The organism is Pseudonocardia sp. D17, assembly GCF_036984265.1.
GTDB lineage: Bacteria > Actinomycetota > Actinomycetes > Mycobacteriales > Pseudonocardiaceae > Pseudonocardia > Pseudonocardia benzenivorans.
Genome location: NZ_BPRG01000199.1, coordinates 71,872 through 121,744, shown reverse-complemented (window position 1 = coordinate 121,744; position 49,873 = coordinate 71,872). Strand labels below are relative to the sequence as shown.

54 protein-coding genes and 1 pseudogene are annotated in these 49,873 nt (G+C 74.5%); 35 read left to right on the top strand and 20 right to left on the bottom strand.

Annotated features, from left to right (window positions below):
* Positions 1-655: alpha/beta fold hydrolase (locus PSD17_RS27620; RefSeq protein WP_339125194.1), on the top strand; the 655-nt coding region annotated here is incomplete at its 5' end.
* Here PSD17_RS27620 and PSD17_RS27615 read toward each other — a convergent pair.
* Positions 618-1,028: a TIGR03668 family PPOX class F420-dependent oxidoreductase gene (locus PSD17_RS27615; protein ID WP_339125209.1), complete on the bottom strand. Its 411-nt coding sequence runs from the start codon at positions 1,026-1,028 to the stop codon at positions 618-620. The two genes, PSD17_RS27620 and PSD17_RS27615, sit on opposite strands and share 38 nt — an antisense overlap.
* 42 nt (positions 1,029-1,070) lie before the next feature.
* Between PSD17_RS27615 and PSD17_RS27610 the strand changes: the two genes are divergently transcribed.
* The 5 genes from PSD17_RS27610 to PSD17_RS27590 all read left to right on the top strand — a co-directional run bounded on the left by PSD17_RS27610 (position 1,071) and on the right by PSD17_RS27590 (position 7,242).
* Positions 1,071-1,775 (top strand): MBL fold metallo-hydrolase, encoded by a 705-nt coding sequence (locus tag PSD17_RS27610; protein ID WP_339125193.1) that lies wholly within the window; start codon positions 1,071-1,073, stop codon positions 1,773-1,775.
* 92 nt (positions 1,776-1,867) lie between these two features.
* The gene (locus tag PSD17_RS27605) at positions 1,868-2,854 is read left to right on the top strand and encodes a pirin family protein (protein WP_013675718.1); all 987 of its coding nucleotides are present in this window, start codon (positions 1,868-1,870) and stop codon (positions 2,852-2,854) included.
* Positions 2,851-3,138, top strand: a complete 288-nt coding sequence (locus PSD17_RS27600) for a GNAT family N-acetyltransferase (protein WP_339125191.1) — start codon at positions 2,851-2,853, stop codon at positions 3,136-3,138. The genes PSD17_RS27605 and PSD17_RS27600 overlap by 4 nt, the downstream gene beginning before the upstream one ends.
* Positions 3,139-3,224: 86 nt before the next feature.
* Complete coding sequence (locus PSD17_RS27595) at positions 3,225-6,386, top strand: SNF2-related protein (protein ID WP_339125190.1); 3,162 nt, start codon at positions 3,225-3,227, stop codon at positions 6,384-6,386.
* Positions 6,376-7,242, top strand: a complete 867-nt coding sequence (locus tag PSD17_RS27590) for an SWIM zinc finger family protein (RefSeq protein WP_339125188.1) — start codon at positions 6,376-6,378, stop codon at positions 7,240-7,242. The genes PSD17_RS27595 and PSD17_RS27590 overlap by 11 nt, the downstream gene beginning before the upstream one ends.
* A gap of 9 nt (positions 7,243-7,251) precedes the next feature.
* On the opposite strand, the gene PSD17_RS35470 is transcribed toward PSD17_RS27590, so the two are convergent.
* The gene (locus PSD17_RS35470; RefSeq protein ID WP_049803704.1) at positions 7,252-7,623 is read right to left on the bottom strand and encodes a DUF3817 domain-containing protein; all 372 of its coding nucleotides are present in this window, start codon (positions 7,621-7,623) and stop codon (positions 7,252-7,254) included.
* A 276-nt stretch (positions 7,624-7,899) separates the two neighbouring features.
* Positions 7,900-8,127: pseudogene (locus PSD17_RS35465) on the bottom strand (DnaJ family domain-containing protein); the annotation flags it as partial.
* A 50-nt stretch (positions 8,128-8,177) separates the two neighbouring features.
* Between PSD17_RS35465 and PSD17_RS27580 the strand changes: the two are divergent.
* A complete protein-coding gene (locus tag PSD17_RS27580) occupies positions 8,178-9,350 on the top strand; it encodes a trans-sulfuration enzyme family protein (RefSeq protein WP_339125186.1) in 1,173 nt (390 codons plus the stop codon).
* Here PSD17_RS27580 and PSD17_RS27575 read toward each other — a convergent pair whose 3' ends face one another.
* Together PSD17_RS27575 and folE are read right to left on the bottom strand one after the other, a co-directional pair.
* Positions 9,351-10,616: an NAD(P)/FAD-dependent oxidoreductase gene (locus tag PSD17_RS27575; RefSeq protein ID WP_339125185.1), complete on the bottom strand. Its 1,266-nt coding sequence runs from the start codon at positions 10,614-10,616 to the stop codon at positions 9,351-9,353.
* Positions 10,609-11,244, bottom strand: a complete 636-nt coding sequence (folE, locus tag PSD17_RS27570) for a GTP cyclohydrolase I FolE (protein ID WP_013675725.1) — start codon at positions 11,242-11,244, stop codon at positions 10,609-10,611. The genes PSD17_RS27575 and folE overlap by 8 nt, the downstream gene beginning before the upstream one ends.
* A 94-nt stretch (positions 11,245-11,338) precedes the next feature.
* On the opposite strand from folE, the gene PSD17_RS27565 reads away from it, so the two are divergent.
* Positions 11,339-12,010, top strand: a complete 672-nt coding sequence (locus PSD17_RS27565) for a helix-turn-helix transcriptional regulator (protein WP_013675726.1) — start codon at positions 11,339-11,341, stop codon at positions 12,008-12,010.
* Here the strand turns inward: PSD17_RS27565 and PSD17_RS27560 are convergent.
* Positions 11,998-14,061, bottom strand: a complete 2,064-nt coding sequence (locus PSD17_RS27560; protein WP_339125183.1) for a transglycosylase domain-containing protein — start codon at positions 14,059-14,061, stop codon at positions 11,998-12,000. The genes PSD17_RS27565 and PSD17_RS27560 overlap by 13 nt on opposite strands.
* Positions 14,062-14,364: 303 nt before the next feature.
* On the opposite strand from PSD17_RS27560, the gene tatA reads away from it, so the two are divergent.
* Entirely contained in the window at positions 14,365-14,634 is a 270-nt protein-coding gene (tatA, locus tag PSD17_RS27555; protein ID WP_339125181.1) for a Sec-independent protein translocase subunit TatA, read from the top strand.
* 1,529 nt (positions 14,635-16,163) lie between these two features.
* On the opposite strand, the gene PSD17_RS27550 is transcribed toward tatA, so the two are convergent.
* Positions 16,164-16,892, bottom strand: coding sequence for an SDR family NAD(P)-dependent oxidoreductase (locus PSD17_RS27550; protein ID WP_445261041.1), 729 nt, complete (start codon positions 16,890-16,892; stop codon positions 16,164-16,166).
* A gap of 173 nt (positions 16,893-17,065) precedes the next feature.
* Here PSD17_RS27550 and PSD17_RS27545 point away from each other — a divergent pair, with 173 nt between their 5' ends.
* The 9 genes from PSD17_RS27545 to ppgK all read left to right on the top strand — a co-directional run bounded on the left by PSD17_RS27545 (position 17,066) and on the right by ppgK (position 24,180).
* Positions 17,066-17,395, top strand: coding sequence for an MSMEG_0570 family nitrogen starvation response protein (locus PSD17_RS27545; RefSeq protein WP_013675730.1), 330 nt, complete (start codon positions 17,066-17,068; stop codon positions 17,393-17,395).
* Positions 17,396-17,429: 34 nt separating this feature from the next.
* Positions 17,430-18,314, top strand: a complete 885-nt coding sequence (locus PSD17_RS27540; protein WP_339125179.1) for a shikimate dehydrogenase — start codon at positions 17,430-17,432, stop codon at positions 18,312-18,314.
* Complete coding sequence (locus PSD17_RS27535; RefSeq protein ID WP_339125178.1) at positions 18,307-19,113, top strand: methyltransferase domain-containing protein; 807 nt, start codon at positions 18,307-18,309, stop codon at positions 19,111-19,113. The genes PSD17_RS27540 and PSD17_RS27535 overlap by 8 nt, the downstream gene beginning before the upstream one ends.
* Positions 19,114-19,177: 64 nt before the next feature.
* Positions 19,178-19,543 (top strand): hypothetical protein, encoded by a 366-nt coding sequence (locus PSD17_RS27530; RefSeq protein WP_103380222.1) that lies wholly within the window; start codon positions 19,178-19,180, stop codon positions 19,541-19,543.
* Between the two features lie 69 nt (positions 19,544-19,612).
* A complete protein-coding gene (locus PSD17_RS27525) occupies positions 19,613-20,092 on the top strand; it encodes a MarR family winged helix-turn-helix transcriptional regulator (RefSeq protein WP_013675734.1) in 480 nt (159 codons plus the stop codon).
* On the top strand, positions 20,089-20,919 hold the full coding sequence (locus tag PSD17_RS27520) for an ABC transporter ATP-binding protein (RefSeq protein WP_339125176.1): 831 nt from the start codon (positions 20,089-20,091) through the stop codon (positions 20,917-20,919). The genes PSD17_RS27525 and PSD17_RS27520 overlap by 4 nt, the downstream gene beginning before the upstream one ends.
* A complete protein-coding gene (locus PSD17_RS27515) occupies positions 20,879-21,706 on the top strand; it encodes an ABC transporter permease (protein ID WP_103380221.1) in 828 nt (275 codons plus the stop codon). The genes PSD17_RS27520 and PSD17_RS27515 overlap by 41 nt, the downstream gene beginning before the upstream one ends.
* A 58-nt stretch (positions 21,707-21,764) precedes the next feature.
* Complete coding sequence (gene pgm, locus PSD17_RS27510; RefSeq protein ID WP_339125173.1) at positions 21,765-23,408, top strand: phosphoglucomutase (alpha-D-glucose-1,6-bisphosphate-dependent); 1,644 nt, start codon at positions 21,765-21,767, stop codon at positions 23,406-23,408.
* 1 nt (position 23,409) lies between these two features.
* Positions 23,410-24,180 carry a polyphosphate--glucose phosphotransferase gene (gene ppgK, locus PSD17_RS27505; protein WP_013675738.1) on the top strand — a complete coding sequence of 257 codons (771 nt, stop codon included), beginning with the start codon at positions 23,410-23,412 and terminating at the stop codon, positions 24,178-24,180.
* A 42-nt stretch (positions 24,181-24,222) separates the two neighbouring features.
* Here ppgK and PSD17_RS27500 read toward each other — a convergent pair whose 3' ends face one another.
* Together PSD17_RS27500 and PSD17_RS27495 are read right to left on the bottom strand one after the other, a co-directional pair.
* On the bottom strand, positions 24,223-24,723 hold the full coding sequence (locus PSD17_RS27500) for an STAS domain-containing protein (RefSeq protein WP_132975530.1): 501 nt from the start codon (positions 24,721-24,723) through the stop codon (positions 24,223-24,225).
* A gap of 251 nt (positions 24,724-24,974) precedes the next feature.
* Complete coding sequence (locus PSD17_RS27495) at positions 24,975-25,385, bottom strand: STAS domain-containing protein (RefSeq protein ID WP_013675740.1); 411 nt, start codon at positions 25,383-25,385, stop codon at positions 24,975-24,977.
* A gap of 294 nt (positions 25,386-25,679) precedes the next feature.
* On the opposite strand from PSD17_RS27495, the gene PSD17_RS27490 reads away from it, so the two are divergent.
* The gene (locus PSD17_RS27490) at positions 25,680-25,976 is read left to right on the top strand and encodes a hypothetical protein (protein ID WP_103380218.1); all 297 of its coding nucleotides are present in this window, start codon (positions 25,680-25,682) and stop codon (positions 25,974-25,976) included.
* A gap of 16 nt (positions 25,977-25,992) precedes the next feature.
* On the opposite strand, the gene PSD17_RS27485 is transcribed toward PSD17_RS27490, so the two are convergent.
* Positions 25,993-26,184 carry a hypothetical protein gene (locus tag PSD17_RS27485; protein WP_143770536.1) on the bottom strand — a complete coding sequence of 64 codons (192 nt, stop codon included), beginning with the start codon at positions 26,182-26,184 and terminating at the stop codon, positions 25,993-25,995.
* Positions 26,185-26,419: 235 nt separating this feature from the next.
* Between PSD17_RS27485 and PSD17_RS27480 the strand changes: the two genes are divergently transcribed.
* Positions 26,420-26,806: a hypothetical protein gene (locus PSD17_RS27480; RefSeq protein ID WP_013675743.1), complete on the top strand. Its 387-nt coding sequence runs from the start codon at positions 26,420-26,422 to the stop codon at positions 26,804-26,806.
* Here PSD17_RS27480 and PSD17_RS27475 read toward each other — a convergent pair whose 3' ends face one another.
* The gene (locus tag PSD17_RS27475) at positions 26,807-28,264 is read right to left on the bottom strand and encodes an FAD-dependent monooxygenase (RefSeq protein ID WP_339125166.1); all 1,458 of its coding nucleotides are present in this window, start codon (positions 28,262-28,264) and stop codon (positions 26,807-26,809) included.
* A gap of 61 nt (positions 28,265-28,325) precedes the next feature.
* Between PSD17_RS27475 and PSD17_RS27470 the strand changes: the two genes are divergently transcribed.
* The 5 genes from PSD17_RS27470 (at position 28,326) to PSD17_RS27450 (ending at position 32,259) form a co-directional block, all read left to right on the top strand.
* The gene (locus PSD17_RS27470; RefSeq protein WP_013675745.1) at positions 28,326-28,946 is read left to right on the top strand and encodes a TetR/AcrR family transcriptional regulator; all 621 of its coding nucleotides are present in this window, start codon (positions 28,326-28,328) and stop codon (positions 28,944-28,946) included.
* 43 nt (positions 28,947-28,989) lie between these two features.
* Positions 28,990-29,517, top strand: coding sequence for a mycothiol transferase (locus tag PSD17_RS27465; protein WP_339125164.1), 528 nt, complete (start codon positions 28,990-28,992; stop codon positions 29,515-29,517).
* Between the two features lie 119 nt (positions 29,518-29,636).
* Positions 29,637-30,056: an ATP-binding protein gene (locus PSD17_RS27460; RefSeq protein WP_041759845.1), complete on the top strand. Its 420-nt coding sequence runs from the start codon at positions 29,637-29,639 to the stop codon at positions 30,054-30,056.
* Positions 30,057-30,224: 168 nt separating this feature from the next.
* Entirely contained in the window at positions 30,225-31,271 is a 1,047-nt protein-coding gene (locus PSD17_RS27455) for a sigma-70 family RNA polymerase sigma factor (protein WP_339125162.1), read from the top strand.
* A 160-nt stretch (positions 31,272-31,431) separates the two neighbouring features.
* Positions 31,432-32,259 carry an SAM-dependent methyltransferase gene (locus tag PSD17_RS27450; protein ID WP_013675748.1) on the top strand — a complete coding sequence of 276 codons (828 nt, stop codon included), beginning with the start codon at positions 31,432-31,434 and terminating at the stop codon, positions 32,257-32,259.
* 60 nt (positions 32,260-32,319) lie between these two features.
* On the opposite strand, the gene PSD17_RS27445 is transcribed toward PSD17_RS27450, so the two are convergent.
* Together PSD17_RS27445 and PSD17_RS27440 are read right to left on the bottom strand one after the other, a co-directional pair.
* Complete coding sequence (locus PSD17_RS27445; protein WP_013675749.1) at positions 32,320-33,210, bottom strand: helix-turn-helix domain-containing protein; 891 nt, start codon at positions 33,208-33,210, stop codon at positions 32,320-32,322.
* A 195-nt stretch (positions 33,211-33,405) separates the two neighbouring features.
* Entirely contained in the window at positions 33,406-33,594 is a 189-nt protein-coding gene (locus tag PSD17_RS27440) for a DUF397 domain-containing protein (protein WP_041761584.1), read from the bottom strand.
* 220 nt (positions 33,595-33,814) lie between these two features.
* On the opposite strand from PSD17_RS27440, the gene PSD17_RS27435 reads away from it, so the two are divergent.
* Positions 33,815-34,201: a hypothetical protein gene (locus PSD17_RS27435; RefSeq protein ID WP_013675751.1), complete on the top strand. Its 387-nt coding sequence runs from the start codon at positions 33,815-33,817 to the stop codon at positions 34,199-34,201.
* Positions 34,202-34,331: 130 nt separating this feature from the next.
* Positions 34,332-35,453 carry a glycosyltransferase family 4 protein gene (locus tag PSD17_RS27430; protein ID WP_339125159.1) on the top strand — a complete coding sequence of 374 codons (1,122 nt, stop codon included), beginning with the start codon at positions 34,332-34,334 and terminating at the stop codon, positions 35,451-35,453.
* Here the strand turns inward: PSD17_RS27430 and galK are convergent.
* Genes galK through PSD17_RS27415 form a run of 3 tightly spaced genes read right to left on the bottom strand, consistent with a single transcriptional unit; the run spans position 35,440 to position 38,482 of the window.
* Complete coding sequence (gene galK / locus PSD17_RS27425) at positions 35,440-36,618, bottom strand: galactokinase (RefSeq protein ID WP_339125157.1); 1,179 nt, start codon at positions 36,616-36,618, stop codon at positions 35,440-35,442. The two genes, PSD17_RS27430 and galK, sit on opposite strands and share 14 nt — an antisense overlap.
* Positions 36,615-37,691, bottom strand: coding sequence for a galactose-1-phosphate uridylyltransferase (gene galT, locus PSD17_RS27420; RefSeq protein ID WP_013675754.1), 1,077 nt, complete (start codon positions 37,689-37,691; stop codon positions 36,615-36,617). The genes galK and galT overlap by 4 nt, the downstream gene beginning before the upstream one ends.
* Positions 37,688-38,482: a DeoR/GlpR family DNA-binding transcription regulator gene (locus PSD17_RS27415; RefSeq protein WP_339125155.1), complete on the bottom strand. Its 795-nt coding sequence runs from the start codon at positions 38,480-38,482 to the stop codon at positions 37,688-37,690. The genes galT and PSD17_RS27415 overlap by 4 nt, the downstream gene beginning before the upstream one ends.
* A gap of 278 nt (positions 38,483-38,760) precedes the next feature.
* Here PSD17_RS27415 and PSD17_RS27410 point away from each other — a divergent pair, with 278 nt between their 5' ends.
* Complete coding sequence (locus PSD17_RS27410) at positions 38,761-40,461, top strand: sodium:solute symporter family protein (RefSeq protein WP_013675756.1); 1,701 nt, start codon at positions 38,761-38,763, stop codon at positions 40,459-40,461.
* A gap of 25 nt (positions 40,462-40,486) precedes the next feature.
* Positions 40,487-40,834, top strand: coding sequence for a hypothetical protein (locus tag PSD17_RS27405; protein ID WP_234027910.1), 348 nt, complete (start codon positions 40,487-40,489; stop codon positions 40,832-40,834).
* A 154-nt stretch (positions 40,835-40,988) separates the two neighbouring features.
* Here the strand turns inward: PSD17_RS27405 and PSD17_RS27400 are convergent, their stop codons facing one another.
* Entirely contained in the window at positions 40,989-41,111 is a 123-nt protein-coding gene (locus PSD17_RS27400; RefSeq protein WP_267895051.1) for a hypothetical protein, read from the bottom strand.
* A 250-nt stretch (positions 41,112-41,361) separates the two neighbouring features.
* On the opposite strand from PSD17_RS27400, the gene PSD17_RS27395 reads away from it, so the two are divergent.
* The gene (locus PSD17_RS27395; RefSeq protein ID WP_013675759.1) at positions 41,362-42,516 is read left to right on the top strand and encodes an acyl-CoA dehydrogenase family protein; all 1,155 of its coding nucleotides are present in this window, start codon (positions 41,362-41,364) and stop codon (positions 42,514-42,516) included.
* Here PSD17_RS27395 and PSD17_RS27390 read toward each other — a convergent pair.
* On the bottom strand, positions 42,494-43,246 hold the full coding sequence (locus tag PSD17_RS27390) for a GntR family transcriptional regulator (RefSeq protein WP_339125150.1): 753 nt from the start codon (positions 43,244-43,246) through the stop codon (positions 42,494-42,496). The genes PSD17_RS27395 and PSD17_RS27390 overlap by 23 nt on opposite strands.
* A gap of 485 nt (positions 43,247-43,731) precedes the next feature.
* Here PSD17_RS27390 and PSD17_RS27385 point away from each other — a divergent pair, with 485 nt between their 5' ends.
* Positions 43,732-44,322: a hypothetical protein gene (locus tag PSD17_RS27385; protein ID WP_339125148.1), complete on the top strand. Its 591-nt coding sequence runs from the start codon at positions 43,732-43,734 to the stop codon at positions 44,320-44,322.
* A 61-nt stretch (positions 44,323-44,383) separates the two neighbouring features.
* Here PSD17_RS27385 and PSD17_RS27380 read toward each other — a convergent pair whose 3' ends face one another.
* Positions 44,384-45,838 carry an FGGY-family carbohydrate kinase gene (locus tag PSD17_RS27380; protein WP_339125147.1) on the bottom strand — a complete coding sequence of 485 codons (1,455 nt, stop codon included), beginning with the start codon at positions 45,836-45,838 and terminating at the stop codon, positions 44,384-44,386.
* Positions 45,839-45,891: 53 nt separating this feature from the next.
* On the opposite strand from PSD17_RS27380, the gene PSD17_RS27375 reads away from it, so the two are divergent.
* Positions 45,892-46,560: a class II aldolase/adducin family protein gene (locus tag PSD17_RS27375; protein WP_339125145.1), complete on the top strand. Its 669-nt coding sequence runs from the start codon at positions 45,892-45,894 to the stop codon at positions 46,558-46,560.
* Here the strand turns inward: PSD17_RS27375 and PSD17_RS27370 are convergent.
* Positions 46,547-47,743, bottom strand: coding sequence for a PucR family transcriptional regulator (locus PSD17_RS27370; protein ID WP_233899073.1), 1,197 nt, complete (start codon positions 47,741-47,743; stop codon positions 46,547-46,549). The two genes, PSD17_RS27375 and PSD17_RS27370, sit on opposite strands and share 14 nt — an antisense overlap.
* A 126-nt stretch (positions 47,744-47,869) precedes the next feature.
* On the opposite strand from PSD17_RS27370, the gene hpnC reads away from it, so the two are divergent.
* From hpnC to PSD17_RS27355, 3 genes are all read left to right on the top strand, one after another.
* The gene (gene hpnC, locus PSD17_RS27365) at positions 47,870-48,853 is read left to right on the top strand and encodes a squalene synthase HpnC (protein WP_339125144.1); all 984 of its coding nucleotides are present in this window, start codon (positions 47,870-47,872) and stop codon (positions 48,851-48,853) included.
* A complete protein-coding gene (locus PSD17_RS27360) occupies positions 48,850-49,782 on the top strand; it encodes a squalene/phytoene synthase family protein (RefSeq protein WP_013675766.1) in 933 nt (310 codons plus the stop codon). Before hpnC ends, PSD17_RS27360 begins: the two co-directional genes overlap by 4 nt.
* Positions 49,779-49,873: FAD-binding protein (locus tag PSD17_RS27355; protein ID WP_339125206.1), on the top strand; the 95-nt coding region annotated here is incomplete at its 3' end. The genes PSD17_RS27360 and PSD17_RS27355, both read left to right, overlap by 4 nt.

Genomic DNA, 49,873 nt, shown 5'->3' with positions numbered 1-49,873 from the left:
CCTCGCGGCCGCGACCGGGCGGCGCACCGTCGCCTTCTCCCGGCTCGGGCACGGCCGCTCCGGTCCGCCCGCCGCGCCGCGCGGGACCGACTTCATGCACGTGGAAGCCCGGGAGGTGCTGCCCGCCGTGCTGGCCGCGCTCGGCATCGCGTCCCCGATCCTGGTCGGACACAGCGACGGCGGCTCGATCGCGCTGCTGGCGGCGGCGTCGCAGCTGCCGTTGACCGGCGTTGCGGTGCTCGCGCCCCACGTGTTCGTGGAGGACGGCGGGCTCGCCTCGATCGCCACGACCCGCGCGGCGTTCGACGACGGCGCCCTGCGCGCGCGGATGGCCCGCCACCACGACGACCCGGACGTCATGTTCGGCAACTGGGTCGGCGTGTGGCTGGACCCGGGGTTCCGGTCCTGGGACATCACCGGCGAGCTGCCGCGGATCACCTGCCCGGTACTGGCGATCCAGGGCACGGCCGACGTCTACGGCACGGTCGCCCACGTCGAGGCGGTCCGCGATCTCGCGGCGGGCCCGGTCGAGCTGCTGCTGCTCGACTGCGGCCACTCTCCGCACCTGGAACGCCGCGACGACACCCTCGCCGCGGTGGCGGCCTTCGTGGCCGGCCTCACCGCGCCGTCCAGCCCGCCCAGCGCTCCGGCGTGAGGACGAGCACCGGGCCGGGCGGCGGGGCGTCGCGGTAGCGGGGGTACTTGGCCGCGAGCGCGTCCAGTGCGGGGCGGCACGCGGGGGCGTCGCGGATCTCGGCGGTGCCGTCGACGCGCACCCACCACAGCCGGTCCCAGTCGTCGTCGTAGTGGTCGACGAGCAGGGCCGCCCGCGGGTCCCGGTCGACGTCGTCGAGCCGGGCCAACCGCCTGCCGCTCTTGGGTTTGACGTCGTCGACCGCGCTCCACAGCAGGCCGTCGAGCAGCACGAACGTCACCGGGACGAGGCGCGGGGTGCCGTCGGCGCGCAGGGTGGCCAGCCGGGCCACCGGGGACGCGGCCACCCGGGCGCGCCGGTCGTCGTCGCTCATCGCGGGCACCGGTCCATTGTGGCGGGTCTACGCTGCGACGACATGGCCCATCCGCTCGCCGTACCGCTCGCCGAGGGAGCGTGGCGGCTGCCCACGGTCCGCGGCCCGTGGCTCAACACGTTCGTCTTCACCCAGGGCCCGGGGCGCGAGGTCACGCTCGTCGACACGGGGCTGCCGGGAGCACCGAAGCGGGTGCTCGCGGGTCTGGCCGCGATCGGGCGGACGCCGTCGGACGTCCGGCGCATCGTCGTCACGCACGCCCATCCCGACCACGCGGGCGGTGCCGCCGCCCTCGCCGCCGCGACCGGCGCCCCGGTCGCGCTGCACGGTGACGACGTCTCGTTCGCCCTGGCCGGGGCCGGTCCGCGGTTCGACCCGTCGACACGGGGCGGGCGGATCATGGCCCGGCTCGGCAAGGGGACATTCCCGCCGGTGGCGGTCGCCGAGGAGCTCACCGACGGCCAGGCGCTCGACGGCGGGCTGCACGTGCTCGCGACGGCCGGGCACACCCCCGGCCACGTCGCCCTGCTGCACGAGCCGAGCGGGGTGCTGGTCGTCGGGGACGCGCTGATGAACGTCGGACGGATGCGGGTCTCGCCGCGGGCGCTGTGCAACGACGCGCGGCTCTGCCGGCAGACGGTCCGCCGCCTCGCCGAGGTGGACCACTCCGTGCTGGCGTTCAGCCACGGGCAGTCGGTCGCCGACGGCGCGGCGCTCGGGGCGCACCTGCGGACCGCGCTCGTCTGAACGGGCCGGGAATGCCGGGAGCCCCGGCACCGTTCGACGAGATAGTTGCACGCTCAACTGACAGAGGGTGCTCACGACACGAGGAGGTCGCCATGCCGGCCGTCACCGTCGCCGACATCACCACGCTCGCCCGGGTTCCCGAAGCCGGGCCCACCGACCTGGACCGCCGCGTCCGCTCGGTGACCACCGCGCCGACCGGCTACGAGGGCGAGGGGTTCCCGGTCCGCCGCGCCTTCGCCGGTGTGGACCTGCGCGACCTCGACCCGTTCCTGCACATGGACCAGATGGGCGAGGTCGAGTACGCACCCGGTGAGCCGAAGGGCACGGCGTGGCACCCGCACCGCGGCTTCGAGACCGTCACCTACATCATCGACGGCACCTTCGAGCACATGGACTCCCACGGCGGCGGCGGGACGATCTCCGACGGCGACACGCAGTGGATGACCGCGGGCAGCGGGCTGCTGCACATCGAGCGGCCCCCGGAGGCGCTCGTCGCGAGCGGCGGCCTCTTCCACGGACTGCAGCTGTGGGTGAACCTGCCCAGGGCGGAGAAGTGGAGCGAGCCGAAGTACCAGGACCTGCGGGCGGCCGAGGCGGCCCTGCTCACCACAGCCGACGGCGGCGCCCTGATCCGGGTCATCGCCGGTGAGCTGGCCGGGCACACCGGTCCCGGCTCGACCCGCACCCCGATGGCGATGATGCACGCGACGATCAGCCCCGGCGCGCAGCTGCGGCTGCCGTGGCGCCGCGACTTCAACGCGCTGGTCTACGTGCTCTCCGGCGCGGGCAGCATCGGGCCCGACGGGCAGCCGATCGAGACCGGACAGCTCGTCGTGCTCGGGCCGGGCGACGTCATCACCGTCAACGGGGCGAACAAGCAGGAGTCGCGGCTGGCGGGCCTCGACGTCGTCGTGCTGGGCGGCCGCCCGATCCAGGAGCCGGTCGCGTGGGCGGGCCCGTTCGTCATGAACTCCAAGGCCGAGGTGCTGCAGGCCTTCGAGGACTACCAGAAGGGCAAGCTCGGCGTGATCCCGGCGAGCTACGTCCCGCACGGCGACCTGGGCGGGGCGACGTCGTGACCGACGTGGCGGAGCCCGCGCCGGTCGTCGTTGACCGCCCCGAGCGGTCCCGCTTCGAGGTCCTCGTCGGCGACGAGGTCGCGGGCCGCGCCTTCTACACGCTGGACGACGGGCTGATCGTGTTCACCCACACCGAGGTCGACGACCGGTTCGGCGGTCGCGGCCTCGGCGGGGTGCTGGCCCGCGGCGCGCTCGACGCCGCCCGTGCCCGCGGGCTGCGCGTCCGCCCGGACTGCCCCTTCATCCGGAGCTGGATCGAGAAGCACCCGGAGTACAGCCCGTGAGCGGCGATGGTCGCTGGAGCGACCATCGCCGCTCACGACCCCGGCGCCCGCCGGAGATCGTCGGTGGGCGGTCGTAGCCTGTCCGGGTGCTCGTCGTCCATGCCCTGTGGTCCCCCGGCCGGGGAGTGCTGCTGTGGGCCGAGGACGGCGAGCGGCCGGCCACCACCAGCGCCCGGTCGCTGCGCACGGCCCGCCCACACCCGTTCGCGGTGCCGTCGGGCGAGCTCGCGGCGCTGCACCCCGGCAAGGCAGCGTCCCTGGTGCTGCTGCTGCCGGGCCGGCCCTCGGGTCCGCTGGCCTCGCCCGAGCTCGTCCGGACGGGGCCGGTGCGGCGCCCGCGGGCGGCACCCGAGCTCCTGCCGTGGACGGTGCCGGCGCTGGCGGTCGACGCGGCGGAGCTGCGCGACCCGGTCCCCGAGGTCCGCTACGGCGCCTCCGTCGCGCACCTGCGCGCGGTGCTCGACCTCGCCGACGACCTCGCCGGTCGTGGCCGCGTCCTGCCGACGCTCGCCGCCGGCGAGGGCGGCGTCGCGTACGCGCGCTGGCGGCCCGTCGTCCAGGGCCTCGACGCGGTGGCCTTCGAGAGCCTGGTCGCGGGTGTGCCACCGGTCGGGCGGGCCGAGCGCCGCCCCCGGTCGGGTCCCGGCGCCCCGCCCGACGTCCGCGGCCACGACCCCCACACCCTGCTCACCGACGCGCTCGCCGTCCTCACCGACGCCGCGGTGCGCGACCGGCTGGCCCGTGCCGACGAACCCGTCGCCGTCCTGCCGCCGCGGCGGGGCCGGGCGCCCGCCGTCGCGCCAGTCGCCGAGTCGTGGCTCACCGCGCTCGTCTCCCCGGACGGGCGGATCGGCGGTGCCGCCGGCGTCGGGCGCCCGGAGCTCGACGAGCTGGCCCGCGCCGTCGCGGCGTGGGACGAGGTGGGGGCCGACGCCGCGGGCCCGGCGCGGGCGTCGTTCCGGCTGGCCGAGATCCCGGTGCTCGACGACCCGGCCGATCCCGAGAACCAGCTGGCGCCGAGCACCGACCAGACCGGGGACGGCACCAGGTGGGAGCTGCAGTTCTCGCTGCGCTCCACCGACGACCCGAGTCTGCTCGTGCCCGCGGCCCGGATCTGGGACGGCGCGGGCACGACGCTGACCCGGCTCATCGGCGAACCGCAGGAGCTGCTGCTGGCCGAGCTCGGCCGCGCCGCGCTGGTCTACCCGCGGCTCACGCGGGCGCTGCGGTCGGCCTGCCCCGAGGTCCTGCCGCTCGACGTCGAGGGCGCCGCCGAGTTCCTCACCGAGGTCGCCGGCAGGCTCCTCGCCGAGGGGTTCGACGTCGAGCTCCCCGCGGGGTGGGACGGCAGTCGCCGGCTGGGCCTACGGCTCTCGGCGAGCTCGACCGCCGCGCCCGGCGTCGTCGTCCGGGGCGGGCTGGGCCGCGAGGAGCTCGCCGCGTTCCGCTGGCAGCTCGCCGTCGGCGACGAGATCCTCGACGAGGACGAGATCGCCGAGCTCGTCGCCACCAAGGCTCCGCTCGTACGGCTGCGCGGCCAGTGGGTGACCGTCGACCCCGACCAGCTGCGCGCCGGCCTGGAGTTCATGCGCCGCAACGCCGGGCGACGGCGCAGCGCGGGCGAGGTCGTCGCCATGGCCGCGGCCCCGCCCGCCGACGCGCCACTGCCCGTCACCGGCGTCGAGGCCACCGGCTGGCTCGGCGACCTCATCAACGGCTCGGCCGAGCACACGCTCAGCCCGGTCGAGCCGCCGTCGTGGTTCACCGCCACGCTGCGGCCCTACCAGCAGCGCGGGCTGTCGTGGCTCGCGTTCCTGTCCGCGCTCGGGCTCGGCGCCTGCCTGGCCGACGACATGGGCCTGGGCAAGACCGTCCAGCTGCTCGCGCTGGAGTCCTACGAGCGCGACGCCGACCGGCACGCGCCGACGTTGCTGGTCTGCCCGATGTCGCTGGTCGGCACGTGGGAGCGCGAGGCGGCCCGGTTCGCGCCCCGCCTGCGGGTGCTCGTCCACCACGGCGGCGACCGCGGCGCCGGCGAGGAGTTCGACGCAGCCGCCGCGGCCGCCGATGTCGTCGTCACCACCTACGGCACCCTGGTGCGCGACGTCGAGCTGCTGGAGCGCCGCGGATGGCACCGGGTGGTGCTCGACGAGGCGCAGATGGTCAAGAACAGCCTGGCCGCGTCCGCGAGGGCGGTCCGCAGGCTGGCGGCCGGGCACCGGGTCGCGCTCACCGGGACCCCGATCGAGAACCGGCTGGCCGAGCTGTGGTCGGTGATGGACTTCCTCAACCCCGGCATGCTCGGCAGCGCCGAGCGCTTCCGGCAGCGCTTCGCGATCCCCGTCGAGCGCTACGGCGACGACGAGGCCGCCGCGCTGCTGCGCCGGCTCGTCGCGCCCTACCTGCTGCGCCGGGTCAAGACCGACCCCGGCGTGATCGACGACCTGCCGGAGAAGATCGAGATCACCCAGCACTACCGGCTCACCCGCGAGCAGGCGTCGCTGTACCGGACCGTCGTCGACGACATGCTCGACCGCATCGAGGGCACCGACGGCATCGCCCGTCGCGGCAACGTGCTGGCCGCGATGGCCAAGCTCAAGCAGGTGTGCAACCACCCGGCACAGCTGCTGCACGACGGCTCGCCGATCGGCCGGCGGTCGGGCAAGGTCACCCGGCTCGAGGAGATCCTGGAGAGCATCCTCGCCGAGGGCGACAAGGTGCTGTGCTTCACCCAGTACGCCGAGTTCGCCTCGATGCTGGTGCCGCACCTGTCCGGGCGCTTCGACCAGGAGGTCCTCTACCTGCACGGGGGCACCCCGAAGAAGCGCCGCGACGAGATGGTCGAGCGTTTCCAGTCCCCCGACGGGCCGGCGATCTTCCTGTTGTCGCTCAAGGCGGGCGGCACCGGCCTCACGCTCACGGCGGCCTCGCACGTCGTCCACCTCGACCGCTGGTGGAACCCGGCCGTCGAGAACCAGGCCACCGACCGGGCGTTCCGGATCGGGCAGCGGCGCAACGTGCAGGTCCGCACGCTCGTCTGCCCCGGCACCGTCGAGGAACGCATCGACGACCTGATCACCTCGAAGAAGGCGTTGTCGGGCAAGGTGATCGGCGACGGCGAGAACTGGGTGGGCGAGCTGGCCGACCTCTCGACCGAGAGGCTGCGCGAGGTCTTCGCGCTCAGCGGCGACGCGCTCGCCGACCCGGCCGACGATCCCGACGGGCAGGGGGTGCCCCGTGGCGCGTGAACCCGACCCGTTCTGGTGGCGCGACGCCGACGCCGGCGGCAGGCCGCGTCCGGTCACCGGTGGCATCCAGATCCACGCGACGCGCGGCGCGGTGGCGCGCACGTGGTGGTCGGCCCGGTTTCTGGCCGTCCTCGAGAGCCTCGTCGCGGGTGGGCGCCTCGCCCGCGGGCGCAGCTACGCCCGCGCCGGGCAGACGCTCGACATGCGCGTCGACCCCGGTTCGGTGACCGCGACCGTGCAGGGCAGCCGCCCGGAGCCCTACCGGGTGCGGATCGGCGTCACGACGTACGGGAAGCCGGAATGGGCGCGCGTCGAGGAGGCATTGGCGGCCGACGCCTGGTACGCCGCGACGCTGCTCGCCGGCTCGATGCCGCCGGAGATCGAGGGCCTGTTCGCGACGCTGGGGCTGGCCCTGTTCCCCGCCGACGGTCGCGACCTCGTGATGGACTGCTCATGTCCCGACCACGCGGTTCCCTGCAAGCACCTCGCGGCGGTGTTCTACCTGCTCGCCGAGCGGTTCGACGCCGACCCGTTCGAGGTGCTGGCGCTGCGTGGGCGCGACCGCGAGACGCTGCTGGCCAACCTGCGTTCGCGCCGGGCGGCGGTCGCGGCGCACGACGCCACGGGACCGGCGGGTCCGGGTGCCGAGGAGCCGGCGGCGCCGCCGCTGGCCGAGGTGCTCGACGACTTCTTCGCCGCGGGCCCGGGGCTCGACGACGCGCGCCGCGTCGTCCCCGTCCCGACGGCCCCCGACGCGCTGCTCGACCAGGTCCCCGGGTTCGCGATCGCGGTACGCGGCAGGAAGCTGGCCGACCTGCTGCGGCCGGTGTACTGGACGCTGGGCGACACCTCCTGAGCGCCGGGGTCAGGCCGGCGCGACGGCCGACGCGGAGCGTCGCACGGCGAGCCGGCCGGTGCGCATCGCCCACCGTTCGAACCACAGCGTGAACAGCGGCGGGATGCTCGCGAAGAGGGCCAGGAGCGTCGTGCGCAGCGACCACTCCAGGCGTCGGGCCGCGACGACGGTGACCACCAGGTAGGCGACGAACAGCGCGCCGTGGATCGGGCCGAAGATCTTCACCCCGATGTCGTCGAACACGACGACGTACTTGACGAACATCCCGATCAGCAGGCCCAGCCAGGAGCACGCCTCGGCGATCGCGACGGCGCGGAACGCCCGGGCGGGCCCGGACAGCCTGGTCGGGTCGGTCGGCGCGGTCGGCGAGGTGGCGGTCATCGGTGCGGCTCCCGGGTCGGTGTCGACGGCACCGCCCACTCTGCCCGACCCCTCCGCCACGTCTTCTACCGGGTGTCGAACTTCATCGGCGGCCCCGTCACCGCCACCTGCGCGGACACGCCGCCAGTCCGCGACGACGTCGTCGGCACGGACCGGGGACAGCGGCACGTTCGGCGGCGTCGGCGCCAGCAGCCAGCCGGCGATCCGCCGGTTCAGGTCCGAGACCACCGCCCGGACCTCGGCCTCCTCGCGCAGCGCCGCGACGGTGCCGGGCAGCCGTTGGATCTCCTTGCGCAGCAACAACGATGTGGGCAGCAGGGCGTCGCCGGACAGACCCTCGCGCTCGATCCAGCGCCGGACCCACCAGTTGTCGTCGTCGGGGCCGTCGAGGCGCAGGGGCTTGCCCTTGCCCGGCAGGTTCTCGAACGCGCCGCGCTCGGCGGCCAACCGGATCTGTTCCTCGACGACCGACTCATGGACGACCGGCTCGTGCCGTTCCGCCACCGGCCCCTCCCCCGCGCCCGTGGATCCCGTGCCAGGGCTAGAACGAGCGTATGCAGGAGCCACCCCACCTCGCCACGCTCGCCGTCCACGCGGGCAACGACGTCGACCCCGGGACGCGCGCCATCCGCCGCCCGATCGTCGCCGCCAACTCCTACGCGCTGCCCGACGACCCGTCGCAGCTGTCGTGGTCGGGCACCGACACGGCGCTCTACACCCGCAACGGCGGCGCCAACCAGGGCTGGCTCGAGGACAAGCTCGCCGCCCTCGACGGCGGCGAGGCGGCCGTCGCGCTGGCCAGCGGCGTCGGCGCGCTGCACGCGGTCCTGTTCACGTTCCTGGAGGCGGGCGACCACGTCGTCTGCTCGGACGTCACCTACGTCGCGACGTACCGACTGCTCACCGAGCTGCTGCCGCGCAAGTACGGGATCACCGCGACGCTGGTCGACTCGTCGGACCCGGAGGCCGTCCGGGCGGCGATCCGCCCGCGGACCCGGCTCGTCCACGTCGAGACACCGGCGAACCCGACGACCCGGATCACCGACGTCGAGGCGGTCGCGGCGATCGCGCACGACGCGGGTGCGCTGCTCAGCGTCGACGCCACCTTCGCGACACCGGTGCTGCAGCGCCCGCTCGCGCTGGGCGCGGACCTCGTGGTGCACTCGTTGACGAAGTACGTCAACGGGCACGGCGACGCGATGGGCGGAGCCGTGATCGGGCGCGCCGAGCTCGTCGAGCGGCTCCGGGCCGAGGCGATGGTCAACGCGGGCGCCACGATCAGTCCGTTCAACGCGTGGCTGATCATGCGCGGCGCCGTGACGCTGCCGCTGCGGATGCGCCGGCACTGCGCGTCGGCGCTGGAGCTGGCCGAGTTCCTGGAGGCCGACCCGCGCGTCGCCTACGTCGCCTACCCGGGCCTGGCCTCGCACCCCCAGCACGCGCTCGCGGTACGCACCCTGGACGGCGGCTTCGGCGGCATGCTCGCCTTCGCCGTGCGCGGGGACGCCGCCGCTCAGAACCGGTTCGTCGCCGACCTGCGGGTGATCACGTCCGCGGTGTCGCTGGGACACGACGAGTCGTTGATCGTGCACGTCGCGGCCGACGACGAGCGCGCCCGGTTCTACCCGCCGGAGTTCCGGCGGTGGGGACACCTGCGGTTCTCGGTCGGCCTGGAGGACCCCCGCGACCTCGTCGCGGACCTCACCCAGGCCCTCGACCGGCTCTGATCAGCCCTCGGCGAGATCGGCGAGGGCGACCGCCGGGTCGGCCAGGTGTGCGGCGGGCAGCGTCGCCCGGCTGCGGACGAGCAGTCCCAGATGCTCGGTCACGTCCCACACGTTCACGTTCATCGCGGCCGCGACGACGCCCTCCACCAGCCAGAACGCCACGAACTCGCGACTGTCGAGATCGCCGCGCACGACGAGCTCGTAGGGCTGGGTCGGGTCGAACCAGCCGGTGAACTCCATCCCGAGCTCGAACTGGTCGGTGTAGAAGTACGGCGGCCGGTCGTAGGACGCGGGCACGCCCAGCGCGGTGCGCGCGGCGACCGCGGGCTGGTTGAGCGCGTTGGCCCAGTGCTCGACGCGGATCCGCCTGCCCAGCAACGGGTTCCACGCCGCGGCGAGGTCGCCGACGGCCAGCACGTCGGGGTGCGAGGTACGCAGGTGCTCGTCGACGCACACCCCGCCGCCGGTGTCGCGACCGCCGAGCTCGAGGCCCGCGTCGCGGGCGAGCTCGACGTTCGGCGCCGCCCCGATGCCGACGACGACCACGTCGGCCGGCAGCGCGGTGCCGTCGTCGAGATGCACGACGTTCGCGCCCTCGCCACGGTCCCCTGCCACGACGTCGCGCACCCCCACACCGCAGCGCAGGTCGACGCCGTGCGCCCGGTGCAGGTCGGCGAACACCCGGGCGACCTCCGGCCCGAGCACCCGCACGAGCGGCAGCTCCGCCACCTCCACGACGGTCACCTGCGCACCGGCCGTGACCGCGGCGGCCGCCGTCTCCAGCCCGATCCACCCGCCGCCGACGACGACGACCCGCGCACCCGGGTGCAGCGCGGCGCGCAGCCGCTCGCTGTCGCCGACGTCGCGCAGGTGGTGGACCCCGGCCGCCTCGGCGCCCGGGAGGTCGAGCCGGCGGGCGCGCGAGCCGGTGGCGAGGACGAGCGTGTCGTAGCGGGTGCGGTCGCCGTCGGCCGTCGTGATCGCGTGCCCGGCGACGTCCAGGGCCGTGACGGCCGCGCCGAGCCGCAGGTCGACGGCGTTGTCGGCGTACCAGTCCGCCGGGTGCACGTCGAGCGACGCGCGCTCGGCGCTGCCCTGCAGATAGCCCTTGGACAGCGCCGGGCGCTCGTACGGCACGACGGCCTCCGCCCCGACCAGCACGATCGAGCCCTCGAACCCCTCGCCGCGCAACGCCTCCGCCGTCTTCGCGGCGGCGAGCCCACCGCCCGCGACGACGACGGTTCGGCCCGAACCCGCCTCAGACATGTCCGCCTCCTGGTCGTGGCATCGTCAGCGCGAGGAACTCGGCGCGCGAGCGCGGATCCTCGCGCAGGGTGCCGAGCAACGTCGAGGTGATCGTGCTCGTGCCGTCGGCCCGCACCCCGCGCAGCGACATGCACATGTGCTCGGCCTCGACGACGACCCCGACCCCGCGCGGCGCGAGCTGCGAGTCGAGCCAGTCCGCGACCTGCTTGGTCAGGCGTTCCTGCACCTGCGGCCGCCGGGCGAACAGCTCGACGACGCGGGCGAGCTTGGACAGCCCCAGGATCCGCTCGCCGGGCAGGTAGCCGACGTGCGCGACACCGACGAAGGGCAGCATGTGGTGCTCGCACACCGACTGCACGGGGATGCTGCGGGCGAGGACCAGCTCGTCGTAGCCCTCGTCGTTGGCGAACGTCGTGAGGTCGAACGACCGCGGCGCCAACATCTCGGCGTAGGCGCGGGCCATCCGGCCGGGGGTGCCGGCGGTGGCGTCGCCGTCGACGGGGACACCCAGCGCGACGAGGAAGTCCCGGGCGGCGCGCTCGGCCCGGCCGAGATCGATTCCCGAGTCCGGCGGGACCACCCGCAGCGGTCGTACGACCGCCTCGGCCAGAGCGCTGTCGCCGTTCATGCGGTACCCCCATTTTCTAAAGGACGCTACGCTTAACGTTAGAACCCGGACTTCTCTTGCGTCAACAGTTCTGTCCTTTAGAAGGAGGCGGTCCGTGCCGGACCTGGCCGCGCAGATCGAGAGCGTGAGCGCGCTCGCCGAACCCCAGCGCCGTGCCCTCTACCGCTACGTCGTCGCGCAGCCGGAACCGGTGAGCCGCGACCAGGCCGCGGCCGCGACCGGCCTGCCCCGGCACACCGCCAAGTTCCACCTCGACCGGCTGGCCGCCGACGGGCTGCTCGACACCGAGTTCCGCCGACTGGGCACCCGGCGCGGACCGGGCGCGGGGCGCCCGACCAAGCTGTACCGCCGCTCCGCGCGGGAGTTCGACGTCACCGTCCCCGACCGTCGCTACGCCCTGGCCGCGGCGGTGCTCGCCGCCGCCGCGGAGGACTCGGCATCCCACGGCACACCGATCCGCGAGGCCGTGCGCACCGCCGCCGCGGCCGCGGGCACGCAGGCTGCCCGCGAGAGCGGCGACGACGTACTCACCGTCCTGGCCGCGCTGGGCTTCGAGCCACGGGACGAGGGCGCGGTCACGACGCTCGCGAACTGCCCGTTCCACCGGCTCGCCGTCGACCATCCCGACCTGACCTGCGGGATGAGCCTGCACCTCGTGGGTGCGGTGCTCGCCGAGCGCGGCGCCGACGCGACGACGGCCGTCCTCGACCCCGCACCCGGGCGCTGCTGCGTGGTCCTGACCGGGGGCCGGCGTCAGGGCTGCTGACCGAGGTAGCGCGGGTCGGGCGGGGGCAGCGGCACGACGGGCTGTCCCGCGAGGATGTCGCCGACGCCGCGGTACCAGGTCCGGGCGGGCACCTTGCCGCCGTAGATGTTGCCGGACCCGCAGCTGAACGGCGGGGTGCCGTCGCAGATCGGGCGCGGGGCGTTGCTGTCGTCGAACACGATCGCAGCGCCCGCGAGCTGCGGCGTCGCCCCGACGAACGCGGCGGACTTGTACTCCTGCGTCGTCCCGGTCTTCGCCGCCACCGGCCGGTCCCAGCCCTCGGACCCGGCGGCGGCGGCCGACGTCCCGCCCGGAGCGTCGTCGCGGCTCAGCCCGTTCATCAGGGTGTCGGCGATCCCCGGGTCGAGCACCTGCTTGCACGCGGGCTGGGTGACCGTGACGGGCACACCGGACCGGTCGGTCACCGACAGCACCGGGCTCGGCGGGCACCACGTCCCGTGGCTGGCCAGCGTCGCCATCACGTTGGCCAGCTCCAGCGAGCTCGTCGGCGAGACCCCGAGGGTGAACGACGCCTGCCGCTGCCGGCGGGCGACGTCGCCGATCGACGGTGCGCCCGGCGCGCGGGACGCCGGCGTCGTCGCCAGTGACGTGAGGCCGAGCCGCTCGGCCATGTCGACGACGGGCGGCACCCCCGTCGTCTCCTCCAGCTTGACGAACGCCGTGTTCGGCGACTCCGCCAGCGCGTCGGTGAGCGGCAGCTGGTCGGCGTAGTTGCCGTCGTTGCGGACCGGGATCGGGGTGCCGCTCGGTCCCCGGTAGATCGGCGAGGTGTACCCGCTGGGCGGCACGGGGATGACGGTGTTGATCCCGAGCGCGCCCTGCTCGAGCGCGGTCGCCGCCGTGAAGATCTTGTAGACCGACCCGGCGCCCATGTTCTCCGGGACGTAGGGCAGGCCGTAGCTGGACTGCCCGGGCTTGTTGCCGTAGGTCCGGTTCGCGGCCATCGCGAGGACGTGGTGGCCGTCGGCACCAGGCGTGATCACGGAGATGACGTCGGCGACGTGGGGCTGCGTCGGCGGCACCTGCCCGTCGACCGCGGCCTTGAGCTTGTCGAGCGCCCCGCGGTCGAGCGTGGTGCGGATCGTGAACCCGCCCGACTCCAGCTGGTCCTGCGTGATCCCCGACTGCGCGAGGTACGACACGACGTAGGAGCAGAAGAACCCGGCGTCGCCCGCGCCGATGCAGCCCTCCGCGGGCGCGGTGGGCACCGCGGCGACGCCGAGCGGCTCGGCGGCCGCCGCCGCTGCCTGGCCGGCGTCGACCGAGCCCTGCTGGCGCAGCTGCTCGATCACGACGTTGCGCCGGCCCGTCGCCGCCTCCGGGTGGTGGATCGGGTCGTACTCGGTGGGGCTCTGGACCATGCCCGCGAGCAGCGCGGCCTGCGCGACCGTCAGCCGGTCGGCGGTGGTCCCGAAGTACGCCTGCGCCGCGGCGCCGACCCCGTAGGCCCCGTTCCCGAAGTACACGATGTTCAGGTAGTCGGCGAGGATGTCGTCCTTGCTCACCCGGTGGTCGAGGCTGATCGCCAGCTCGGCCTCCTTGAGCTTGCGGGCATAGCTCGGGGCGACGGCCGCCCGCCGTTCGGCCTCGGTGCGCGCGGCGACGTAGAGGTCGTAGTTCTTGACGTACTGCTCGGTCAGCGTGGAGGCACCCTGCGTCGCGCCGCCGTTGGAGTTGTTGACGAGCGCCCGGGCAGCGCCGAGCGGGTCGAAACCGCCGTGCTCGAAGAAACGTCTGTCCTCGATCGCGACGATCGCCGCTTTCATCGCGGGCGAGATGCGGTCGGCCGGGACGGGAATGCGGTACTGGTCGAAGAGGTACGCGATCGGCGTGCCGGCGGAATCGGTCACCGTCGTCGCCGCGGGCATGACGCCCGATTCCAGGTCGCTCGTCGAGCCCACCGCGGAATCGGCGACCTGCCCCGCCACCACCCCGGCCCCGCCGACCAACGGGAACGCGATCGCGGCGCCGACGAGCCCGGCCGCGACGATCATCACGACCAGTCGGCCGAGCGCACCTTTCACCTTCACCCGTGCGTGTCTACCAGGCCGGAGCCCGTCCGGAACGACCGGCCCGGGCGGGTCGCGACCTTCCTGACCGGCTCGTCCCGCCGTGCCGCGCCGCGTCCCGGACAGCACGCACGAACGTCGTGAAAAGGAGAACGGTCGCATCGGCGGCGCAATGGCGACGATTCGCGGAAATCACGCTGCATAATTCCGCCGGATTTGCCTCGATGCACCGATGAATTCGCACCCGGCCCGCCGCCACGGCGTTGCGGAAGGCAGACTGGAACGCGGCCGACCGGCACGCGGTCATGGTGAGGAGGAACCGTCATGGGTGAGTTGAGCTGGTGGCACTGGCTGATCGTGATCGGTGTCGCGATGCTGCTGTTCGGCGCCAAACGGCTGCCCGACGCGGCGCGCAGCCTCGGCCAGTCCACGCGGATCCTCAAGGCCGAGCTGCGGGCCGACGCCGAGGAGCGCACCGCCCCGACCCCACCGCCGGCACCGTCCGCGGAGCAGGCCTCCGCCACGGCTCCGCCCGCGTCCGCGCCCGGCGCGACGGCGCAGCCCGCCGCGGGTGCCCCACCCGCCGCGACCTAGACCCAGGTCCCGTCCGGGTGCCGTAGCCGAGGTCGCAGCGGGCGGGCCGAAGCAGGTGGCGGACCGAGGCAGACGGCGGCGGTCGCGGCGGGCGGCCGTGCCGGGCGGCGGCCGTAGCGGCAGCGGGGTGCAGCTCGGCTGCGAAGTCGTGCGCGTCGAGCGGCCCTGCGGTCCTGCGTCCAGGGTCCAAGGGTCCTGTGATCGGCGCGGACCCGGAGTGATCGCCGTGTGCGGGACATGGACGCCGCATACCGCGCTCATGTCCCGGTTTTGGCGATCACCGCGTCGTGGGCCGTGGCCGGCGGCCCCACCCAGCCCGGGTGATCGCCGGATGCGGGACATGAACGCCGGATACCGCGCTCGACGTCCCCCCTTCCGCGATCACCAGCATCATCGAGCGTGGCCGCCGGTCCCCCACCGGCCCGGGTGCTCGCCGTGTCCGGGACATAGGCGCCATGTACCGCGCTCACGTCCCCGTTTTGGCGATCACCCGCGTCATGGACCGCGGCCGGCGGTCCCGTACAGACCCCGTGATCGCCGGGTGCGGGACATGGACGCCGAATACCGCGCTCACGCCCCCGTTTCGGCGATCACCAGAGGTCGTGGGCCGCGATCGGCGGTCCCGCACGGACCCGCTGAGCGCCCCGTCAGGGAAACGGACCCATGCTGCGCTCATGTACCCGTCCGGGCGATCACCACGACGCAGCCGCGCCCACGTCGTAGCCGTCTTCGGCGGCCTCGCAGCGGCCCGGGTGATCTCCGTGTGCGGGACATGGACGCCATATACCGCGCTCATGTCCCCGTTTCGGCGATCAGCAGCAGTGAGCCGTGATCGGCGTGGCTGGTGGTCGTACTTCTGCGTCGTCCCCTGCGGCGTGCCCATCGGTCGTCCCGCTGCGTCGTCGCCGCTGGGCCCCAGCCGCCGGAGCATGATCGTCGTCGGCGGGGCATGAGCGCCGCATACTGCGTTGACGTCCCGGATTCGGTGATCATCTCCGCGGAGCCCGCGGCTCGGCCGCCATCCCGACCGCAACGCCGTGATCGTCCGCGCGTCCCGGCGGCCAAGGTGTCCTGGACCCGAGCGGGCCGCTGCATCCGGCGAGACGCCGCACCCAGGGCCGCCGCATCTGGGCCGCCACACCCGGGGCCGCCGCACCCGGGCCGCCGCGCCCGCGGGACACCGCCCCAACCAGTGGAGATCGCCAGCTGCGGGACATCCGCGCCACGGCCGGCGCTCATGTCCCGGTTCCGGTGATCACCCCGTCGGCCACGGCACACAGGCAGGACCGACCCGACTCGCAGGGCCCGCGATCGGTCCTCCGGACCCGCACGCCGCACAGCGCCCGCCCCCTGCCCGCACACCCGCGCCGCCGCACACCCGCGCCGCCGCAGACTCCGCGCCGCCCCAGACTCCGCGCCGCACACAACCCACGCCGCGCACCTGCCCGCACTCCCGCACCCCACGCCCCGCGCCGCCCCGCGCCCCACACCCCGCGCCGCACACGGGCCGTTGCGCGAGGCCGCGACCCTCAGCGGGGCAGCCGCCGCCACACCGCCCGCGGCAGCAGCCGCATCCCGAAGAACACCGGCCGCAGCACTGCCGGCACCCACAGCTCACGACTGTCGCGCGCCATCGCGGCGACGGTCGCGTCCGCCACCTGCTCGGGCGTGCTCGACAGCGGCGCGGGCGTCATGCCCGCCGTCATCCGGCCGACGACGAACCCCGGCCGCACCAGCAGCATCCGCACGCCGCTGCCGTGCAGGGCGTCGGCCAGCCCGCTGGCGAAGCCGTCGAGGCCCGCCTTGGCCGAGCCGTAGACGTAGTTCGCCCGCCGGACCCGCCAGCCCGCGACCGAGGAGTACACGACGAGCCGCCCACCTCCCTGCGCCTGCAGCACCTGCGCCAGGTGGGTGAGGACGTGCACGTGGGCGACGTAGTCGGTGTGCACGATCTCGACCGCGTGGGCGGCGTCGGTCTCGGCGCGGGCCTGCTGCCCGAGGATCCCGAACGCGACGACGACGACGTCGAGACGACCGTGCCGGGTGACGAGGTCGTCGAGCAGCGGCCGGTGCGAGGCCAGGTCGTCGGCGTCGAACTCGACGCGCTCGACCGCCGCCCCGCCGGCGCGGATCCGGCGCTCCTCGTCGTCGAGCTCGGCGCTGCGCCGCGCGGCGAGGACGACCCGCTCGGCACCGGCGGCCGAGAGCCGCTCGGCGACCGCGACCCCGATCTCGCTGCGCCCGCCGAGCACCAGCACCGTCCCACCCGTCCCACGCCCCGCCACGCGCGCAGTCTCCCGGAGCGCCGGGCGGGGGCCGCGGGCCGGGGTCTCGTCGCAGGTGACCGGCGTCGCCTAACCTGTCGGTGATCGACGGCGTGGTCGGTCGACCCCTCCCGATCCCCGCGTGGCCGCGCACTCCGAGGAGCACCGTGCCCGATGTCCTGTTCGACGTCCGCTGGCCGGACGGGTCGACGCAGTCGTTCTACTCGCCCTCGCTGATCGTCAAGGACTACTTCGAGGCGGGTGCGCAGTACTCACTCGACGACTTCCTAGCCCGCACGCGGGAGTGCATGACCATCGCCGACGAGCGGGTCCGCGCCAAGTACGGCATCGGCTGCTCGGAGTCGGCGATGACGCTCGCGGGCGTCGAGTACGGCGTGCGGCGGTTCACGGCGCGCGCCGATGCCGGCGAGCCCGACCCCGGCGCCGGCAAGGTCACCGTCGAGCGCTTCCGCAGCTGGGGTGCGCCGCCCGCGTAGTGCCCGCGCGGCGGCGGTGCGCATACTGCCGGACATGCCCGTGGAACCGGCGACCCCGGAACAGACCGGCCCGGTGCGCCGCGCCGCCGTGCTCGGCTCGCCCGTCGCGCACTCGCTGTCCCCCGTCCTGCATCGCGCCGCGTACGCCGCGCTCGGCCTCACCGGCTGGGAGTACGGGCTGCACGAGTGCGACGAGGCGGGCCTGCCCGCGTTCGTCGAGGGCCTCGACGCGACCTGGGCCGGGTTGTCGCTGACGATGCCGCTCAAGCGCGTCGCCCTCGACGTCGCCGACACGGTGTCGGACCTCGCCGCGGCCACCGGGGCGGCCAACACCCTCGTCCTGTCCGCCGCGGGCCGGGTCGCCGAGAACACCGACGTCGCGGGCATCGTCGCGGCGCTGCGCGAGGCCGGGGTGCGGACGGCACGCGACGCGGTCGTCCTCGGCGCGGGCGGCACGGCGCGCGCGGCGTTGGCGGCGCTGCGCGACCTCGGCGACCCCGCACCGCGGGTCCTCGTCCGCGACCCCGCCCGGGCCGCCGACCTGCGGACGGCCGCCGAGCGGCTGGGCGTCTCCCCCGACGTGCGCGCCGATCTCGCGGACCCGCGCGTCGCCATGGGCACCCTGGCCGGGGCGGGGGTCGTCGTCTCGACGCTGCCGCCCGGGGCCGCCGACGTCCTGGTCGACACGGTCTGGACGCCCGGCACCGCCGTGCTCGATGCCGTCTACGCGGGCTGGCCGACGCCGCTGGCCCGGTCGGCGGGCGTGGCGGGCTGCGCCGTCGTGAGCGGCCTGTCGATGCTGCTGCACCAGGCCGTCGCCCAGGTCACGCTGATGACCGGGCATGCCGGGCCGGTCGAGCCGATGCGCGCGGCGCTCGACGCGGCGGTCTCGACGCCTCAGGGGGCCACCCGTGTCTGACCAGGACGTCTACACCCACGGGCACGACGACAGCGTCCTGCGCTCGCACCGCTGGCGCACTGCGCAGAACTCGGCCGGCTACCTGCTGGGGCACCTGCGGCCAGGGCTCTCGCTGCTCGACGTCGGCTGCGGGCCGGGGACGATCACCGCCGACCTCGCACGGCTCGTCGCGCCCGGCCGGACGCTGGGCATCGAGCCCGTCGAGGACCCGCTCGCCGAGGCCCGCGCGGCCGGCGCCGGGATCACGACGCTGGAGTTCGCAGTCGCCGACGTGTACGCGCTGGACCCGGGCGCCGGGCGCTACGACGTCGTGCACGCCCACCAGGTCCTGCAGCACCTCACCGACCCGGTGGCGGCGTTGCGCGCCATGGGGTCGGTCCTCGCCCCCGGCGGCGTCGTCGCCGTCCGCGACGCCGACTACGCGGCGATGACGTGGTACCCGGCCGACGACCGGCTGGACGCCTGGCTCGCGACGTACCGGGCCGTGGCCCGGTCGAACGGCGCCGACCCCGACGCGGGCCGCAAGCTCCACGCCTGGGCACGGCAGGCAGGCTTCACCGAGGTCACGGCCTCGGCGTCGGTCTGGCTCTACGCGACGCCCGACGAGCGCGCCTGGTGGGGCGGGCTCTGGGCCGACCGCATCACGACCTCGCGCGTGGCACAGCAGGCGGTGGAACGCGGCATCGCGTCCGCATCCGAGCTCGCGGAGATGGCCGCGGGCTGGCGGGCCTGGGCGGCCGACCCCGACGGCTGGTTCACCGTCCCGAACGGGGAGGTCCTCGCCCGCGCACCGCGCTGAGGCGGCCTCGGTACGGTGGTGCCCGGTCGGGATACCGGATCGAGTGACGGCAGGGGCGGCAGCGATGGCCAAGAACAACCGGGGCGGCAAGGGTCGCGGCGGGACGTCCCGGCCCGCGGCCGCCCGACCCGCGCCCCGTACCGCGCCGAAGCCCGCCACGCCCGCCCCCGCGCCTGCGGCGGAACCCCAGCGCGGCATGGGCCAGGCCTCGACCCAGGCCGTCGCGGCCGTCGTCATCGCGGTCGCGGGTGTCGCGTCCGGGTACTTCATGCCGCTGGCGGGCTACGCACTCGGCCTCGCCGCGATCGTCCTCGCGGTGCTCGCCCGCCGGCGCGGCGCGAGCGGGGTGTGGATCGCCGCGCTGGTCGTCGGGGTCGCGGCGATCGTGATGGGCGTGGTCATGCAGGTGTACTACGCCTCGTCCGCCTGAGCACGCCGCCCGTCGAGACGTGATACTTGCCATTAGGCAATAGCTCTGACTCGGAGGTATGGTTCCGGCGTGTCCCTCCCCCGTGGCGACGAGCTGATGGCAGCGGTCCTCGGGCTGCGCCGCGTCGTCCGTCGCAGGCTGCGCGAGCAGCTCCCCGGGACCGTCCCGCTGCGCGGGGCGCAGGTCGAGCTGCTGCAGCTCGTCGAGCGCGAGCCCGGCATCGGCGTCGCCGCGGCGGCCCGGGGGCTGCACCTGGCGCCCAACACCGTCAGCACCCTGGTCAACCAGCTGGTCGCCGCCGACCTGCTGTGCCGCACCGTCGATCCCGACGACCGCCGCGCCGCCCGCCTCGAGCTCACCGCCGCCGCACGGGAGCGCCTCGCCCGCTGGCGGGCCGCCCGTACCGAGCTGGTCACCGCCGGGCTGCGCACGCTCGGCGCCGACGAGCAGGCCGTGCTCGCCGCCGCGCTGCCGATCCTCGACAAGCTCGCCGGCACCCTCGACGAGCTCCCCGTTCCCGTCACCCGATCCCCCGAGGAGGCTCGATGACCGCCATCGGCGCCGGACCCCCCGCCGACGTCCCGGCCGTGCGCTGCACCGGCCTGCGCCAGGCCTTCGGCGACACCGTCGCCGTCGACGGCATCGACCTCGAGGTCCGGCCCGGCGAGGTGTTCGGCCTGCTCGGGCCGAACGGCGCCGGCAAGACCACGACGATCCGCATGATCACGACGCTGCTCCCCGCCCCGCCCGGCGCGATCGAGGTGTTCGGCATCGACGTGGCCCGTCGGCGCAGCGCGGTGCGCCGGCTGCTGGGCTACGTCCCGCAGCAGCTGTCCGCCGACGGCACGCTCTCCGGGCGGGAGAACGTCGCGTTGTTCGCCCGGCTCTTCGACGTCCCCCGCCACGACCGCGACGCCCAGGTCGACGCCGTGCTCACCGCCGTCGACCTGCTCGACGTCGCCGACCGGCAGGTCAAGACCTACTCCGGCGGCATGGTCCGGCGCCTGGAGCTGGCCCAGGCGCTGGTCAGCGCACCGCGGGTGCTCGTGCTCGACGAGCCGACGGTCGGGCTGGACCCCGTCGCCCGCGACGGCGTGTGGGACCGCATCACCGACATCCGCCTCGCGACCGGGATGACCGTCCTGGTCACCACCCACGCGATGCAGGAGGCCGACGCCCAGTGCGACCGGATCGCCCTCATGCACCGTGGCCGGGTCCAGGCCCTGGGCACCCCCGCCGACCTGCGGGGCGCTCTCGGCCCCGACGCCACCCTCGACGACGTGTTCCGCCACCACACCGGCGACACGCTCGCCGACCGATCCGGAGGACTGCGCGATGTCCGTGCTGCCCGTCGCACCGCCGGCCGCCTCGGCTGAGGACCCCGGCCCGCTCGGCACCCTCGCGACCGCGGCCCGCCGCGTCGCGACGATGTGCCTGGTCGAGCTCCAGCGGCTGCGCCACGACCGTTCCGAGCTGGTCACCCGGGCGGTCCAGCCCGCGCTGTGGCTGCTCGTGTTCGGCCAGGTGTTCACCCGCATCCACGCGATCCCGACCGGGGACACCCCGTACCTGGACTTCCTCGCCCCGGGCATCCTCGCCCAGTCGGCACTGTTCATCGCGATCTTCTACGGCATCCAGATCATCTGGGAACGCGACGCCGGGGTGCTGTCGAAGCTGCTGGTCACCCCCACGCCGCGGATGGCCCTGGTCACCGCCAAGGCGTTCGCGGCCGGGGTCAGGGCCGTGGCGCAGGCGGTCGTCGTGCTGCTCCTCGCGCTCGTCCTCGGGGTGGCACTGTCCCCCAACCCCCTGCACTGGCTCGGGGTGGTCGTCGCGCTGCTGCTGGGGTCGGCCTTCTTCTGCTGCCTGTCGATCACGATCGCGGGGCTCGTGCTGTCCCGCGACCGCCTGATGGGCATCGGGCAGGCGATCACGATGCCGCTGTTCTTCGCCTCGAACGCCCTCTACCCCGTCGAGCTCATGCCCGGCTGGCTGCAGGTGATCAACCACGTCAACCCGCTCAGCTACGAGGTGGAGGCGCTGCGCGGGCTCCTGATCGGCACGCCGGCGCGGCTCTGGCTGGACTTCGCCGTGCTCGTGCTGGCGGCCGCGGCGATGATCACGATCGCGTCGTCGCTGCTCCCCCGGCTGGTCCGCGGCTGACGGCCCGGGCGACCCGGGCACCCCTTGCGCGCGAGGCGGGATGCGGCAGGCTGTGACCATGGCTCCGCACCCGCGCGCCGGCACCCCCGCGCGCCCCGAGGACCTCGTCGATCTCGACGAGCTGTACGCCGCCTACCGCGACCGCCACCCCGACCCGAAGGTCGTCGCCGAGCGCGTCGCGTTCGGCACCTCGGGCCACCGCGGCTCGTCGCTCACGACGACGTTCAACGACGACCACATCGCCGCGACGAGCCAGGCGATCGTCGAGTACCGGGCCGCGCAGGGCACCGACGGCCCCCTGTTCCTCGGCCGCGACACCCACGCCCTGTCCGGGCCCGCCTGGACGACCGCCGTCGAGGTCTTCGCCGCGAACGACGTCCATGTGCTGGTCGACGCCGCGGGCCGCTACACCCCCACCCCCGCGGTCTCGCACGCGATCCTGACCCACAACCGCGGCCGCACCTCCGGGCTGGCCGACGGCGTCGTGGTCACCCCGTCGCACAACCCGCCCGCCGACGGCGGCTTCAAGTACAACCCGCCCCACGGCGGGCCGGCCGGCACCGACGCGACGGGCTGGATCGCCGACCGGGCCAACGAACTGCTCGAGGCCGGGCTCGCCGGGGTCCGCCGGGTGCCCCTGGCGCGGGCCACGACCCGGCCGCACGACTACCTGACCGGCTACGTCGACGATCTGCCGAACGTCGTCGACCTCGACGCGATCCGGCAGGCGGGCGTGCGCATCGGCGCCGACCCCCTCGGTGGCGCGGCCGTCGACTACTGGGCCGCGATCGCCGAGCGGCACCGGCTGGACCTGACCGTCGTCAACCCCGAGGTCGACCCGCGGTTCGCGTTCATGACGCTGGACTGGGACGGCAGGATCCGGATGGACTGCTCGTCGCCCTACGCCATGGCGTCGCTGGTGGCGCGCATGGCCGAGAACCCCGAGTACCGCATCGCCACCGGCAACGACGCCGACTCCGACCGGCACGGCATCGTCACCGCCGACGGCGGGCTGATGAACCCCAACCACTACCTGTCCGTCGCGATCGGCTACCTCTTCGCGCACCGGCCCGGCTGGCCCGGCGGCGCGGCCGTCGGCAAGACCGCGGTGAGCTCGTCGATGATCGACCGCGTCACCGCCGACCTGGGCCGGACCCTGCTGGAGGTGCCCGTCGGGTTCAAGTGGTTCGTGCCCGGGCTGCTCGACGGCTCCGTCGGGTTCGGCGGCGAGGAGAGCGCGGGGGCGTCGTTCCTGCGCTTCGACGGCTCGGCGTGGTCGACCGACAAGGACGGCATCATCCTGGCGCTGCTCGCCTCCGAGATCACCGCCGTCACCGGGTCGACGCCCAGCGCGCACTACCGGGAGCTGACCGGCCGCTTCGGCGACCCGGCCTACGCGCGCACCGACGTCGCGGCGACCCGGGAGCAGAAGAGCCGTCTCGGCAAGCTCTCGGCCGACGACGTCACGGCGACCGAGCTCGCCGGCGAGCCGATCACCGAGCGGCTCACCTGCGCGCCGGGCAACGGCGAGCCGCTCGGCGGGCTGAAGGTCACGACGGAGTCGGGCTGGTTCGCGGCCAGGCCATCGGGTACCGAGGACGTCTACAAGATCTACGCGGAGAGCTTCCGCGGCGCGGAGCACCTGGCGCGCATCCAGGAGGAGGCCCGCGACGTGGTCTCCGCGGCACTCGGAGGGGCGTGACATGTCGGGCAAGTCGGAGAAGTCCAAGCACGACAAGCACATCGGGTTCGGCATCGACATCGGCGGCTCGGGCATCAAGGGCGCGCCGGTCGACCTGCGCAAGGGCGAGCTGACCGACGACCGGCTGCGCATCCCGACCCCGCAGCCGGCGACGCCCGACGCCGTCGCCGAGGTCGTCACCAAGGTGCTCGACCACTTCGGCTGGGACCGCGAGTTCGGCTGCACCCTGCCGGCGGTCGTGCAGCACGGCGTCGTGCGGACCGCGGCCAACATCGACCACAGCTGGATCGGCACCGACGCCCACGAGCTGATGAAGAACGCCACCGGCCGCAAGGCGCTCGTCGTCAACGACGCCGACGCCGCCGGCGTGGCCGAGGTCCGGTTCGGCGCCGCCAAGGGCAACTCCGGTGTCGTCCTCGTCAGCACGCTCGGCACCGGGATCGGATCGGCGCTGGTCATCGACGGCAAGCTCTGGCCCAACACCGAGCTGGGCCACCTGGAGATCGACGGGTACGACGCGGAGAAGCGCGCCGCCGACTCCGCCCGCGAGCGCGAGGACCTCGACTGGGACGGCTGGGCCGAGCGGCTCACCCGCTACTACGGCGTCGTCGAGTCGCTGCTGCGGCCCGATCTGATCGTCGTCGGCGGCGGCGTGAGCAAGAAGTCCGCGAAGTGGATGTCGAAGGTGGACATCCACACGAAGATGGTGCCCGCCGAGCTGCTCAACGAGGCAGGGATCATCGGCGCGGCGGTGCTGGCCGCCGGTCACTGACGTGCCGCCCGCGGGGGCCCGTCCCCGCGGCGACGCCCGTGCTCACCCGGTGAGCACGGACTCCCCACGGGGGTCCGGGATCGCCGGACCGGTCTGGTCGCGGTCGTCGCAGTTCCTGCGGGCGGTGTCGGCGTAGGCCGCGAAGACCTCGATCAGGCTCGGCTCGGGCGGTCCCGTCGTGGCACCCTCGACCAGCAGCCAGCCGCCGTTCGCCGCCAGCCGGGCACGCAGCTCGTCGAGCACGGGGCGTGCGCCGGCCGGCAGGTCGGGGCACGCCGTGAGGTCGACGATCACGTGCTGCGCACCGTCTGCCGTCACGACCGCGAGCAGCCGGGCGATGCGGCCGACCGTGGCGTCGTCGAGCGGGCCGCGGACCGTGACGACGACGTCGCACCCGCCGTGCACGCCGAGGAGGACGCTGCCGACCGGCGCGCCGGCGGGACGGGCGGACGGGAACGGACGGGTGGGCACGTCGCCGTCGTGACGGGTGTCGGGGTCAGGGTCGGGGTGGGTGTCGATCACCATGCGGTCGAGAGCACGCACGGTTCCTCCTCGGGCCGGTACCCGGGATGCGCCCCGGAACGGGCGGCGCCACCACGGTGTCCGCCGTCCTCCTCCGCGGAGGCGGCTCCCGAACGAGACCCGGCGTCGCTGCCGCGGGCAGTCCACTCCCGACGGTGAACGGACAGTAGGGACCAACGGCCCCCAGCGGCGAGCGGGCCGCGCGGCGCGGCGGGACGTACGGACGACGGGTCGAACGGTCCCGCGGCCGGCCCACCCGCGCCCGTCTGAGCTCAGTCGGACGCCGGTCGCCGGGTCGCGCCCCGGGGATGCGCCAGTGCGGCGACGACCTCCTCGCTGCTCAGCGCCGTCAGCGGAAGCACGGCGTCGAGCCCGGTCCCGACCAGGACCCGGGCCACCGGCGCGTGCCCGCAGCCGGTGAGTCGCAGCCGGCGACCTGCCGTGCGGGCGGTGGTGTGCACGGCGAGCAGCGACTGCAGGGCGCTGGAGGTGAGCAGGGTGACGTCCTGGAGGTCGATGACGACGTGGCGGCCCTGGCCGACGTGCAGCTCGACGCGCGCGACGAGCTCCGGCGCGGTCACCAGGTCGAGCTCGCCCTCCGGGCGCAGCACCGCCACGGTCGGCACGGGGACGTGCGTGCGCACCTCGAACCCGCCCGGGGCGGGGCTGGTCAACGGACTCATCGTCACTCCCGGTCGACCGACTGTGGGAACGGCGCGCACGGCTGCTGCTCAACGATGCGTCCTGCTCGACACCTTCGCCGACGCCACCCTTCGGGGCAACCTCGGACCGAGGGGGCGGCATCCTGCCGCGTGGCGTAGCTAACGCTGCATTGTCGTCTCGAAATGAGACACTTTCCCGTGAACTTGGGTACCCGAGCCCATGGACACAGGGTGGACCGACACCACCGTCAACGCCGACGCGGCCGCCTCCGCCAGTCCGTGCACCGCACGGACCCCGTCGCTGGAGACCGAACGATGATCCGTATCTGCGAACGCTGCTTCGGGCCCGTCGCCGAGACCGACGAGCACCTCGGCCTGGCCCACATCGACCGGGCACTGCCGGACGGCACCGTGCTCTGGAACCACACCTACGTCCACACCGCGCCCTGCGCGCCTGCAGGGTCGGGCTACTCGGCGCACGAGGCACCGAACCAGGGCGAGTGGGACCCCGGCCGCCGTGGGATGTCGCCGGGGGCCGCCGCACACGTGGCGCGCAGGCCCGACGACCCGGCGGAGCGGACCCGCGCCACCGGGTCGCACCCCTGGGTCTGAGCCCGAGCGCAGCTGCTCAGCCCGAGGCGTCACGCCGCGGGAGCACGGATCCGCACCGCCAGCAGCTCGTGGCGCCGTCCTCCGGGACCGCCGCGCACTCCGGGCACAGCAGGTGGGCGAAGCACGCCGGCGCGCCGCCCCGATCGGCGTGCTCGTGCTCGTACCGGTCGCCGTTCCCGGGCCGGAGGTCGCGGTCCGCTTCCGTCATTCCCCCAGTGTCCCCCTGCACGGCAGGCTCGTCGGCCGGCGCGGCAGCGCGGCGGGCCTCGCCGGCCCCGTTGGCGAGCGGCCGGTGCCCGCGCACCGGTCGCGTGAGTGCGGGCACCGCGCGGAACGGGCGTGCGCGTGACGTCGCGACCGCCGTCGGGCCTGCGCGCCCGGCGGCCCGGTCGCCGCTGGCATACCGTTCCCGTGGGGACCGCGACGTCGACCGGAGGTGGGCCGTGGCCGAGGCGTCGGACGCCGTCATGGCAGTGGTGCACGTCACAGCGCCTGCGCACCTCGACCCGCACGCGATCGCCGCGGAGCTGACCCGCGCGATCAACGGGAACGCGAAGCGTCCGATGACCGCCGAGCTGTCGGTCGCGCGTGACGTCCGCACCCCGCCACGCCGCCGGGACCGGTACCGCCACGGGTTCGTCGCGCTGCTGTCCTTCGGCGACCAGGAACCGCCCGACGAGCTCGACCGGCGCGTCCGCAAGATCGCGCGCAAGGCGCTGCGCCGCCGGTTCGGACACAAGATGGCCGCCGAGGTGCGCACCGAGCTGACGACGGCCGAGATCGCCGCCTTCTGGTGCAGCATGCGTGGGACGCCGCGCCGTCCGGCGTAGTCACCCGACGGTCGAGGGCCGCCGGGCGGGAGCGCCGAACCAACGGGTGAGCGCGTCGGCCAGCCCGTCGAGGTCCGGCCCGCCCCAGGCGACGACACCGTCCGGGCGCACCAGGAGGTTCTCCGGTCCCTCGACGACCCGCACACGACCGGCCCAGCCCTCCGCGACCCGCTGTGCGGCACCGTCGGGCGTGGCGTCGAGCAGGAGCGCGCCGGGGGTGCGCAGCAGGGCGTACAGCCGCTCGTCGCCCACCGCACGGTCGGCGGCGGGGCGGCCGGCCTCCGGATGCGCCGACTCGGTGGGGTACGGGTTGCCGGTCCCCGCCATCAGGCGGCTGACGTGCGCGTTCGCGTCGTCGTAGACGAGCAGGTCGGCGAACAGGTCCCGCAGCGCGGAGGTCTGCGGGTCGGGGCGCATCAGCGCCACCTGCGCCCGGGTGTTGTCCAGCACGGCCGCGGCGGCCGGTCCGCGCTCATCGTGGTAGGTGTCGAGCAGTCCGTCGGGCGCGGTGCCCGCGACCGTGGCGGCGAGCTTCCAACCCAGGTTCGCCGCGTCCTGGAAGCCCAGGTCGAGGCCCTGCCCGCCGAACGGCGGGTGCACGTGGGCGGCGTCGCCCGCGAGCAGCACGCTGCCACGCCGGTAGTCGTCGGCTTTGCGGGTGTTGTCGGTCCAGCGGGTGCCGGTCAGCAGCTCGGTGACCGTGACGTCGGTGCCCGACACCCGGCGCAGGCTGTTCTCGATCTCCTCCCGGGTCAGCGGCGACTCCCGGTCGGTGGGCGGGCCGTCGAACTCGGCGGTGAGGACGCGGCGCGGGTCGGGACCGTACACGATCATGCCGTGCCCGGTCCGGTGCCAGCCGCGTTCCAGCGCATGCGGTTCCGCGAGCCGGACCAGCGCCTGCCTGCCCGTGATCGTCGCCGCCGTGCCGTCGAACCCGAACCCGGCGAGCCTGCGGACGGCGCTGCGCCCGCCATCGGCCCCGACGACGAACCGGGCCGCGACCTCGGTTTCGCCCCCGGCGCGCGCGGCGGTGACGCGCACGGTCGGTCCGTGGTCGACGAGCCCGGTGACGGTGTACCCGCGCGCGACGGTGACGCCCAGCCCGGCCGCGTACTCCGCCAGCACCATCTCGACCTCGTACTGGGCCGCGATGATCGGCGCGGTGCGCAGCCCGGGGGCTCCCCGCAGCGACCACAGGCCGGCGAAGTGCCCGACGGGACGTCCCTGCTCCTGGGCCCCGGACTGCGCGGCCGGCAGGAACCGGGTCAGGTCGGGCTGTGGGAAGCGATCGACCAGCCCCCGCTGGTCGAACAGCTCGGCCGACGTCGGGCCGATCGAGCCCGCCTTGATCTGCGGGACCGGGGCGGGTTCGCGCTCCAGCACCGCGACGTCGACACCACCCCGGCGCAGCTCCGCGGCGAGGAACAGACCGACCGGGCCGGCACCGACGACCAACACGTCGTAAGATTCTTTGAGTTGCACAAACATTAGAGTAACACCAGATTCTGGGCGAGGACGGATGGGGATTCGGGAGCAGAAGAAGGCGCAGGCCCGCGCCGCGATGGCCGCGGCGGCGTCGGAGCTGTTCGGCCGCAACGGGTACGCCGCGGTCTCGATGAGCCAGATCGCCCGCGCCGCGGGTGTCTCGGACCAGACGCTCTACAACTACTTCCCCACCAAGGAGAGCCTCGTGTTCGACCAGGCCCCGGTCTTCGAGGCGACCCTGCTCGGCGCCGTCGCCGAGCGGCCGCCCGGCCGGGACCCGCTCGACGCGTTCCGCGGGTGGTTCGACGACTTCGTCCTCGGCCCCGCGGCCGAACGCGGCATCGCGACGCCCGGTGGGATGATCCGGCTCGTCGCCGGGAGCGACACGCTGCACCGCGCCCTGCTCGCGCTGGCACACCGGATCGCCGGCAGGCTCGCGTCGGAGCTGGCCGCGGCCGACCCGGCGGCCGGGCCACGGGCGGCGGTGCTGGCCGACGCGCTGTTGGCGGTGGTCGTCCGCACCATCGAGCGGCTCGGCGCGGTGACCGGCCCCGACGAGCTGCCCGACGTCGCCGCGCGGGCTCACGCGGCACTCGACACCCTGCGGCCGCTGTCGGCGGTGGACACGGCTGCGGTCGCCGGAGATCCTGCGTAGCGTCGCGCGGGAGATCCTCGACCGACGCTCCTCGGAGGCCCGCATGACCCCGGCCGACCTGCTCGCCGACGCGTTCGGCCGCATCCCCGACACCGTCGACGGCGTGCTCGCCGGCATCGACGAGGACGTGCTCGTCCGGCTGCCCGACCCCGAGGGCAACAGCATCGCCTGGCTGGTCTGGCACCTGATCCGGGTGCAGGACGACCACGTCAGCGAGGTCGCGGGTCGCGAGCAGGCCTGGACCGCCGACGGCTGGGCCGACCGGTTCGCACTTCCGCTCGCGGATGCCGCGACGGCCACCGGCTACGGCCACGGCCCCGCGGAGGTGGCCGCCGTCCGGCCGGGCGCGGACCTGTTGCGTGGCTATCTCGCGGCCGTGAACGAGCGCACCCAGCAGTTCCTGCGCACCCTCACCCCCGAGGACCTCGACCGCGTCGTCGACGTGCGCTGGGACCCGCCCGTGACCCTCGGCGTGCGGCTCGTGAGCGTCGTCGACGACGACGCCCAGCACGCCGGGCAGGCCGCGCTGCTGCGGGGTGTCCTGGAGCGCGGTCGCCCCGCGCAGAGCTGACCGCCGCCGCTGCGCCCCGCTCCTCCCGCGCGCGCGGCGTTCTGTTTGGGCGCGCCCCGCGCCCGGGTATCCGCAGGCCGACCGGGGTGGACGGGCGAGACGGCGGGCGCGGAGGCGGTATGGGGGCGGCGGCGCGGGCGGTGTCGTGGCCCGTCCGCTGCGCGCCCACCGCGCTCGAGCCGCTGCGTCGCGATCTCGGGCGCTGGCTCGCGGCGGCGGGCTGGCCCGCCGACGAGGCCGCCGATCTCGTGCTCGCCGTGAGCGAGGCCGTGTCGAACGCCGTCGAGCACGGGTGCGCGCGCGTCTGCGAGGGCATCCGGGTCGACGCCCGGCTCACCACGGCGCACGCGTCCTGCCACGTCGACTGCACCGTGCACGACTGCGGCCGCTGGGACGGCGTCGCGACGAGCGCGGCACCGCGCGGCCACGGCATGCGGCTGATCCGGGCGCTGACCCGCGAGCTCCGGGTCGAGCACGGCGACGCGGGCACGACCCTGCACCTCGCGTCGTACGACCGGCCGCGCCGTACCCCTCCGTGACCCGACGATCGCACAGTGCACACGACCGCGCCGTCCGCCGGACCGGCCGCGCCGCCCCACCGATCGACGCGGGTTTTTCGTCGGTGCCCGTCCCTATGCTGGCCATCACACCGGCCGCGACAGGCGTGCGACCGGTCCCGTCCGACGACCCTGGGGGAGGGGTTCTGCATGACGGACCTGGCGACGGCACCGCACCCGGCTGCACGGCCGGCACCACACCCGGCGCCGCCCGGCTCGGCACCCGCGTTCGACCCGCGCCTCGAGGAGCACCGGCGCGAGCTGACGGCGTACAGCTACCGCATGCTCGGGTCGGCGTTCGAGGCCGAGGACGCGGTGCAGGAGACCATGATCCGGGCGTGGCGCGGCCTGGCGAAGTTCGACGGGCGGTCGTCGCTGCGCTCGTGGATGTACCGGATCGCCACCAACGTCTGCCTCGACATGCTGAAGGGGCGCAAGCGCCGCGCCCTGCCGATGGACCTGTCGGCGGCGGGTGAGCCCGTCGCCGAGGCGCTCGGTGCGCCGCTGGACTCGACGGTCTGGGTGGAGCCGATCGCCGACTCGCGGGTGCTGCCCGGCACGGCCGACCCGGCGGAGACGGCCGTGGCGCGGGAGTCGATCCGGCTCGCGTTCGTCGCGGCCCTGCAGTACCTGCCGCCGCGGCAGCGGGCCGTGCTGATCCTGCGGGAGGTGCTGGCCTGGTCGGCGGCCGAGACGGCCGAGCTGCTGGACACGACCGTGGCGTCGGTCAACAGTGCGCTGCAGCGCGCGCGGGCGACGATGTCGTCGCGCGACCTCACCGACGACCGGCCCGACCCGATGAACGAGGAGAACCGGGCGCTGCTCGAGCGCTACGTCGCCGCCTTCGAGCGCTTCGACATGGAGGCGCTCGTCGGGCTCATCGCGGAGGACGCGGTGCAGGTCATGCCGCCCTTCGCGCTCTGGATGCGGGGCCGCGACCACATCATCGCCTGGATGGACGGCGGTCCCGGCAGCGGGTGCGCGGGGTCGCGGCTGCTGCCCTTCGAGGCCAACGGCCAGCTCGCGTTCGCGGCGTACCGCCCGAGCGGCCCGGGCGGGCTGCACGAGCCGTTCTCGATCCAGGTGCTGCACGTCGAGGACGACCGGATCGTCGGGTTCAGCCACTTCCTCGACACGAACCTGTTCCCGCTCTTCGGCCTCCCGCAGCACCCCGACGGGGAGATCCGCCGGGCCTGACGCCCGATCGGGTCGTTCCCGACACGCACCCGGACGTGCCGTGGGGCCGCGGCGGTCCCGCGGTGTCGATCTCGATAGGGTTCGGCACCGCACCGCCGGACGCCCGCACCGGGCGGCCGGGGGCGCAGGGCACGACCCGGGCACGATGAAGGAGCACGCGGTGACCAACCGACCGGCCGCCGGCCAGGACACCCGCGACGAGGTGCCCGGGGCCGACCTGAGCAGGCCGTCGATCGCCCGGGTGTACGACTACGTGCTCGGCGGCAAGCAGCACTTCGAGGTCGACCGTCGTGCCGCGCAGAGCATCTTCGACGCGCTGCCCGACGCGCCCCTGCTCGCCCGGGAGAACCGCCACTTCCTGCGCCGCGGCGTGCGGTACCTCGTCGCGGAGGCCGGGATCCGCCAGATCCTCGACATCGGCTCGGGCCTGCCCACGGAGGGCAACGTCCACGAGCTCGCCCACGAGGTCGCCCCCGACGCACGGGTCGTCTACGTCGACAACGACCCAGGGGTCCTCGCCCACGGACGCGCGTTGCTCGGCCGGGACCCGTCGACCGCGGTGATCACGGCCGACCTGCGCGACCCGGACTCGATCTTCGGCAACGACGCCGTCGGCAGGCTCATCGACACCGGCGAGCCCTACGCGATCCTGCTGTCCGGCATCGTCCAGCACCTGGGCGACGACGAGGACCCCTGCGGGATCGTCGCGACGCTGCGCGACCGGCTCCCCGCCGGCGGGTACCTGCTGCTCTCGCACTTCCTCGACGACGACGAGCCTCGCGCCAAGCGCCTCGAGCGCGGCTTCCTGCAGGGCGGCCTCGGGACCGGGCGGTTCCGCACCTGGGACGAGCTCCGGCGCTTCTTCGACGGGCTGGAGCTCGTCGAGCCCGGCCTGGTGTACGCCAACGACTGGCACCCCGACGCCGCGACGCCCACCGACAGCCCGGTGCACACGCTGTGCGCGGGCGCGATCGGCCGCAAGGACTGAGCGCACGTCCTGCGCCCTCCGGCGCGGGCGTCAGCCTGTGCCAGAGGCCGTCAGCGTGTTTCAGAGGCCCCGGCGCAGCCGGTGCAGCATCTCGGCGCTGCGCGCCGGGGTCTCGGCCTGCACGCTCACCCGCTCCATGACGGCCAGGTAGGCCTCGACCTCGGGCCGCTTCTCCAGGTAGACCGCGCTCGTGAGCTGCTCGAGGTAGACGATGTCGGGCAGGTCGGGCTCGGCGAAGCGCAGGATGGTGAACGGCCCGCCCGCGGCGGCGTGCCCGCCGAAGGTGAACGGCAGCACCTGCACCGTGACGTTGGGCAGCTCGGTCATCTCCAGCAGGTGGTCGATCTGCCCGCGCATGACCCGCGGCGGACCGAACGGCCGCCGCAGCGCACCCTCGTCGATCACCGCCCAGAACGCGGGCGCGCCCGGCTCGCCGAGCAGCTTCTGCCGGGTCATCCGCAGGTGGACGCGGCGGTCGATCTCCTCGACGGACTCGCCCTGATGCCCGACGACGATGACCGACCGCGCGTAGTCCTCGGACTGCAGCAGGCCTGGGACGAACTGGACCTGGAAGGTGCGGATCACCGAGGCCGCCTGCTCGAGCCGCAGGTACATCTCGAACCAACTCGGCAGCAGGTCCCCGTACTGGTGCCACCACCCCGGCACGTTGGCCTGCGCGACGAGGTCCATGAACTCGCCGCGCTCGCGCTCGTCGGTGACCCCGTAGAGGGTGAGCAGATCGGCGATGTCGCGTTCCTTGAACCCGACCCGCCCCAGCTCGAGGCGGCTGATCTTGGCGTGCGAGGCGCGGATGTGGTCGCCCGCCTGCTCTCGGGTGATCCCCTGGGCCTCGCGCATCCGACGCAGCTGGGTGCCGAGCACGATCCTCAGCACGGTCGGTCCGCTGTGTTCCGGATCCGGCAGCCCCTGCGGCTTGCCCGGTGCGGTCACGAACGACTCCAGACGCCGACGGGCACACGGTCGTCACGGAGCATAGCGGGCCGTGCGCGGACCGCGACCGCCACCGGGCCGGGACCGTACGGCCGATCGGCCGCAGCACCGCGCACCCTGTGCCGCACCGGGATCCGGAGTCGTCCGGGACATCAGGGGACGACGCCGCTCACGAGCAGGCATCGCCACTCACGATCAGGTCAGGTCGTCGAACTCCCCGAGGCGCACCCCGCGGACGAACGCGGCGATCTCCGCGCGGGTGTACACGAGTGCCGGGCCCAGCGGGTCGCGCGAGTTGCGGACGGCGACGGCTCCGCCGTCGAGCCCGGCGACCTCGACGCAGTCACCGCTCGGGTTGCTCGCGCTGCTCTTGCGCCAGCGCACGGTGCCGAGCTCGGGCGCCCGTACCCACGGCCGGGCCGACCGGTCGACATCGGCGCCGCCGACGGCCGTCGGCGTCCGGGTCGCGTCCGGCCCGGGCGCGGGTGTGGCGGGCGGAACCGCTGTCATGAGTCGTCCCCCGATCCGCCGTTCCGGGCGGCTCGTCCTTGCAGATGCACGTGCAGATGACCTTGCAGATGGCCGTCGAGCCGGGGACGATAGCGTGCGTGCCGAGCGGACGACCTGTCCGGTCGGGAACCGGGTACGTGGCGAGGAGATCCAGTCCGAGGTGGGCGGGGAACGAGCAGGAGAGCGCCGCGGCACGCGGCCGGGCGCGGTCGCGCCGGCTGCCGTCGCGGACGGGGCGAGGATCGACGCCGGGATCGTCACCGTCGCCGTGACCTGTCGACGTGACGCGCGCTCGCACCACGTCCCGGACACCGAGCTCACCCGCACCGCCGCGGCCGACACAGGCCGCTACCACGCCGTCTGCGGGTACGTCGTGTCCCCCGCCCCGCTCGTCGAGCCCGACGGCAAGCCGTGCGACGCGTGCGCCGAGATGACGGGCACGGCCCGCAAGCGGCGCAAGGGCCGGCGGCGCAGCGCCTGACCGCGTCCCGGGCGCACCCCGCGTGCCGGCCCGCGCGGCCCTCGGTAGGGTCCGGCACGGACATCACCCGACGGGGTGACGGCGCCGTCGCCCATGGCCGGTCCCCGGCCGGCCGGAGCAGGAGGCCGCCGTGCGCGTCGCCCATCTCGTCCCGTCCCTGCACCCGGACGAGCCCGAGAACGGCATCCTCGACCTGGCCGGAGCCGCGCCCGCGGCCGGTCTCGAACTGGTCGTGGTGGCGATCGCGACGACCGCGCTCTCCCCCGTGCCCGGCCGGCTGCGCGCGCTGGGCGTGCCCGTCGTCGAGCTGGGCACGGCGCCGTGGGATCCGCGGTCGCTGCCGCGGCTCGTCGACGTCCTGCGCCGGCACCGCGTCGACCTGCTGCACACCCACGTCGGCAACGCCGACACGCTCGGCGGGCTGGCCGGGGCGCGGCTGCGGATGCCGGTCGTGTCGACGGTGCACCGCATCGAGTCCCAGCCCGCCGACGCCTCGGACCGGGCCAAGCGCGCGGCGAAGATCCTCGCCAGGCGCCGCTTCGTGACGCGCACGATCGCGATCTCGCAGCTGCAGCGCGACTGGTACGCGGGCGCGGCGGCCGATCTCGTCGTGCTGCCCAACGGCGTCGGCGACCCCGGCCACGGCGACGCGACCGCCCGCGAGCGGCTGCGCGAGCGCCTCGGGGTGGCGGCTGACGGCGTGCTCGTCGCCTCGGTCGCGCCCATGCGCCGCGGGATGGGCCAGGACCTGCTGCTCGACGCCGTCGCCGCGCTGTCGGACAGCAGCCCGGTCACCGTCGTGCTCGGCGGCGACGGGCCGCTGCGGCCGTGGCTGCAGGCACGCGTCGACCGCGACGACGAGCTCGCGTCGCGCATCGTCTTCCACCCCACCGGCGACCCCCTCGACCTGCTGCGGGCCGCCGACGTCATGGTCCACACCACGCGGTCCGACGCCATGCCGCGCCGGCTGGTCGAGGGGCTCGCGCTCGGTCTGCCCGCGGTGGCGAGCACGACGGGCGGCATCCCCGAGATCGTCACCCGCGACACCGGCGTGCTCGTCGCGCTCGACGCCGCCCGGATCGCGGCCGCGCTCGATGCGCTCGCCGCCGACCCCGACCGGCGCGCGCGGCTCGGCGCGGCCGCCCGGCAGCGGTTCCTCGACCGCTTCGAGGCAGGCCGGTGGGCTGCGGAGCTGCGCGGGATCTACGCCGGACTGCTCGAGAGCGGGACCGCGACGCTCAGTCGTCGGTGATCGGGCGCGCGCCCGCCGACGGCGTCGCCGGCAGCGCGCGCGGCGGCGCGTAGCCACGGTCGGCGAACGCGGCGGCGATCGCGTCGGTGACGGCGCCGGCGGCGTCGGTCCTGGCGAGGACGACGACGCTGCCCCCGAACCCGCCCCCGGTCATCCGGGCACCGAGCGCGCCCGCGTCCAGCGCCGCCGCCACGGCCGTGTCCAGCTCGGGCACGGTGACCTCGAAGTCGTCGCGCAGCGACGCGTGCGAGGCGGTGAGCAGCGGCCCGATCTCCTCGGGTCGCCCGGCGTCGAGCAGGCCGACGACGTCGAGCACCCGGGCGTTCTCGGTGACGACGTGTCGCACCCGGCGGCGGACGACCTCGTCGTCGAGGCGCGCGAGGGCGTCGTCGAGGCCGGCGAGCGGGACGTCGCGCAGCGCCGGCACCCCGAGTGCCCGGGCGCCCGCGGCGCAGGCGCGCTGCCGGTCGGCGTACTCGCCGTCGACGAGCCGGTGCGGTGCGTTCGTGTCGACGAGCAGCAGCGCGAGCCCCCCACCGGCACCGGGATCGAGGTCGAGGGGCACCTGCCGCGTCGCCATGCTGCGGGTGTCGAGGAACAGCGCGCAGCCCTCCGCGCACATGAGCGAGGCCATCTGGTCCATCACGCCGCTCGGCACGCCGACGAACTCGTTCTCCGCACCCCTGGCGTGGGCCGCCGCGTCGGGGCCGGTGAGGCCGAGGCCGAGTACGTCGTCGATCGCGCGGACGACGACGCACTCCAGTGCCGCCGACGAGGACAGCCCCGCACCGGCCGGCACGTCACCGTCGACGACCAGGTCGAACCCGGCGTCGCCGACGGGCAGGCCGGCGCGGCGCAACCGCCACACCACACCGGCGGGATAGCCCGCCCAGCCCGGCACCGACCCGGGCTCGAGGTCGGCGACCCCGGCCTCCACGACCTCGTCGCCGTGCTGCAGCGACACCATCCGCAGGACGCCGGAGTCGTTGCGCCGCAACGCCGCGCTGACCCCGAGCGGGAGCGCCCACGGCAGCACGAAGCCGTCGTTGTAGTCCGTGTGCTCCCCGATCAGGTTGACCCGGCCCGGCGCCCGCCAGACGACGTCGGGCGGCCCGTCGAACCGCCGTGCGAAGGCGGCGCGCAGGGTGCTCGACCCGACCGTCACCGGATGTCCCGCAGCCGCTGGGCCACGGACTCCGCGAGCACGTCGCTGACGAACGCGCCCGCGCCGGTCTCCGAGCCCGCCAGGTATTTGAGCTTGCCCGGCGCCCGGCGGATCGACGACACCCGCAGGTGCAGGTGGGCGAGCTCGCGGTCGCCGTCGTGCTCGGGCCGCACGGGCGCCTGCTGCCAGCCCGCGACGTAGGGCAGCGGGTCGCCGTAGAGCGCGTCGAGACGACCGAGGACGTCGAGGTAGACCTCGGCGAACTCGTCACGCTCGGCGTCGGTCAGCGCGGGGATGTCGGGGACCTGCCGGTGCGGGTACAGGTGGACCTCCACCGGGTACCGCGCCGCCTCCGGCACGAACGCGGTCCAGTGCTCCCCCGCCACGACGACGCGTTCGCCCGCCCGCTCGGCGTGCAGCACGTCGGCGAACAGGTTGCGGCCGGTCGCGGCGAGGTGGGCACGGGCCCTGTCGAGCATCCGCGCGGGGATGGGCGGCACGTACGGGTAGGCGTAGATCTGGCCGTGCGGGTGGGCGAGCGTCACGCCGATCTCGGCGCCGCGGTTCTCGAACGGGAACACCTGCGCGACACCGGGGAGCGCGCCGAGCTCGGCCGTCCGGTCGGCCCAGACGTCGACGACGAGCCGCACCCGGGCCGGGGTGAGCGCGCCGAACGACGAGTCGTGGTCGCTGGTGAAGCAGACGACCTCGCACCGCCCGGCCGCCGGGTCCGGGGTCGTTCCCGACAGCGGCGCACCGCCGCCGAACGACGGGAACCGGTTCTCGAAGACGACGACCTCGTAGTCCGGCGTCGGGATCTCGGTGTGGTGCTCGCCGTGCGTCGGGTCGAGCGGGCACTGGTCGGCCGGCGGCTGGTAGGTGCGGTCCTGGCGGTGGGAGGCGACCGCGACCCACTCGCCCGCGAGCGTGTCGTAGCGCAGCTGCGACGCCGAGATCGTCCGCGGCAGGTCCCGCCGGTCGACGAGCGTGGCCGGGTCGCGCCCGGGCGTCGCGTCCTCGTCGAACCACAGGATGCGACGGCCGTCGGCCAGCCTGCCCTCGGTGCGCCTCACGCGCCCTCCCCCGGCACCGGTGCGACGACGAGCTCCTCGACCTCGCCCGCGAGCACGGCCCGCGCGTCGGCGGCCAGGCCGTCGTCGGTCACGAGCACGTCCGCGTCGCCGAGTGCGGCGATGGTCGAGATGCCCACGGTTCCCCATTTCGTGTGGTCCGCGACGACGACGAGGCGTTGACCCGCCTCGACGAGCGCCCGGTCGGTCTCCGCCTCGGTCAGGTTGGGTGTGGTGAACCCGGCGGCCGCGGCCATGCCGTGCACGCCGAGGAACACCGCGTCGAGGTTGAGGCTGCGCAGCGCCCGCACCGCCACGGGCCCGACGAGTGCCTCCGACGGGGTCCGCACCCCGCCGGTGAGGATGACCGTCGGGTCCGACCGCGCGGTGCCCCGGAAGACGTCGGCGACGGCCATCGAGTTGGTGACGATCGTGAGACCCGGGACGTCGACGAGCCTGCGGGCCAGCGCCCACGTCGTCGTCCCGGCCGAGAGCCCGACGGCCGAGCCGGGCTCGACGAGCCGGGCGGCCGCGACGGCGATCGCCTCCTTCTCGGCGAGCTGGCGGTGCGACTTGACGACGAAGCCCGGCTCGTCGGTACTGGGCGAGGCGACGGCCGTCGCGCCCCCGTGCACCTTGTCGACGAGCCGGCGCCGGGCGAGCACGTCGAGGTCCCGGCGCACGGTCATGTCCGACACGCCGAACCGCTCGGCCAGGTCGGTGACGCGCACGGCACCGCGGGCCCGGACCTGCTCGAGGATCAGCTCCCGGCGCTGCTGTGCGAGCAGGCCCACGAATCCTCCTCGCACGAGCTGCCGAAAGCCACGACGCGAACGACTTCGCACAGAATGCAACATGATCACTCAGCCGTCAACGTGCGCGGACCCGCCCCGTGTGGTAGGGGTCACCGCCCCTGTCGCAGCGGACCCATGAGTATCGGATCGTTACGTCGATAATTGTTCGAACGTGTCCGAAGCCGGTAGCTTGCTCCGCACAACGGTCGACCGAGAGCGGGAGTCGCGATGATGCGAACCGGACGGCACTGGCCCCGACGCGAGGCCCGGAGCACGACATGACCACGGTGCTCGCCCAGGCGGCGGCCGACGTCCGGCTCGATGCCAACTTCGTCGACTACCTGCTCGTCGCCTTCTACTTCGTCCTGGTGCTCGGCATCGGCTACATGGCCCGTCGGTCGGTGTCGTCGAGCCTCGACTTCCTGCTGTCCGGCCGCTCGATGCCCGCGTGGGTGACCGGGCTCGCGTTCATCTCCGCGAACCTCGGCGCCCTCGAGCTGATCGGCATGATGGCCAACGGTGCCCAGTACGGCATCGCGACGGTGCACTACTACTGGATCGGCGCCGTCCCGGCCATGGTGTTCCTCGGCCTGGTCATGATGCCGTTCTACTACGGCTCGAAGGCCCGCAGCGTCCCCGAGTTCCTGTTCAAGCGCTTCAACCGCACGACCCAGCGCATCCAGGGCGTCATCTTCGCGGTCGCCTCGATCCTGATCGCCGGGGTCAACCTCTTCGCCCTCGGCCTGATCATCGAAGCCCTGCTCGGCTGGCCGCTGGGGGTGGCGATCCCGGTCGCCGCGCTCGTCGTCCTCGCCTACACCACGCTCGGCGGGCTCTCGGCGGCGATCTACAACGAGGTCCTGCAGTTCTTCGTCATCCTCGCGCTGCTGATCCCGCTGACCCTCGCCGGCCTCAACCGCGTCGGCGGCTGGGAGGGTCTGAAGGAGAAGGTCACCGCGGGACCCGGTGGCGCCGAACAGCTGTCGTCCTGGCCGGGGACGGAGCTCACCGAGATCTCCAACCCGGTCTGGTCGGTCATCGGCATCGTCTTCGGGCTCGGCTTCGTCCTGTCGTTCGGCTACTGGACGACGAACTTCGCCGAGGTGCAGCGCGCGCTGTCGGCCAAGAGCATGTCCGCGGCCCGGCGCACGCCGATCATCGGCGCCTTCCCGAAGGCGCTCATCCCGCTCGTCGTCGTGATCCCCGGCATGATCGGCGCCGTCCTGCTCCCGCAGATCCAGGCCGTCAAGGCCGGCACGGCGCCCGCGGGCAGCGACATCACCTACAACGACACCCTGACGCTGCTGATGAAGGAGCTGCTGCCCAACGGCATCCTCGGCGTCGCGATCGCGGGCCTGCTCGCCGCGTTCATGGCGGGCATGGCGGCCAACATCAGCTCGTTCAACACCGTGTTCACCTACGACATCTGGCAGGACTGGGTGCGACCGGGCCGGTCGGACCGCTACTACCTGCAGGTCGGCCGCCTGGTCACGGTCGTCGGCTGCGTGCTCGCCATCGGCACGGCCTTCATCGCGTCGGGCTCGCAGAACCTGATGGACTACATCCAGGCGCTGTTCAGCTTCTTCAACGCGCCGCTGTTCGCGATCTTCATCCTCGGACTGTTCTGGAAGCGGATGACGGGCACCGCGGCGTGGGTCGGCCTGCTGTCGGGCACGGTCGCCGCCGTCGTCATCGACCAGCTGGTCCGCTTCGACGTCCTGCAGCTGTCCAGCCAGGCCGGCAGCTTCGTCGGCGCCAGCGCCGCATTCATCGTCGGCGTCGGGGTCGCGCTGCTCGTCTCGATGGCGGGCCGGCCGAAGCCGGACAGCGAGCTCGCGGGGCTCGTGTGGAGCCTCACGCCGCGGGCGAGCCGGTCGCACTCCGTCGAGGGTGACGACGCCGGCTGGTACCGGTCGCCGCAGCTGCTCGCCGTGCTGGTGCTGATCCTCGTCGTCGTCCTCTACATCATCTTCATCTGAGCCCGGAACCGAAGGAGCGAGACGGATGACCGACTCCCCAGAGGCCCACGACGCCGCCGGGACGGGCCCCACCGAGATACCGCAGGGCGGGACCGACGCACCGCCGTCGGCCGCGGCGAACCTGTTCGACCTCCGCACCATCATCGCCGTCCTGTTCGGCGTCTACGGCATCGTCCTGCTGATCATGGGGCTGGTGTCGACGAGCACCGAGGACCGGGCGAAGACGGGCGGCTCGAACCTGAACCTGGACATGGGCATCGGCATGCTGGTCGTCGCCGGACTGTTCCTGCTCTGGGTGACGCTGCGGCCGCTCAAGCCGCCGACGCCCGCGCAGGTCGCCGCGGCTCGCGACGACGGGCCACCCGCCCACTGACGATTCCGCGCGATCTCAGCTGTCCCTGCAGTCGCACCTGCAGGTTCAGCTGTCCCTGCACGAGCCGTCCCTGCACGTGCGAACGGGCCGGCGTCGCCTCGCGGCGGCGCCGGCCCGTTCGTCCGTGTGTCGCCGGTGAGCCCGGGCGCGGTGCTCACCGCTCGTCGTGCGAGCCGACGGGGTAACGCGGGTTGAAGCTGACGAGCGTCCACTCGTCGAAGCGGCGAGCGGCGCGGACCATGGCGCTCCACACGGTGCGGCGGTCGATGACGGCCATTCTGTGTTCCTCCGGTGCGGTCGATGTGTGCCGGCCGGGGTCGTGCACGGTGTCGGGGCCCCGGCGGGGAGCACGTTCCCTGGGCTCCACTCGTTCCAACGACGCGATCTTCTGAATCGTTACCGACACGCTGAGTGCGCGATACACGTCACGCTCGGACCCGGTGTGACGACGTCCGCCCGGCGGCGCGAGGAGGCCGGAAATTCTATATTCTGGAGAATCCCTGGACCCGAGCGAGGAGCCTGCCGTCGTGACCGAGCTGAGCACCGAGGAACGCGCCGTCGTCGAAACCGTCCGCGAGTTCGTCGACCGCGAGGTGCGGCCCGTGGTCCGCGACCTCGAGCATGCGAACGAGTACCCCGAGAAGCTCATCGAGCAGATGAAGCAGCTCGGCATCTTCGGCCTCGCGATCCCCGAGCCGTGGGGCGAGGCGCCGGTGTCGATGCCGTGCTACGCCCTCGTCACCGCGGAGCTCGCCCGCGGCTGGATGAGCCTGGCCGGCGCGATGGGTGGGCACACCGTCGTCTCCAAGCTGCTCGTCGCGTTCGGCACCAAGGAGCAGCAGGACCGCTACCTGCCGAGGATGGCCACCGGCGAGATCCGCGCGACCATGGCGCTGACCGAGCCCGGCGGCGGGTCGGACCTGCAGGCGATGACGACGACCGCGCGCCGCGACGGCGACGACTACGTCGTCAACGGCGCGAAGACGTGGATCACCAACTCGCGCAGGTCGCAGCTGATCGCGCTGATGTGCAAGACCGACCCGGCCGCCGAGCCGAAGCACCGCGGCGTGTCGATCCTGCTCGTCGAGCACGGGCCCGGCCTCACCGTCTCGCGCGACCTGCCCAAGCTCGGCTACAAGGGCGTCGAGAGTTGCGAGCTGTCGTTCGACGACTACCGCACGCCCGCCTCGTCCGTCCTCGGCGGCACGGAGGGGCGCGGCTTCGCGCAGATGATGAAGGGCCTCGAGACCGGCCGCATCCAGGTCGCCTCGCGCGCGCTCGGCGTCGCCCAGGCGGCGTTCGACGACGCGCTGGCCTACGCGCAGGAGCGCGAGAGCTTCGGCAAGCCGATCTGGCAGCACCAGTCGATCGGCAACTACCTGGCCGACATGGCCACCAAGATCACCGCGGCGCGCCAGCTGATCCTCTTCGCCGCCGACAGGTTCGACGCTGGGCAGCGCTGCGACATGGAGGCGGGGATGGCGAAGCTGTTCGCCTCCGAGACCGCGATGCAGGTCGCGCTCGACGCCGTGCGCATCCACGGCGGGTACGGCTACTCCACCGAGTTCGACGTCGAACGGTACTTCCGCGACGCGCCGCTGATGATCGTCGGTGAGGGCACCAACGAGATCCAGCGCAACGTCATCGCCGCACAGCTGGTCAAGCGCGGCGGACTCGGCTGACCCGCTCGCTCGCCCGGGCGGCGTCGGGCGCGGTGTCCCCGGGGGAGGGCCCGAGGACACCGCGCTGCTCGAGGTGGTCGGCCAGCAGCGCCCCGATGTGACGGATGTGCGCGTCCATCGCGGCGCGGGCGGCGGCCGGATCGCGGGCGTCCAGCGCGGCGAGCACGGCGTCGTGGTCGTGGGTCGTCGCGTCGCTCCAGCCCGGCACGCGGTCGTAGTAGCCGCGTGGGACGTGGTTGACGAACAGGTTCAGCATCGACGCCAACCGGTGCGCGCCTGCCGCTTTGTTGATCGTGCGGTGCACCTGGTGGTTGAGCTCGCCGACCCGGCCGAGCTCGCCGCGCTCCCCCGCCGCATCCAGCTCCCGCTGCAGCCGGTGGAGGTCGGCGAGGCCGTCGTCGGGCAGCGTCGTCGCGGCCCGGGCGGCGAGCTCGCCCGCGATGTGGGCCTGCACCGCGAAGAGATCGTCGACGTCGGTGCGGGTCAGCGGGACCACCCGGAAACCCCGACGGGGTTCCCAGCGCACGGCGCCCTCACCGTGCAGGAGCATGAGCGCCTCGCGGACCGGGGTGGCGCTCACCCCGAGGCGCGCGGCCACGTGCTCGGTCCGCACGAACGACGACGCCGGCAGCTCCCCCACCATGATCGCCTCGCGCAGCCAGCTCGCGACCCGGTCGGTGAGCTGCGACGACCGGCCCATCCGCACACCGTCGCCCGCCGTCTCCCCCACCGCCGTCGTCTCCCGTTGTCACCACGCCGATCCGCGACGAGCCTACTGTCCGCCGGCCGGGGTCGAGGGGACGCCGCCCGCCGTGGACACCGGGCGTCGCGCGGCGCACCGGCTCGGCGAGACCGACGAGCACCGAGGCGGCGAGGTGGCCGGTCCGGCACGTCGCGCCTGCGGCGCAGCGTCGTCGCCGAACCCGAGAAGGGCCGTCGCCCCCGACCTCCCCGTGGGGCGGCGCTGTCGCGGGAGGCGGCGCTGTCGCGGGAGGCGCCGCCGTCGCGGGAGGCGGCGCTGTCGCGGGGGCGGCGCTGTCGCGGGGGCGGCGCTGTCGCGGGGGCGGCGCTGTCGCGGGAGGCAGCGCCGTCGCCGAGCGCGACGGCGGTCGAGAGCCTCGCCGGCGGCCCGCCGCCCTCCCGACGGCGCCCGCTCGGCGCACACCCGCCGCCCGACCGGCCCGCCGCCCGCGGCCGTGGCTAGCCTTTGGCCGCGTGACCCGCCGTCGTGCCGTGGGGATGGCCGTCCTCGCGGCCGTCGCCGCCCTGCTCACCGCCTGCTCGTCGGGGTCCGGGCCGTCGGGGTCCGGGCCGTCGGGGTCCGGGCCGTCGCAGGAGGTGCCCGCGCCCCTCGCACCCACGACGGCCGAGCCCGCAGGGGCGAACCCGTCGGCGAGCTCGGTGCTCGTCTGCTCCGACGAGGCGCGCGAGGACATCACGGAGGCCCTCGGCGTGGCGCCCACCGCCATCGACCCGCCCACCTGGGCCGACCACGTCTACTCCTGTCGCTACCGCTATCCCGCCGGCTCGTTCACCCTGTCGGTCAAGGAGCTGTCGTCGGTCGCCGAGACGACCGCCTACATGGACGCGCTGGCCCAGCGGCTCGGCTCGACCCGCACCGAGGACGGGCTCGGCGAGGGCGCGTTCGTCACGACCAACGGCTCGGTCGTGGTGCGCAAGGACTTCAAGGTCCTGCTGGTCGACGACACGGACCTCCCGCCCGGCCTCGGCTCCCCGCCGATCACGCCGCCGCAGACGGCGCTCCTGGTCGCGCGCACGATCATCGGCTGCTGGACCGGCGCCTGACGGGCCGCCCCGACACCGGCACTGCCGAGCCCAGCTCAGACGTCGTGAGCGGCGATGGTCGCTAGAGCGACCATCGGCGCTCACGGGTGAGCTCGGCGCGGAGGCGGGCACAACCCTCGGCCAGCGCGTCGGCACGCTCGGGCCGCGGGTCGAAGCGGGCCCGGAGCCGGACCATGCGCTGCGCCGTCGCGGCGAGCGACCCCGGCTCCGCGGCGGCGAGCACGGCGGCGCCGAACGCCGAGCCCGCCTCCCGGGGGACGGCGACGGGCCGGCCGAGGACGTCGGCCCGCAGCTGGTTCCACCAGTCGTTGGCGCTGGTGGCGCCGGTGACGGTGACCGCGCCGGAGACGTCGGCACCGAGCCCGGCGAGCACGTCGAACGCCAGCCTCTCGACGTAGGCCACGCCGTGCGCGACCCGCGCGAGCGTCTCGGCCGGGGTCGGGACCGCGGGGCCGCCGACGTCGAAACCCCGCGCGTCGGGGTCGGGGAACGGGAACCGCTCCCCGACCCCCACCAGCGGGTACGTCGCACCCGGCGGCACGCCGAGCGCGGCCGCGGCGGGGGTGAGCGCGGCCAGGTCGACACCGGGGAGCTCACGGCGCAGGACCCCCGCCCCCACGTTCGACGCCCCGCCCGGCAGCCAGCCGCCGTCGGGATGGCGATGGCAGTACACCGCGCCCGCGGGGTCGACGACCGGCGTGGCCGTGGCCCCCTTGACGACCAGCGTCGTCCCGAGGGCGGAGCACCAGTCGCCGGGAGCGAGGGCGCCGGCCGCCACCTGCGCGGCGCACCCGTCGGTCATCCCGGCGACGACGGGCGTCCCCGCCGGCACCGCGCTCTCCGCGGCCGCCGCGGGCGACACGACGGCCAGCGGGGTCCCGGGCGGCACGACGGCGGGCAGCACCGCCGCGTCGACCCCCAGCGCCTCGAACACGGCGGTCGGCCACGCGTCGGCGAGCAGGTCGTAGCCGGTCTTGAGTGCGTGGCTGGTGTCGGTCGCGACGGGGTGCCCCGCGAGCCGGGCGACGACGTGGTCGGCCTGGTGGACGACCGTGTGCCCGGCCGGGACGGCACCCGTCGCGCACAGCTCGACGAGCTTGGGCAACGCCCACGCCGCCTGCACGCGGTACCCGAGCGCCGCCCACACCGCCTGCCCCGCCTCCCGGACGGCGGCCACCCGCGCGGCGGCGCGGGTGTCGTCGTACATCAGCCCCGGGCCGACGGCCCGGCCGGCGCCGTCCTGGACGACGAGCGTCCCCGACGTCGAGTCGACGGCCAGCGCGGCGACCTCGCGCCCGCGCAGCCCCGCGAGCGCCGCCGACGTCGCCACGCAGGTCGCCGTCCACCACTCCTGCGGGTCCTGCTCGTGGCGCGGCCCCCGGCGCAGGTCGTGCCGCAGCCGCGCCGACCCGGCGCCGGCGACGTGCCCCGCGGCGTCGACCGCGACGGCGCGGACCCCCTGGGTACCCAGGTCGACCCCCAGCCAGACCGGACCGCCGGGTCCCTCCGCGAGCACGTCGGCGACGATAACGTCGCCGGTGATCACGCCGACCGGGAGGACCGACGACCATGCTGCTGCCGGAGGCCCGCGAGGCCGTCGTCGAGCACTGCCTGCGGATGCGCACGGACGACCTCACCGTCGCGACGTCGGGCAACATCAGCGTCCGCGTCGGCGACCTGGTGGCCGTCACGCCCAGCGGCGTCCCCTACGACCGGCTCGACGCGGCCGGGGTGTGCGTCGTCGATCTCGACGGCCGCCCGGCCGACCCGGACGCGACAGGGCCCGTCGTGCCGTCGAGCGAGCTGCCCATGCACCTCGCGGTCTACCGCGCCACCGACGCGGGCGCGGTCGTGCACACCCATCCGCTGTACGCGACGGCGGTGTCGGCGCTGCTCGACGAGCTCCCCGCGGTGCACTACATGGTCGCGGCGCTGGGCGGACCGGTGCGGGTCGCGCCGTACGCGACGTACGGCACCGAGGCGCTGGCCCGGGCGAGCGTCGAGGCGCTGGCCGGGCGCAGCGCGGTGATCCTGCGCAACCACGGCGCGACCACCCACGGGCCCGACCTCGCGACCGCCTACACCCGCAGCCTGCACCTGGAGTGGCTGTGCCGGTTGTGGCACCAGGCGAGCCTCGCGGGCACCCCGCGGCTCCTGCCGGCCGACGAGCTGGACCGCGTCGCGGAACTGCTGCGCGGCTACGGCAGGCCCGCGGGCGGCGCCGTCACGACGAGCTGACCGCCAGCGGGTCGGACGCGGGCGTGCGCGCCTCCCCGAACGACAGCGCCAGCACCATCCGGGCCCGCACCTCGGGATCGTCGAGGTCGTCGCCGAACAGCTCGTGCAGCTTGGCGAGGCGGTAGCGGACCGTCTGCGGGTGCACGTGCAGCTCCGCCGCGATCGCCTGGCGGTCGCCCATGTGCCGCAGCCAGGATCCGAGCGTCTCGACGAGCCGCTCCCGCGACGCCTGCGTCGTCCCCCGCAACGGGCCGAGGACCTGGTGGCGCAGCGCGTCGAGCAGCTTGGCGTCGCGGTGGACGATGATCGCGTCGAGGTGCTCGTCGGTGAAGACCGGGTCGTCGGTGAGGATGCCCTCGCGCTGCAACCGTGCGGCGATCTCGGCGATGTGCAGGCTGGCCGGCAGCCGGTCGGGCGGCACGGCCACCCCGACGACGGCACCCGCCCCGCGCAGGGTCAGCCCCAACCGCCGCCGCAGCCCGGGACGCGACGGGTCGGGCACGATCGCACCCAGCAGTGGCGGCCGGCTGAACACGAGGCACGACGCGTCCATCCGGGCCAGCGTGCGGTGCCCGACGGCGTTGTCGCGCTGGATGAGCACGACGCCCAGCTCGTCGGGGACGGTCCAGCCGGCGCGGGCGGCGGCGGCACGCACGGCCGCCTGGTCGGCCCGGTCGGAGAGCAGCAGCCCGACGAGCTCGTCGCGCAGCCGTTCGCGGGTCGCGGCCTCCTCCGACTGCTCGAGGACGTAGCCGCGCGCCGACGAGGACGACAGCTTGTCGACGAAGAAGAAGACGGCCTCGGCGAGCGAGGCCAGCGTCCGCGGTTCGACCCCCATCTCGACGGCCGCCGCGGAGACGTGGTGCCAGCACACCCGGGCGCCGACCTGGTAGGCGCCCAGCAGCGCGGAGAGGTCGCGACCCTCGCGCCACTGGATGCGCCCGATCTCCTCGAACAGCTCGGGGCCCACGCCGTCCTCGCTGCTCGGGGCCCCCGCCATGGTGACGAGCCTGCGCATCGCGGCGTCGGCCGCCACGGCCACCTCGACGTCGTGCTCGTCGAGGAAGGACGCGTAGTCCGGCCACTCCTCGCCCAGCGCTGCGCGCACCTCGGACAGCAGCGCCGGGAGGCGCTCGGCGAGCACCGGTAAGAGCGCCGTCAGGGACGGGTCCTGAACGTCCACACATCTTTTGTACGCCCCTCGGGGCATCCGACTCACCGGATTTATCAGGATGTGACAACTCTGGCCGGGCAGAATTAACCGTTGGTGCGCAGAGATCGTCCGGCGCGAAGGAGCAGGATTTGCCCCGTGGGAGGTCGGCGGGCGGGGGCGCCGCCGGCGCCCGCGGCGGGGTCCGCGACCGAGGCCCGGCTGCGGGACGCCGAGCGGTCCGAGAACTTCCCGGTGGCACTGCGTGTGCTGCCGGCGCGGACGCGTGCGCACCTGCGCGCGGTCTACGACGTCGTCCGCGCGATCGACGACATCGGCGACGGTGACGACGACCCCGGCGGCCGGGTCGGCACCCACCCCGAGCGGGCCGACCCCGAGCGGGCCGTCACCGAGCGGACCGTCACCGAGCGGGCCGACACCGAGCGGGCCGACCGGACCGCCCGGCTCCATGCTTTCTGCGCCGATCTGCGTCGGGTCTGGGACGGCCCGCCCGGCCCCGTCGATCCGGTGCTGCAGCGCCTCGTCCCGACCGTGCGCGCCTGCGGGCTGACCCGGGAGCCCTTCGAGCGCCTGGTCGCCGCCAACCTGGCCGACCAGCACGTCACCCGCTACCGGACGTGGGACGACCTCCTCGGCTACTGCGTGCTGTCCGCGGAACCCATCGGGCGCATGGTCCTGGCGGTGTTCGGCGTCGACGCCCCCGACGGGTCGCTCGTGCAGCGGCGCTCCGACCGGATCTGCACCGCGCTGCAGGTCCTGGAGCACTGCCAGGACGTCGCCGAGGACCTCGGCCGCGGCCGCGTCTACCTGCCGGCCGAGGACATGGCCGCGTTCGGCGTGACCGAGGCCGACCTCACCGCCCCGCACACACCGACGACGGTGCGCGCGCTCGTCGCCCGCGAGACCGAACGCGCGAGCGCCCTGCTCGACGAGGGCGCCCCGCTGCTCGGGCAGCTGCACGGCTGGGCCCGGCTCGCCGTCGCCGGCTACCTCGCCGGGGGCCGTGGCGCCGCAGACGCGTTGCGCCGCAGCAGGTTCGACGTCCTCGCCGGCAGCCCGCGCACACGCAGGCGTGACGTCGTCCACCACCTGGTCCGCGAGCTAGCCCGGAGTGCCGTATGAGCCGTCGCCCGTCCACCGCCCTCGAGCTCGCCTACGCGCGCACCGAGGCCATCACGCGGGAGCAGGCGCGCAACTTCTACTACGGCATCCGGCTGCTGCCGCCCGCGAAGCGGTCCGCGCTGTGCGCCGTCTACGCGCTGGCCCGGCGCATCGACGACATCGGCGACGGCGATGCCGGTGGCGACCCCGGCACCGAGGCCAAGCTCGCCGCGCTGGGCCGGGTCCGCGAGTCGGTGCGGCGCGCCCGCGAGCAGGACCCCGACGCGAGCGACGCGGTGCTCGTCGCCGTCACCGACGCCGCGCGCCGCTACCCGATCCCGCTGGGCGCCTTCGACGAGCTCGTCGACGGCGTCGAGGCCGACGTGCGGATGGACGACGTGCCGGGCGAGTCCGCGCCCTACGCGACGTTCGACGACATGGTCGGCTACTGCCGGCAGGTCGCGGGTTCGGTGGGCCGGCTGTGCCTGGGCATCTTCGGGTCGCGCCCCGACCCGCGGGCCCCCGGGTTCGCCGACGCGCTCGGCATCGCGCTGCAGCAGACGAACATCCTGCGCGACATCCGCGAGGACCTGCAGAACGGTCGCATCTACCTGCCGACCGAGGAGCTGGCCCGGTTCGACGTGGACCTGCGCCTCGACGAGCACGGCAACCTCGTCGACAAGACCGGCGGACTGGCCGAGCTGATCCGCTTCTCGGCCGCGCGGGCGCGCGAGTGGTACGCCGACGGGCTGCGGCTGGTACCGCTGCTCGACCGGCGCAGCGCCGCCTGCGCGACCGCGATGGCCGGCATCTACCGGCAGCTGCTCGACGACATCGCCGCCGACCCGCCGTCGGTCTACCACCAGCGCCGGTCGTTGTCGGGCCGGCAGAAGATCGGGGTCGCGGTCAAGGCGCTGGCCGGCCGCGCGCCGGGAGGTGCCGGGGCGTGAGCGTGCACGTGGCGGTCGTCGGCGGGGGGCTGGCGGGGATCACGGCCGCGTTGCGCTGCGCCGACGCCGGGGCGCGGGTCACGTTGCTGGA

What these genes read in the sequence shown, in the direction of transcription:
- PSD17_RS27375 (WP_339125145.1), top strand. Translation starts at nt 45,892, where the DNA reads ATGCTGCTGCCGGAGGCCCGCGAGGCCGTCGTCGAGCACTGCCTGCGG.
- PSD17_RS27485 (WP_143770536.1), bottom strand. Translation starts at nt 26,184, where the DNA reads ATGACGGAAGCGGACCGCGACCTCCGGCCCGGGAACGGCGACCGGTAC.
- pgm (WP_339125173.1), top strand. Translation starts at nt 21,765, where the DNA reads ATGGCTCCGCACCCGCGCGCCGGCACCCCCGCGCGCCCCGAGGACCTC.
- PSD17_RS27495 (WP_013675740.1), bottom strand. Translation starts at nt 25,385, where the DNA reads ATGAGTCCGTTGACCAGCCCCGCCCCGGGCGGGTTCGAGGTGCGCACG.
- PSD17_RS27575 (WP_339125185.1), bottom strand. Translation starts at nt 10,616, where the DNA reads ATGTCTGAGGCGGGTTCGGGCCGAACCGTCGTCGTCGCGGGCGGTGGG.
- PSD17_RS27360 (WP_013675766.1), top strand. Translation starts at nt 48,850, where the DNA reads ATGAGCCGTCGCCCGTCCACCGCCCTCGAGCTCGCCTACGCGCGCACC.
- PSD17_RS27530 (WP_103380222.1), top strand. Translation starts at nt 19,178, where the DNA reads ATGGCCAAGAACAACCGGGGCGGCAAGGGTCGCGGCGGGACGTCCCGG.
- PSD17_RS27540 (WP_339125179.1), top strand. Translation starts at nt 17,430, where the DNA reads ATGCCCGTGGAACCGGCGACCCCGGAACAGACCGGCCCGGTGCGCCGC.
- ppgK (WP_013675738.1), top strand. Translation starts at nt 23,410, where the DNA reads ATGTCGGGCAAGTCGGAGAAGTCCAAGCACGACAAGCACATCGGGTTC.
- PSD17_RS27520 (WP_339125176.1), top strand. Translation starts at nt 20,089, where the DNA reads ATGACCGCCATCGGCGCCGGACCCCCCGCCGACGTCCCGGCCGTGCGC.
- PSD17_RS27470 (WP_013675745.1), top strand. Translation starts at nt 28,326, where the DNA reads ATGGGGATTCGGGAGCAGAAGAAGGCGCAGGCCCGCGCCGCGATGGCC.
- PSD17_RS27490 (WP_103380218.1), top strand. Translation starts at nt 25,680, where the DNA reads ATGATCCGTATCTGCGAACGCTGCTTCGGGCCCGTCGCCGAGACCGAC.
- folE (WP_013675725.1), bottom strand. Translation starts at nt 11,244, where the DNA reads ATGAACGGCGACAGCGCTCTGGCCGAGGCGGTCGTACGACCGCTGCGG.
- PSD17_RS27400 (WP_267895051.1), bottom strand. Translation starts at nt 41,111, where the DNA reads ATGGCCGTCATCGACCGCCGCACCGTGTGGAGCGCCATGGTCCGCGCC.
- tatA (WP_339125181.1), top strand. Translation starts at nt 14,365, where the DNA reads ATGGGTGAGTTGAGCTGGTGGCACTGGCTGATCGTGATCGGTGTCGCG.
- PSD17_RS27605 (WP_013675718.1), top strand. Translation starts at nt 1,868, where the DNA reads ATGCCGGCCGTCACCGTCGCCGACATCACCACGCTCGCCCGGGTTCCC.
- PSD17_RS27465 (WP_339125164.1), top strand. Translation starts at nt 28,990, where the DNA reads ATGACCCCGGCCGACCTGCTCGCCGACGCGTTCGGCCGCATCCCCGAC.
- PSD17_RS27580 (WP_339125186.1), top strand. Translation starts at nt 8,178, where the DNA reads ATGCAGGAGCCACCCCACCTCGCCACGCTCGCCGTCCACGCGGGCAAC.
- PSD17_RS27615 (WP_339125209.1), bottom strand. Translation starts at nt 1,028, where the DNA reads ATGAGCGACGACGACCGGCGCGCCCGGGTGGCCGCGTCCCCGGTGGCC.
- PSD17_RS27455 (WP_339125162.1), top strand. Translation starts at nt 30,225, where the DNA reads ATGACGGACCTGGCGACGGCACCGCACCCGGCTGCACGGCCGGCACCA.
- PSD17_RS27515 (WP_103380221.1), top strand. Translation starts at nt 20,879, where the DNA reads ATGTCCGTGCTGCCCGTCGCACCGCCGGCCGCCTCGGCTGAGGACCCC.
- PSD17_RS27460 (WP_041759845.1), top strand. Translation starts at nt 29,637, where the DNA reads ATGGGGGCGGCGGCGCGGGCGGTGTCGTGGCCCGTCCGCTGCGCGCCC.
- PSD17_RS27410 (WP_013675756.1), top strand. Translation starts at nt 38,761, where the DNA reads ATGACCACGGTGCTCGCCCAGGCGGCGGCCGACGTCCGGCTCGATGCC.
- PSD17_RS27610 (WP_339125193.1), top strand. Translation starts at nt 1,071, where the DNA reads ATGGCCCATCCGCTCGCCGTACCGCTCGCCGAGGGAGCGTGGCGGCTG.
- PSD17_RS27405 (WP_234027910.1), top strand. Translation starts at nt 40,487, where the DNA reads ATGACCGACTCCCCAGAGGCCCACGACGCCGCCGGGACGGGCCCCACC.
- PSD17_RS35470 (WP_049803704.1), bottom strand. Translation starts at nt 7,623, where the DNA reads ATGACCGCCACCTCGCCGACCGCGCCGACCGACCCGACCAGGCTGTCC.